The organism is Paraburkholderia sp. BR10141, from assembly GCF_056155635.1.
Genome location: NZ_JBMIQH010000025.1, coordinates 56,719 through 113,666, shown reverse-complemented (window position 1 = coordinate 113,666; position 56,948 = coordinate 56,719). Strand labels below are relative to the sequence as shown.

General features: G+C 66.4%; 51 protein-coding genes (2 of these 51 only partly in view). 32 read left to right on the top strand and 19 right to left on the bottom strand.

All coding sequences use genetic code 11. The annotated features are described in order from the left end of the window. Positions 1–573: the 5' portion of an acyl-CoA dehydrogenase family protein gene (locus tag ACOJB8_RS29135; RefSeq protein WP_475015697.1), read on the bottom strand. It extends 654 nt beyond the left edge of the window; 573 of the gene's 1,227 nt are visible here — the first part of the coding sequence; the start codon lies at positions 571–573; its stop codon lies off the left edge, out of view. Between the two features lie 436 nt (positions 574–1,009). On the opposite strand from ACOJB8_RS29135, the gene msuE reads away from it, so the two are divergent. From msuE to ACOJB8_RS29090, 9 genes are all read left to right on the top strand, one after another. Next, positions 1,010–1,579, top strand: a complete 570-nt coding sequence (msuE, locus tag ACOJB8_RS29130; RefSeq protein WP_368605990.1) for an FMN reductase — start codon at positions 1,010–1,012, stop codon at positions 1,577–1,579. 26 nt (positions 1,580–1,605) lie between these two features. Further along, positions 1,606–2,709 (top strand): dimethylsulfone monooxygenase SfnG, encoded by a 1,104-nt coding sequence (gene sfnG / locus ACOJB8_RS29125; protein WP_475015695.1) that lies wholly within the window; start codon positions 1,606–1,608, stop codon positions 2,707–2,709. A gap of 99 nt (positions 2,710–2,808) precedes the next feature. After that, on the top strand, positions 2,809–3,588 hold the full coding sequence (locus tag ACOJB8_RS29120) for an ABC transporter ATP-binding protein (protein ID WP_475015693.1): 780 nt from the start codon (positions 2,809–2,811) through the stop codon (positions 3,586–3,588). An 11-nt stretch (positions 3,589–3,599) separates the two neighbouring features. Beyond that, complete coding sequence (locus ACOJB8_RS29115; protein WP_475015691.1) at positions 3,600–4,481, top strand: branched-chain amino acid ABC transporter permease; 882 nt, start codon at positions 3,600–3,602, stop codon at positions 4,479–4,481. A 10-nt stretch (positions 4,482–4,491) separates the two neighbouring features. Then, on the top strand, positions 4,492–5,526 hold the full coding sequence (locus tag ACOJB8_RS29110) for a branched-chain amino acid ABC transporter permease (protein WP_475015689.1): 1,035 nt from the start codon (positions 4,492–4,494) through the stop codon (positions 5,524–5,526). A 55-nt stretch (positions 5,527–5,581) separates the two neighbouring features. After that, a complete protein-coding gene (locus tag ACOJB8_RS29105; protein WP_475015687.1) occupies positions 5,582–6,946 on the top strand; it encodes an ABC transporter substrate-binding protein in 1,365 nt (454 codons plus the stop codon). A gap of 1 nt (position 6,947) precedes the next feature. After that, the gene (locus tag ACOJB8_RS29100; protein ID WP_475015685.1) at positions 6,948–7,748 is read left to right on the top strand and encodes an ABC transporter ATP-binding protein; all 801 of its coding nucleotides are present in this window, start codon (positions 6,948–6,950) and stop codon (positions 7,746–7,748) included. A 175-nt stretch (positions 7,749–7,923) separates the two neighbouring features. After that, positions 7,924–8,844 (top strand): aldo/keto reductase family oxidoreductase, encoded by a 921-nt coding sequence (locus ACOJB8_RS29095; RefSeq protein WP_475015683.1) that lies wholly within the window; start codon positions 7,924–7,926, stop codon positions 8,842–8,844. A gap of 150 nt (positions 8,845–8,994) precedes the next feature. Continuing rightward, on the top strand, positions 8,995–9,906 hold the full coding sequence (locus tag ACOJB8_RS29090) for a LysR family transcriptional regulator (protein WP_475015707.1): 912 nt from the start codon (positions 8,995–8,997) through the stop codon (positions 9,904–9,906). A 41-nt stretch (positions 9,907–9,947) separates the two neighbouring features. Here ACOJB8_RS29090 and ACOJB8_RS29085 read toward each other — a convergent pair whose 3' ends face one another. Further along, positions 9,948–10,445: a GAF domain-containing protein gene (locus ACOJB8_RS29085; protein ID WP_406953641.1), complete on the bottom strand. Its 498-nt coding sequence runs from the start codon at positions 10,443–10,445 to the stop codon at positions 9,948–9,950. A gap of 242 nt (positions 10,446–10,687) precedes the next feature. Between ACOJB8_RS29085 and ACOJB8_RS29080 the strand changes: the two genes are divergently transcribed. Then, on the top strand, positions 10,688–11,767 hold the full coding sequence (locus ACOJB8_RS29080) for a tartrate dehydrogenase (protein ID WP_475015681.1): 1,080 nt from the start codon (positions 10,688–10,690) through the stop codon (positions 11,765–11,767). Positions 11,768–11,783: 16 nt separating this feature from the next. Continuing rightward, complete coding sequence (locus tag ACOJB8_RS29075) at positions 11,784–12,746, top strand: LysR family transcriptional regulator (protein WP_069268629.1); 963 nt, start codon at positions 11,784–11,786, stop codon at positions 12,744–12,746. A gap of 18 nt (positions 12,747–12,764) precedes the next feature. Here ACOJB8_RS29075 and ACOJB8_RS29070 read toward each other — a convergent pair whose 3' ends face one another. Further along, on the bottom strand, positions 12,765–13,025 hold the full coding sequence (locus tag ACOJB8_RS29070; protein WP_069268628.1) for a hypothetical protein: 261 nt from the start codon (positions 13,023–13,025) through the stop codon (positions 12,765–12,767). A 155-nt stretch (positions 13,026–13,180) separates the two neighbouring features. On the opposite strand from ACOJB8_RS29070, the gene ACOJB8_RS29065 reads away from it, so the two are divergent. Beyond that, positions 13,181–13,798 carry an HAD family hydrolase gene (locus ACOJB8_RS29065; RefSeq protein WP_342947426.1) on the top strand — a complete coding sequence of 206 codons (618 nt, stop codon included), beginning with the start codon at positions 13,181–13,183 and terminating at the stop codon, positions 13,796–13,798. Positions 13,799–13,841: 43 nt separating this feature from the next. Then, the gene (locus ACOJB8_RS29060) at positions 13,842–14,537 is read left to right on the top strand and encodes a DUF4410 domain-containing protein (protein WP_368683507.1); all 696 of its coding nucleotides are present in this window, start codon (positions 13,842–13,844) and stop codon (positions 14,535–14,537) included. Between the two features lie 15 nt (positions 14,538–14,552). On the opposite strand, the gene ACOJB8_RS29055 is transcribed toward ACOJB8_RS29060, so the two are convergent. The 5 genes from ACOJB8_RS29055 to ACOJB8_RS29035 all read right to left on the bottom strand — a co-directional run bounded on the left by ACOJB8_RS29055 (position 14,553) and on the right by ACOJB8_RS29035 (position 17,883). Then, a complete protein-coding gene (locus ACOJB8_RS29055; protein WP_406953645.1) occupies positions 14,553–15,257 on the bottom strand; it encodes a glutathione S-transferase N-terminal domain-containing protein in 705 nt (234 codons plus the stop codon). 139 nt (positions 15,258–15,396) lie between these two features. Next, positions 15,397–15,708 carry a cupin domain-containing protein gene (locus tag ACOJB8_RS29050; protein ID WP_368690567.1) on the bottom strand — a complete coding sequence of 104 codons (312 nt, stop codon included), beginning with the start codon at positions 15,706–15,708 and terminating at the stop codon, positions 15,397–15,399. A 46-nt stretch (positions 15,709–15,754) separates the two neighbouring features. Continuing rightward, the gene (locus ACOJB8_RS29045; RefSeq protein ID WP_475015679.1) at positions 15,755–16,528 is read right to left on the bottom strand and encodes a bestrophin-like domain; all 774 of its coding nucleotides are present in this window, start codon (positions 16,526–16,528) and stop codon (positions 15,755–15,757) included. A gap of 126 nt (positions 16,529–16,654) precedes the next feature. After that, positions 16,655–17,377: a dienelactone hydrolase family protein gene (locus ACOJB8_RS29040; protein WP_069268622.1), complete on the bottom strand. Its 723-nt coding sequence runs from the start codon at positions 17,375–17,377 to the stop codon at positions 16,655–16,657. 86 nt (positions 17,378–17,463) lie between these two features. After that, a complete protein-coding gene (locus ACOJB8_RS29035) occupies positions 17,464–17,883 on the bottom strand; it encodes a secondary thiamine-phosphate synthase enzyme YjbQ (protein WP_069268621.1) in 420 nt (139 codons plus the stop codon). A 184-nt stretch (positions 17,884–18,067) separates the two neighbouring features. On the opposite strand from ACOJB8_RS29035, the gene nfsB reads away from it, so the two are divergent. After that, on the top strand, positions 18,068–18,718 hold the full coding sequence (nfsB, locus tag ACOJB8_RS29030; protein ID WP_368606003.1) for an oxygen-insensitive NAD(P)H nitroreductase: 651 nt from the start codon (positions 18,068–18,070) through the stop codon (positions 18,716–18,718). 88 nt (positions 18,719–18,806) lie between these two features. After that, entirely contained in the window at positions 18,807–19,262 is a 456-nt protein-coding gene (locus ACOJB8_RS29025; RefSeq protein WP_342947430.1) for a PACE efflux transporter, read from the top strand. 15 nt (positions 19,263–19,277) lie between these two features. On the opposite strand, the gene ACOJB8_RS29020 is transcribed toward ACOJB8_RS29025, so the two are convergent. The 4 genes from ACOJB8_RS29020 to ACOJB8_RS29005 are packed head-to-tail and all read right to left on the bottom strand — an operon-like array spanning position 19,278 to position 28,701. After that, the gene (locus tag ACOJB8_RS29020) at positions 19,278–20,867 is read right to left on the bottom strand and encodes an efflux transporter outer membrane subunit (RefSeq protein WP_475015705.1); all 1,590 of its coding nucleotides are present in this window, start codon (positions 20,865–20,867) and stop codon (positions 19,278–19,280) included. Positions 20,868–20,893: 26 nt separating this feature from the next. Further along, on the bottom strand, positions 20,894–24,208 hold the full coding sequence (locus ACOJB8_RS29015) for an efflux RND transporter permease subunit (protein ID WP_069268618.1): 3,315 nt from the start codon (positions 24,206–24,208) through the stop codon (positions 20,894–20,896). Next, positions 24,205–27,363 (bottom strand): efflux RND transporter permease subunit, encoded by a 3,159-nt coding sequence (locus tag ACOJB8_RS29010; protein ID WP_069268617.1) that lies wholly within the window; start codon positions 27,361–27,363, stop codon positions 24,205–24,207. The genes ACOJB8_RS29015 and ACOJB8_RS29010 overlap by 4 nt, the downstream gene beginning before the upstream one ends. An 18-nt stretch (positions 27,364–27,381) precedes the next feature. After that, the gene (locus ACOJB8_RS29005; protein WP_475015677.1) at positions 27,382–28,701 is read right to left on the bottom strand and encodes an efflux RND transporter periplasmic adaptor subunit; all 1,320 of its coding nucleotides are present in this window, start codon (positions 28,699–28,701) and stop codon (positions 27,382–27,384) included. 369 nt (positions 28,702–29,070) lie between these two features. Here ACOJB8_RS29005 and ACOJB8_RS29000 point away from each other — a divergent pair, with 369 nt between their 5' ends. Further along, on the top strand, positions 29,071–29,292 hold the full coding sequence (locus tag ACOJB8_RS29000) for a hypothetical protein (RefSeq protein WP_069268616.1): 222 nt from the start codon (positions 29,071–29,073) through the stop codon (positions 29,290–29,292). A 25-nt stretch (positions 29,293–29,317) separates the two neighbouring features. Here the strand turns inward: ACOJB8_RS29000 and ACOJB8_RS28995 are convergent, their stop codons facing one another. After that, positions 29,318–30,130, bottom strand: a complete 813-nt coding sequence (locus tag ACOJB8_RS28995) for an AraC family transcriptional regulator (RefSeq protein ID WP_368606007.1) — start codon at positions 30,128–30,130, stop codon at positions 29,318–29,320. 167 nt (positions 30,131–30,297) lie between these two features. Here ACOJB8_RS28995 and ACOJB8_RS28990 point away from each other — a divergent pair, with 167 nt between their 5' ends. The 3 genes from ACOJB8_RS28990 (at position 30,298) to ACOJB8_RS28980 (ending at position 34,574) form a co-directional block, all read left to right on the top strand. After that, complete coding sequence (locus ACOJB8_RS28990; protein WP_475015675.1) at positions 30,298–31,527, top strand: AAA family ATPase; 1,230 nt, start codon at positions 30,298–30,300, stop codon at positions 31,525–31,527. Between the two features lie 14 nt (positions 31,528–31,541). Then, on the top strand, positions 31,542–33,326 hold the full coding sequence (locus tag ACOJB8_RS28985) for a cobaltochelatase CobT-related protein (protein ID WP_475015674.1): 1,785 nt from the start codon (positions 31,542–31,544) through the stop codon (positions 33,324–33,326). Between the two features lie 141 nt (positions 33,327–33,467). Further along, complete coding sequence (locus ACOJB8_RS28980; RefSeq protein WP_475015672.1) at positions 33,468–34,574, top strand: J domain-containing protein; 1,107 nt, start codon at positions 33,468–33,470, stop codon at positions 34,572–34,574. 13 nt (positions 34,575–34,587) lie between these two features. Here the strand turns inward: ACOJB8_RS28980 and ACOJB8_RS28975 are convergent, their stop codons facing one another. Continuing rightward, a complete protein-coding gene (locus ACOJB8_RS28975; protein WP_475015670.1) occupies positions 34,588–34,929 on the bottom strand; it encodes a DHCW motif cupin fold protein in 342 nt (113 codons plus the stop codon). Positions 34,930–34,974: 45 nt separating this feature from the next. Then, on the bottom strand, positions 34,975–35,400 hold the full coding sequence (locus tag ACOJB8_RS28970) for a MarR family transcriptional regulator (RefSeq protein ID WP_475015668.1): 426 nt from the start codon (positions 35,398–35,400) through the stop codon (positions 34,975–34,977). Between the two features lie 230 nt (positions 35,401–35,630). On the opposite strand from ACOJB8_RS28970, the gene badH reads away from it, so the two are divergent. The 4 genes from badH to aliA all read left to right on the top strand — a co-directional run bounded on the left by badH (position 35,631) and on the right by aliA (position 40,209). After that, positions 35,631–36,398, top strand: coding sequence for a 2-hydroxycyclohexanecarboxyl-CoA dehydrogenase (gene badH / locus ACOJB8_RS28965; RefSeq protein ID WP_475015666.1), 768 nt, complete (start codon positions 35,631–35,633; stop codon positions 36,396–36,398). Between the two features lie 50 nt (positions 36,399–36,448). After that, positions 36,449–37,231 (top strand): 2-ketocyclohexanecarboxyl-CoA hydrolase, encoded by a 783-nt coding sequence (badI, locus tag ACOJB8_RS28960; RefSeq protein WP_069268610.1) that lies wholly within the window; start codon positions 36,449–36,451, stop codon positions 37,229–37,231. Between the two features lie 61 nt (positions 37,232–37,292). Then, positions 37,293–38,444, top strand: a complete 1,152-nt coding sequence (gene aliB, locus ACOJB8_RS28955) for a cyclohexanecarboxyl-CoA dehydrogenase (protein ID WP_069268609.1) — start codon at positions 37,293–37,295, stop codon at positions 38,442–38,444. Between the two features lie 46 nt (positions 38,445–38,490). Beyond that, a complete protein-coding gene (gene aliA, locus ACOJB8_RS28950; RefSeq protein ID WP_475015664.1) occupies positions 38,491–40,209 on the top strand; it encodes a cyclohexanecarboxylate-CoA ligase in 1,719 nt (572 codons plus the stop codon). Here the strand turns inward: aliA and ACOJB8_RS28945 are convergent. Further along, positions 40,145–41,728, bottom strand: a complete 1,584-nt coding sequence (locus ACOJB8_RS28945; protein ID WP_368683516.1) for an inorganic phosphate transporter — start codon at positions 41,726–41,728, stop codon at positions 40,145–40,147. The genes aliA and ACOJB8_RS28945 overlap by 65 nt on opposite strands. Positions 41,729–42,044: 316 nt before the next feature. On the opposite strand from ACOJB8_RS28945, the gene ACOJB8_RS28940 reads away from it, so the two are divergent. Then, positions 42,045–43,685, top strand: a complete 1,641-nt coding sequence (locus ACOJB8_RS28940; RefSeq protein WP_475015662.1) for an AMP-binding protein — start codon at positions 42,045–42,047, stop codon at positions 43,683–43,685. Between the two features lie 26 nt (positions 43,686–43,711). On the opposite strand, the gene ACOJB8_RS28935 is transcribed toward ACOJB8_RS28940, so the two are convergent. The 3 genes from ACOJB8_RS28935 to ACOJB8_RS28925 all read right to left on the bottom strand — a co-directional run bounded on the left by ACOJB8_RS28935 (position 43,712) and on the right by ACOJB8_RS28925 (position 48,409). Continuing rightward, positions 43,712–45,055 (bottom strand): PucR family transcriptional regulator, encoded by a 1,344-nt coding sequence (locus ACOJB8_RS28935; protein ID WP_368606016.1) that lies wholly within the window; start codon positions 45,053–45,055, stop codon positions 43,712–43,714. Between the two features lie 137 nt (positions 45,056–45,192). Beyond that, positions 45,193–46,371 carry a porin gene (locus ACOJB8_RS28930; RefSeq protein ID WP_475015660.1) on the bottom strand — a complete coding sequence of 393 codons (1,179 nt, stop codon included), beginning with the start codon at positions 46,369–46,371 and terminating at the stop codon, positions 45,193–45,195. Between the two features lie 121 nt (positions 46,372–46,492). Further along, a complete protein-coding gene (locus ACOJB8_RS28925; protein ID WP_475015703.1) occupies positions 46,493–48,409 on the bottom strand; it encodes a bifunctional sugar phosphate isomerase/epimerase/4-hydroxyphenylpyruvate dioxygenase family protein in 1,917 nt (638 codons plus the stop codon). A 306-nt stretch (positions 48,410–48,715) separates the two neighbouring features. Here ACOJB8_RS28925 and aroQ point away from each other — a divergent pair, with 306 nt between their 5' ends. From aroQ to ACOJB8_RS28885, 8 genes are all read left to right on the top strand, one after another. Continuing rightward, on the top strand, positions 48,716–49,171 hold the full coding sequence (aroQ, locus tag ACOJB8_RS28920) for a type II 3-dehydroquinate dehydratase (RefSeq protein WP_069268605.1): 456 nt from the start codon (positions 48,716–48,718) through the stop codon (positions 49,169–49,171). Beyond that, a complete protein-coding gene (locus ACOJB8_RS28915; RefSeq protein ID WP_342947444.1) occupies positions 49,168–50,088 on the top strand; it encodes a shikimate dehydrogenase in 921 nt (306 codons plus the stop codon). The genes aroQ and ACOJB8_RS28915 overlap by 4 nt, the downstream gene beginning before the upstream one ends. 246 nt (positions 50,089–50,334) lie before the next feature. Then, entirely contained in the window at positions 50,335–51,633 is a 1,299-nt protein-coding gene (locus tag ACOJB8_RS28910; protein WP_475015701.1) for an MFS transporter, read from the top strand. A 121-nt stretch (positions 51,634–51,754) separates the two neighbouring features. Further along, positions 51,755–52,423, top strand: a complete 669-nt coding sequence (locus ACOJB8_RS28905) for a TetR/AcrR family transcriptional regulator (RefSeq protein ID WP_069268602.1) — start codon at positions 51,755–51,757, stop codon at positions 52,421–52,423. A gap of 334 nt (positions 52,424–52,757) precedes the next feature. Further along, complete coding sequence (locus ACOJB8_RS28900; RefSeq protein WP_475015658.1) at positions 52,758–54,431, top strand: methyl-accepting chemotaxis protein; 1,674 nt, start codon at positions 52,758–52,760, stop codon at positions 54,429–54,431. Between the two features lie 13 nt (positions 54,432–54,444). Then, positions 54,445–54,939 (top strand): chemotaxis protein CheW, encoded by a 495-nt coding sequence (locus ACOJB8_RS28895; protein WP_475015656.1) that lies wholly within the window; start codon positions 54,445–54,447, stop codon positions 54,937–54,939. After that, complete coding sequence (locus tag ACOJB8_RS28890) at positions 54,936–56,414, top strand: CheR family methyltransferase (RefSeq protein ID WP_475015655.1); 1,479 nt, start codon at positions 54,936–54,938, stop codon at positions 56,412–56,414. Before ACOJB8_RS28895 ends, ACOJB8_RS28890 begins: the two co-directional genes overlap by 4 nt. Further along, positions 56,407–56,948, top strand: the 5' portion of a protein-coding gene (locus ACOJB8_RS28885) for a chemotaxis protein CheW (RefSeq protein WP_475015653.1). The gene runs 163 nt beyond the window's last position; 542 of the gene's 705 nt are visible here — the first part of the coding sequence; its start codon is at positions 56,407–56,409; its stop codon lies off the right edge, out of view. Before ACOJB8_RS28890 ends, ACOJB8_RS28885 begins: the two co-directional genes overlap by 8 nt.

Genomic DNA, 56,948 nt, shown 5'->3' with positions numbered 1-56,948 from the left:
CTGGGTTGGCACGGCGGCTACGAGAAACGCACGCGTTTCGGCGTGGCGCGCGGAGACGATCAGCATTTCCGAGTCGAGCGCGCCCGAGCAGAAGCTCTTTTGCCCGCTGAATTCGAGCCACGCTCCGCGCGGATGCGCAAGTGTGCGTTCGTCGAGCGGATTGAGCGCATTGCCCCAGAACCACCGGTGCCGCGAGGTCTGTTCGAACAGCGCCTGCCATTGCTCCCGCGAGCCGAACAGGCGGGCCGTGGCCAGCATCAGGTGATGGAATCCGAACACGTGCGCGAGTGAACTGTCGGCGCACGCGAGCACGCGCACGACGTCGAGAGTCGTGCGCCAGTCCGCACCGAGGCCGCCATGTACCGCAGGGATGCTCAGTGCGAGCAGGCCGCTCGCACGCAGCGCGTCGCGTTCCGCCTTCGGTGTGCCGCCGCGCGCGTCGCGCTCAGCTGCGGTCCGCGCAAAGCGTTCAGCAAGACGCCGGGCGACGCTCAATGGCGATTCGACCTGCGGGATGGGCCGGATGTCCTCCGGCGCGTCGGCCAGCGGCAACGATAGGGAAGTGGATGCCATTGCAGTGTGATCGGGTGAAGCAGCACTGCACGCGCATGCGTGCTGCAGGATCAGCACAGTGTTCAAGGTTTTGGCACTCGAGAGAAGCAAGGATTTCTCATAACCTAATCAGGCTGCTGCGCTAGCAGCATCGAGACGCGAACCCATGCGTCTTAAGTACTTTCATTCATGTGACGAACCAGTGCTGCTGCGTGGGAAGCAACGAAGAAGCAGCGCTGTTGCCGGTGCGTCATCACATGTCGGCATATCGATCCGAGTGCTGCCGGGATGTGCTTATCAGGTGCATTTCCCCTTCTGGTAAGCCGCTCGATGACGAAAACTGCTGCTATGTCAGCCGTTCAGCTGTAATTGGCCAGTTCGCGCGATTTGGCACAGTCCTTGCCTTTAGCTCATGACGGGACCGATCAGGCACGTCCCGCTTCACGAAGGAATCCTCATGAGCAAGAAACACAAGATCGTGGCCGTGTCGGGCAGCTTGCAGCGGCCGTCGCGCACGCTGGCGCTGGTGCAGTCGCTGCTGTCCGCGCTGGAAGCCGCGCTGCCTGTCGAAATCCGCGTGATCGATCTCGGCGAGATCGCCGGACGGCTCTCCGGTGCGCTCACGCGTGCGCAGGTGCCGGCGGATATCGAAGAACACATCCGGGCGATCGAGACAGCCGACCTCGTGATTGCGGCAAGTCCGGTGTATCGCGCCTCCTATACCGGCCTCTTCAAGCATCTGTTCGATCTCGTGCACCACGAGGCGCTGATCGATGTTCCGGTGCTGCTGGCCGCCACGGGCGGCAGCGAGCGTCATGCGCTCGTGATCGATCACCAGTTGCGGCCGCTCTTCAGCTTCTTCCAGGCGCACACGCTGCCGATCGGCGTCTACGCCTCCGAAAGCGATTTCGATCGCTACGAGGTCGCAAGCGACGCGTTGCGCGCTCGTATCGCACTCGCTGTCGAGCGTGCGGCACCGTACGTCGGTGCGCGTGCGGAAAACGTTACTGCGGCGCTCGCCGTCTGAATCCAAAGTCATTCAAGGAATCTTCAATGAGCCAGACTTCCCAAACCACAGATGCCGTCAAGTTCGCCTACTGGGTGCCCAACGTGAGCGGCGGCCTTGTCGTCAGCACGATCGAGCAGCGCACCGACTGGAGCCTCGAGTACAACCAGCGTCTTGCGCAGACCGCCGAGCGTGCGGGCTTTGAATATGCTCTGAGCCAGATTCGCTTCACGGCCGGCTACGGCGCGGAGTATCAGCACGAGTCGGTCTCGTTTAGCCAGGCGCTGCTGCAGTCGACCACCAAGCTCAAGGTGCTCGCAGCGATCCTTCCTGGTCCGTGGCATCCGGCAGTGGTCGCCAAGCAGATCGCCACCATCGACCACATCTCGAACGGCCGCATCGCGATCAACGTCGTGAGCGGCTGGTTCAAGGGCGAGTTCACCGCGATCGGTGAACCGTGGCTCGAGCACGACGAGCGTTACCGCCGCTCGAACGAGTTCATCCGCGCGCTCAAGGGCATCTGGACCGAGGACAACTTCACGTTCAAGGGCGACTTCTACCGCTTCAACAACTACACCTTGAGTCCGAAGCCGGTGCAGAAGCCCCATCCCGAGATTTTCCAGGGCGGCAGCTCGCGCGCGGCGCGCGACAACGCGGCGAGCGTATCGGATTGGTATTTCACGAACGGCAACACGCCCGAGAATCTCAAGGCCCAGATCGACGATATCCGTGCGAAGGCGGCGCAGAACAATCACCAGGTGCGTATCGGCGTCAATGCCTTCGTGATCGCGCGCGATACCGAAGAGGAAGCGAAGGCCGTGCTCGACGACATCATCAGGCATGCGCACGTCGAGGCGGTGCACGCGTTCGGCGATGCGGTCAAGGAGGCGGGCAAGGCGTCGCCGGAAGGCGAGGGCAACTGGGCCAAGTCGACCTTCGAGGATCTCGTTCAGTACAACGACGGCTTCCGCACGAACCTGATCGGCACGCCGCAGCAGATCGCCGAACGTATCGTCGAACTGAAGTCGATCGGGGTCGACCTGGTGCTGACCGGCTTCCTGCATTTCATCGAGGAAGTCGAGTATTTCGGCCAGAAGGTGCTGCCGCTCGTGCGCGAGCTCGAGGCGCAGCGCGAAAAGCAGGCCGCCTGACGCAAGCGGCGGCGGGGCGGGGCCGGGCGCGCGAGCAGACCCGCCCGCACGAAACAGAAGAACACAACTGGGAAACGGCACCCCAAGGGGTGAATCAGCATGACGCAAGCCTCGACGGCCCTGCTCGCGCTCGACGGCATTTCCGTGTCGTTCGGGGGCGTCAAGGCCATTACCGATATCAGTTTCGAAGTGGCGGCAGGCGAGATCTGTGCGTTGATCGGCCCGAACGGCGCGGGCAAGAGTTCGCTGCTGAACGTGATCAACGGCGTCTATCGTCCGCTGCATGGCACGCTGCGCTTCGACGGCCGTGCTTACCGGCGCATGGACGCGCACGACGCCGCGCATCGCGGCATCGCACGCACGTTCCAGAACCTCGCGCTGTTCCGGCGCATGAACGTGTTCGACAACGTGCTGGCCGGGCGCAACCTGCATCGCCGTAGTACATGGCTCGAGCAGACACTGCACGTTGGCCGTGCCGCACGGGATGAAGCCTTGCAGCGCGAGCGCGCTGAGCGCGTGATCGAAGCACTGGATCTGCAGCCGTGGCGCGACAGCGTGGTGGGCACCCTGTCCTACGGGTTACAGAAGCGGGTCGAACTGGCGCGTGCGCTCGCTGCCGAACCACGCCTGCTGCTGCTCGACGAGCCCATGGCCGGCATGAATACCGAGGAGAAGCACGCGATGGCCGGGTACGTGCTCGATGCCAACGAGCATCTGGGCGTCACGGTCGTGCTGATCGAGCACGACATCGGCGTGGTGATGGGCTTGTCCGATCACGTGGTCGTGCTCGACTACGGAAAAAAGATTGCCGACGGCAGGCCCAACGAAGTCCGCACGAACCCGGATGTGCTGGCGGCCTATCTCGGCACACGTCATTGAGAGGGTGCGCAATGCAATTCTTTTTCGAGGTGCTGGCAGGCGGACTGCTCGCCGGCGTGATGTATTCGCTGGTCGCGATCGGCTTCGTGCTGATCTATAAGGCGTCGGGCATCTTCAACTTCGCGCAGGGCTCGCTCGTGCTGTTCGGTGCACTGACTTACGTGAGCCTCGTTGAGCGCGGCTGGAACCCGTGGCTGTCGTTCGGGGCGACGCTCGCCGCGCTCGTACTGATCGCGATCGCAACCGGCCGCTTCGTGCTGCGCCCGCTGGTCAACCGCGCGCCGATCGTGCTGTTCATGGCCACCCTCGGTCTGAGCCTGATTCTCGAAGGCGCGGCGCAGCTGTTCTGGGGCGCGCAGGTGCACGGGCTCGATCTCGGCATCGACGACCGGCCGCTGCATCTGGGAGGCGTAATGGTGAGCCGCTTCGACCTGTTCGCGGCCGCCACGGCGGGCGTGCTGGTGCTTGCGCTGTCGCAGCTCGCGAAGCGCTCGCGTTTTGGCCTGTCGCTGCGGGCCGTGGCCGACGATCCGCTCGCCGCCTTCGCGGTCGGCGTGCGGCTGCCGCGCGTCTGGGCCATCGTCTGGGCACTGGCTGGCTTCGTCAGCCTCGTTGCGGGTCTGCTCTGGGGCGCGCGGCTCGGCGTGCAGTTCTCGCTCTCGCTCGTCGTGCTCAAGGCTCTGCCGGTGCTGATCATCGGCGGCTTCTCGTCGATCGGCGGCGCGATCGTCGGCGGGCTGCTGGTCGGCGCAACGGAGAAGCTGGCCGAGGTTTATGTCGGGAGCGTGATCGGCGACGGCATCGAGAACTGGTTCCCCTATCTGCTTGCAATGCTGTTCCTGCTCGCGCGCCCGTCCGGCCTGTTCGGCGAGGCGGCCGTCGAGCGCATTTGAGGCAACCTTGATGGAATTGACCCGTCCCCTCGCCGAACCGCGCCGGCTGAACCTGCGCCGGCTGGCGGTGCCGCTTGCGGGCGCGCTCGTCGCGTTTGCCGGCGTGCCGCTCGCGGCGAACGACTACTGGCTGAACGCGATCCTCGTGCCGTTTCTGATCCTGTCCGTGGCCGGACTCGGACTGAACTTCCTGACCGGCTATGCGGGGCAGTTGTCGCTCGGTTCGGCCGCGTTCATGTCGATCGGCGCCTATGCGACCTACAACCTGCTCGTACGTGTGCCTGCGCTGCCGCTGCCGGTCGACCTGCTGCTCGGCGGCCTGGTCAGCGCCGCGGCCGGCGTGCTGTTCGGACTGCCGAGCCTGCGTATCAAGGGCTTCTACCTGATCGTCTCGACGCTGGCCGCCCAGTTCTTCGTGGTCTGGCTGTTCACGCGCGTGGGGTGGTTCTCGAACTACGACACGTCCGGCGTGTTGAGCGCGCCGCAGCTCGCGATCGGTCACTGGCGCATCGACACGCCGGTGTCGCGCTACCTGTTCGTGCTCGGCGTCGCGACCTTGCTGTTCGCATTCGGCGCGAGCCTCGTGCGCAGCGAACTTGGCCGGCGCTGGATGGCTGTACGCGACATGGAAGCCGCCGCGCGTGTGATCGGCATCCCGGTGGGGCGCAGCAAGCTGCTGGCCTTCGCGCTGAGTTCCTTCGTGCTCGGCATCGCCGGCGCGCTGTGGGCATTCGCGTATCTCGGCACGATCGAACCGGACGGCTTCAACCTGAATCTTTCGTTCCAGGTGCTGTTCATCATCATCATTGGCGGCATGAGCAGCATCTCGGGCAACTTTCTGGGCGCCGCCTTCATCGTTTTACTGCCGATCCTGCTTTCGAACGCGGCTGGCGCGCTGGCCCACGCGGGCATCGGCGCAGACCAGGTGCAGAACCTGCAGAAGATCGTCTTCGGTACGCTGATCATCGTCTTTCTGATCAAGGAACCGGAAGGCCTCGCGAGACTCGTGCAGATCGTCCGTCAACGTCGGCCGAAGCAATCTTGAGCCGTTAATCTCCCCCGCCTTATTTTTTCTTTTATCGTTCAAGGAATATTTTGTTATGCGAACTAATGATATTCGTCCCTCTTGCGCCAGGTGGCGACAGTGGTCCTCGGCTTTCGTGGCCGCGCTTGCGCTCACCGTTGGCGCGTTGCCTCAGGTGCATGCGGCGGGTGAGGAGTATTTTCCGCTGCAAAGCTACCGGGTCGGCCCCTACGCAGCCGGTGGCAGCGGCTTCTTCGGCGGCTTCATCGACTATCTGCAGTTGATCAACGCGCGCGACGGGGGCGTGAACGGCGTCAAGCTCGTGTGGAAGGAGTGCGAGACCGAGTACGTGGTGGAGAAGGGCGTCGAATGCTATGAGCGCCTGAAGAGCGGCGGCCCCGACGGTGCGCCGACCGCGGCCACGAACCCGTTGTCGGTCGGTATCGCTTACGCGACGCTCGACCGTTCGACGGCCGACAAGATCCCGCTCATCACGATCAACCATGGCCGCACCGATTCGACTGACGGCGCAGTGTTTCCCTATGTGTTCCCGCTGCAGCTGAATCCGTACAGCGAGGTCTCCGCGATCGTCAACTACATCGGGCAGCGCTCGGGCGGTCTCGCCGCGCTCAAGGGCAAGAAGATTGTCGTGCTATATCATGGTTCGCCGTACGGCCGCGAAACGATTCCTGTGGTCGATCTGCTCGCGAAGAAATATGGCTTCGACGTGACCCAGATCGAAGTGCCGCATCCTGGCAACGAACAGGGCTCGCAGTGGCTGAAGATTCACCAGATCAATCCCGACTGGGTGATCCTGCGCGGCTGGGGTGTGATGAATCCAGTAGCGATCAAGACCGCGCAGAAGGTCGGCTATCCGGTCGATCACATCATCGGCAACATCTGGAGCAACTCCGAGGAAGACGTGCGTCCCGCAGGTGATGCGGCCAAGGGCTTCATCTCGATCACGACGCACCCCTCGGGCACGGACTACCCGGTGCTGCAGGCGATCAACCAGTACGTGGTGAAGCCCGGCAACGGCAACCTCAAGGACCCGGCGCGCTTTGGCACCGTCTACTACAACCTGGGCGTGGTGAACGGTATTCTCAACGTCGAGGCGGTGCGCGTTGCGCAGCGCAAGTTCGGCAACAAGCCGCTCACGGGCGAGCAGGTGCGCTGGGGCTTCGAGCATCTGGATCTGGACGATGCGCGCCTCAAGCAACTCGGCGCACTCGGCCTCGTGCAGCCGCTCAAATTGACCTGCGCGGACCACGAAGGCGGCGGTGCCGTGCGCTTCCAGCAATGGGACGGCCGGAAATGGAACGTGATCAGCAACTGGGTGCAGGCGGACCGCGAGCTGCTACGTCCGATCATCGAGAAGTCTGCGCTGTCGTACGCGAAGGAAAAGGGCATTACGCCACGCGATTGCAGCAAGGACCTCTAACATGACGAGCACTCCGATCCTGCAGGTCGACGAGATCGCCGTGACCTATAGCCAGATCATCCCCGCCTTGCGCGGGGTGTCGCTGGCGGTGCCCGAGGGCGAGATCGTCGCGCTGCTCGGCGGCAACGGCGCGGGCAAGACGACCACGCTCAGGGCGATCTCGAACCTCGTACGCGCGGAGCGCGGCGAACTGACGGGCGGTCGCATCGTCTATCGCGGCGACGATGTCGCGCGCGTCGAGCCGTGGACACTGGTCGAGCGCGGGCTTGTCCAGGTGCTTGAAGGGCGGCGCTGCTTTGCGCACCTGTCAGTCGAGGAAAACCTGCGGATCGGATCGTTCGCCAGGCGGCCGCGACGGGCTGAGATCGCGGCCCATCTCGAGCGGATCTACGGGATCTTTCCGCGTCTGAAGGTCAAGCGCCAGTCGCTGGCGGGATTGACGTCGGGTGGCGAGCAGCAGATGGTGGCGATCGGCCGTGCGTTGATGGCGCGTCCTTCGCTCGTGCTGCTCGACGAGCCTTCAATGGGGCTTGCGCCGATGGTCGTCGAGGAAATTTTCGAGATTGTCGCGGCGCTCAACCGCGACGAGGGGGTCAGTTTTCTGCTCGCGGAGCAGAACGCGACGATGGCGCTGCGTTATGCAAAGCATGGCTATGTACTCGAAGGCGGTCGCGTGGTTGCACACGGATCGGCAGCCGAGCTCGCGCGCCTCGACGTGCTGCACGACGCATACCTTGGCGGCGCAGCGGTCGATTACATTGCGCGCCGCTCCGGGCGCGCGAGACAGGCTTTGACTGGCTGATATGTGCCCAAGCGATGGTGTGGAAACGTAGAAGTACCCGGCTCGGGTGTCGTTCAATTCCCATAGCCCGTCATCTTATTGTGCAAAATTTCGAACACCCCGTGCGAACCTGAGGGAATTATCGAACAGCGCGGCAGCGCCCATACTGGCGCCATCCGTTCACGAGGAGCACGACATGCCGCAGCCGTCCAACCATTCCCCCGCCCAGACCAAACAACGCGCACAACCCGCGCGCACGTTCCCATTCGCCGGCCGCACCGTCAACCGTGTGGGCTACGGGGCCATGCAGCTTGCCGGCCCCGGCGTATTCGGCCCGCCGAAGGACCGCGCGGCTGCCGTGGCTGTGCTGCGCGAGGCGCTCGCACTCGGCGTAAACCATCTCGACACGAGCGACTTCTATGGCCCGCACGTGACGAACCAGATCATCCGCGAGGCGCTCCATCCCTATGCCGACGATCTCACGATCGTCACCAAGGTGGGCGCGGTGCGCGACGGCACGGGCGCCTGGCTGCCCGCGCTGGAGCCCTCCGACATCGAGCGCGCCGTGCACGACAATCTGCGCAATCTGGGGCTCGACACGCTCGACGTGGTCAATCTGCGCATCATGGGCGACGTCCACAAGCCCGCCGAAGGCTCCGTCGAACGGGAAATGAACGCGCTCGCCGCACTGCGCGAGCGCGGGCTCGTGCGCCACATCGGCATCTCCAACGCGACAGCGAAGCAGATCGACGATGCAGAAAAGATCGCACCGATAGTCTGTGTCCAGAACCACTACAACCTGGTGCACCGCGACGACGATGGGTTGATCGATGCGCTGGCGGCACGCGGTATCGCCTATGTGCCGTTCTTCCCGCTGGGCGGTTTCACGCCGATTCAGTCCTCAGCGCTGTCAGACATCGCAAGAACGCTCGAGGCCACGCCGATGGCCGTTGCGCTAGCGTGGCTTCTGCACCGGTCGCCAAATATTCTTTTGATTCCGGGGACATCGTCACTGGCGCATCTACGCGAGAACATGACAGCGCAGACGCTTGAGCTCTCCGGTGAGTTGCTGGCGCAACTGGACGCGATTGGTAAAGGGCAGAAAACAATCGCATGAATCGATCGCCGCAGGCGCACAGGAGAATGTCTACGGCGTGGCCTGTAGCCGGGAACGTTGTATGTATGGGCGCGTTCGAATTGTCCGATAATCCCATCTGATCAGAATAGGCTGTGCGGGAAATCGAACAGTGCGGGGTGAACCATGCCGATGGAAATGAACGATCTGGCCGCTTTCGTTTCGGTGGCGCGTGCGGGCGGCTTTCGCGACGCGGCGCGCGTGGGCGGCGTTTCGGCGTCGAGCCTGAGTGCCGCGGTGCGCAGGCTGGAGGCGAAGCTCGGGCTGCGCCTGTTGAACCGCACCACGCGCAGCGTCGCGCCGACAGAGGCGGGGCAGCGTCTGCTCGAATCGATCACGCCGCTTTTCAGCGAGATGGAAGCGGCGCTCGACGTGCTCAACGGCTACCGCGAAAAGCCGGCGGGCACGCTCAAGCTCAACGTGCCCGCGAGCGCGGCGCGCACCATCCTGCCGGGCGTGCTCACGCCGTTCCAACGCGAGTATCCCGAGATCCGCGTCGAGGTGGTGGTGGAGGACGGCTTCGTCGACGTGCTGCAGATCGGCTGCGACGCCGGTATTCGCTACGACGAGCGGCTGGAGCAGGACATGATCGCGATTCCCATCGGTCCGCGCGTGGAGCGCTTCGCGACGGTCGCTTCTCCCGCGTATCTCGCGGCGCGGGGGCGGCCTGAACATCCACGTGAACTGCTCGACCACGCTTGCCTGCGCGTGCAGTTTGCGGGCGGCGCGATGCCGCTCTGGCATTTCGAGCGGGACGGCGAAGTGCTGCGCCTCGACCCGCCCACGGTGCTCGTCGTGCGTCCTGGCGCCGCGCTCGACCTGCTGATCAACATGGCGCTCGACGGCGTCGGCATCGTGTATCTGTTCGAAGAGATGTTGCTGCCGCATATCCGCAGCGGCGCGCTCGTGCGCCTGCTCGACGACTGGGATGTGTCGTTTCCGGGGCCGTTTCTCTACTACCCTGGGCGGCGGCACCTGCCGGCGCCGCTGCGCGCGTTCGTCGACTTCGTCAAGGCGAATGCGTCAGACGATTCGGCATCCTGAGTACGCGTCGAGCGCCCAGTATAAGGGCGTAACAACAGCGCTCAGCGACGCTTCATGCCGTATTCGATGAACGTGCGGCACAGCAACTCCATGCCTTTCGCGTCCTCTTCGTCGAAGCGCGCGAGATGCGGACTGTCCACGTCCCATACGCCGATCAGCTCGCCGTCCGGCGTGACGAGGGGCACGACGATTTCCGACTGCGAAGCCGAATCGCACGCAATGTGGCCCGCGAACGCGTGCACATCGGGCACCACTTGCGTTTGCCGTGTGGCCGCCGCCGTGCCGCATACCCCCTTGCCCAGGGGAATGCGCACGCACGCCGGTTTGCCCTGGAACGGACCGACCACGAGCTCGGTGCCGTCGAACGAGTAAAAGCCCGCCCAGTTCAGGCCCTCGAGCGAATGAAACACGAGCGAAGCGAAGTTCGCGGCGTTCGCGATGACGTCGGATTCGCCTTCGATCAGCGAGCGCGCCTGCGCAGCCAGCGATTCGTAGAGGGCGGGTTTGTCGGAGGGAAGGGTGTCGGAAAGCGAGAACATAAGTCGGTCGATCTGGATATGCGCCGTTCCAGCGAAAGGCGCGGTGGAGCCAAACGAGATTCTAGGCGAGATCGGCTATCGGCAGGAAATCGGCGGGCGCTGAATATGGCGTATCCATGGACGGTAGCGCGCCCTCGTGCGATTATTCACGTTTCGTGTTGAATCTGTCCACGCCTGCGGGGCTGGTTGCCGGCGGTTTTTCGGGCATGCTGGCGCATCAGCACAGAAACGGAGAACGCGACATGAGCAAGACATTCAAGATCGCCGCCATCGCCGGCGACGGTATCGGCCAGGAAGTGATGCCCGAGGGCGTGCGCGTGGTCGAGGCGGCGGCCGCGAAGTTCGGCCTGAACCTCGAAATCAGCCATTTCGACTGGGCAAGCTGCGACTACTACCTGCAGCACGGCAAGATGATGCCCGACGACTGGTTCGCCACGCTCAAGGGCTTCGACGCGATCTATTTCGGCGCGGTCGGCTGGCCCGACAAGGTGCCCGATCACATTTCCCTGTGGGGCTCGCTGCTGAAGTTCCGCCGCGAGTTCGACCAGTACGTCAACCTGCGCCCGGTGCGTCTGCTGCCCGGCGTGCCGTGTCCGCTCGCCAACCGCAAGCCCGGCGACATCGACTTTCTCGTCGTGCGCGAGAACACCGAGGGCGAGTACAGCTCGGTGGGCGGCAAGATGTTCGAAGGCACCGAGCGCGAGTTCGTGCTGCAGGAGTCGGTGTTCACGCGCCACGGCGTGGACCGCATTCTCAAGTACGCGTTCGAACTCGCGAACGAGCGCGGCCGCAAGAAACTCACGGCAGCCACCAAATCGAACGGCATCTCGATCAGCATGCCGTACTGGGACGAGCGCGTGGCGGCGATGGGCGAGGCGTATCCCGACGTGAAGTGGGACAAGCAGCACATCGACATTCTGTGCGCGCGTTTCGTGCTGCAGCCGGACCGCTTCGACGTGGTCGTCGCCTCGAACCTCTTCGGCGACATCCTTTCGGACCTCGGCCCCGCATGCACGGGCACGATCGGTCTGGCGGCTTCGGCCAATCTGAATCCCGAGCGCAAGTTTCCCTCGCTGTTCGAGCCGGTGCACGGCTCGGCGCCCGACATCTTCGGCAAGCAGATCGCCAACCCCATCGCGATGATCTGGTCGGGCGCGATGATGCTCGACTTCCTTGGCAACGGCGACGCGCAATACAAGGCCGCGCACGACGCGATCATGCAGGCCATCGAGAAGGTGCTGGTGGAAGGCCCGCGCACGCCCGACATGGGCGGCACGGCGAACACGACTGCGCTGGGCGAAGCGGTAGCCGCCGCGCTGTGACGCCGCGGTGACGCCTATGCCGGACGCACCGAAAGCGCCGAAATCTGTCGCGTCGCCGGAGCTCGACGACCTGCGCGTGTTCTGCATGGTCGCGCGCAAAGCGAGCTTCACCGCGGCGGCCGAAGCGCTTGCGGCGTCGCCGGCCTATGTGAGCAAGCGCGTGGGCGTGCTCGAGGCGCGTCTCGGCACGCGCCTGTTGCACCGCTCGACGCGGCGCGTCGCGATGACCGAGGCGGGCGAGCGCGTCTATGCGTCGGCGGGCAAGATCCTCGACGACGTCGAGCGCCTCGTGGACGACGTCTCCACCACGCGGCGCATTCCGCGCGGCACGCTGCGCGTGTCGAGCAGCTTCGGCTTTGGCCGCAACTTCGTCGCGCCCGCGCTCGCCGGGCTTTCCGAGCGGTATCCGCAACTGAGCGTGCGCCTCGAACTGTTCGACCGGCTCGTCGACGTGGCGGGCGAGGGTTTCGATCTCGACGTGCGTATCGGCGACGAGATCGCCGGCCATCTGATCGCGCGCCGTCTCGCCACGAACTATCGCGTGCTTTGCGCAGCGCCCGCGTATCTTGCGCGGCGCGGCGCGCCACAGGAGGTCGCCGATCTCGCCGAACACGCGTGTCTCGCGATCAAGGAGCGCGATCATCCGTTCGGCGTTTGGCGCCTGACCAGGCATGGCGAGACGGTTTCGGTGAAGGTAGCCGGGCCGCTCTCGACCAATCACGGCGAGGTGGCCGTGCAGTGGGCGCTGGCGGGCCGCGGCATCGTGCTGCGCTCGATGTGGGATGTCGCGCCATTGCTGGAGAGCGGGCGCCTGCAGCGCGTGCTGCCCGGCGTCACGCAGCCGGCCAATGTCTGGGCCGTGTACCCGGCGCGCCTCGCGCAGTCCGCGAAGGTCCGCGTGTGCGTCAATCATCTGGAGGAAACGTTCGCGCGCATCGGCATTGCGGCACCGGCAAACGAGGACGAGAGCGGGCGCTGACCGGGTTCGGCGGGAGCCTTACTCGCTCTCGGGGAGATCGAGCGCCTTGCGCTCGCGTCGTTCCTCGTTGCCGCGCCTCGCACGCTGGCGCTGGCGCGAAAGCACGGTGATGATCTGGCCGGTGGTGGCGTCGGCGGGGATTTCGTTGCGGATCACGTTCGCGACCATCGGCAGTCCCTTGCGCTGGCGGTGCAGCGCCTGCGCGATCGCCTGGCGGCACGCTGGCCCGTGGCAATCCCATTCGTCGCGCAGTTTTCCGCAGTAACGGCAGGTGTCCATGCGTCCCAGTTTACCCAAAATCGATGGGTGGTTTTAGGGGCGCGATCAGCGTGCCTCACGAGTGCCATTCGTGCGCCGCCTGGCGCCGGCCGGCGGTATGATCGGCTGCGGATGTGGCGGGACAGCAGTGCGAAATATCGTGGCGGGAGCGGCAGATGGCGGCGATCGGCGTAGTCCTGTTCGACATGGAAGGCGTGCTGTCCCACTACGATCGCGACGCGCGCGTGGCGAGCCTCGCGGCCGCCACCGGCGCGCCGCCTGCAGCGGTGCGTCACGCGATCTGGGGCTCGGGTCTCGAAGCGCGCGCCGACGCGGGCGAAATCGACCCCGACGCTTATCTGCGCGCACTGGGCGCAATGCTCGGCTGCGAGGTGGGCCGCGACGTGTGGCTCGCGGCGAGGCGCGCGTCGATCACGCCGAACGAGGCGGCGCTCGTGCTGGCGCAGCGTGTGGCCGCGCGTTGCCGCATCGCCGTGTTGACCAACAATTGCTCGCTCGTCACGCATCACCTCGACTATCTGAATCCGCCCGTTGCGCGGCTTTTCGGTTCACAGGTCTATTCGTCGGCGACGTTCGGCGCGGTCAAGCCGGCCGCGCAGACCTACCTGGGCTGCGTTGCACAGCTCGGCGCGCAGCCCCAGGAAACGCTCTTCATCGACGACAGCGAAGCGAACGTCACGGGCGCGCTCGACGCGGGGTTGCAGGCATGCCACTTCGTCGAAACCGAATCGCTCGCGAGCGACCTGGCGCGGCTCGGGCTGATCGACGCTTGATGGCCGTGCCGCACGGGCGCCCACGGCGTGAATGAATGCATGAATGAATGGATGGCTGGCGAACGTACGGGAGCTTGCGATGAAGATGCAATGGAACTGGAAGCGGGTCGCGACGCTCTGCCTGTGCGCGTTCGCGCCGCTCGCCGCGGCTCAACAACCGGGCGCGCCGCTCGTCTACGTGACGGACTTCGAACTCGACGCGGCCAACGTCAAGCAGGATTCGAATCCTGTGGAGAATGCGCGCGAGCACATGGGCGGCTTGCTGCCACGACCGCTGTTGCGCCACCGCGACCCGCAGCAGCAGGCCGATCAGGTCGTCACGAAAATGGCCGATGCGCTGGTGAACGACCTGCGCGAGAAGGGCCTCGACGCACGCCGCCTGCCCAGCGGCACGCCGCTACCCGCGCAGGGCTGGCTCGTGCGCGGCGTCTTCCTGAGCGTGGACGAAGGCAACAGCATGCGGCGCGCGGTGGTGGGGTTCGGCTCGGGCGCGAGCCAGATCGAACTGGCGGTGGCCGTGGACAACCTGGCCACCCAGGCGCCGCAGCCGCTTTATCAGGTGATCGACAGCCAGTCGAGCCATGCGAAGCCGGGCGCCGGCGCGGCCATCGCGCTCAATCCGTACGTGGCGGCGGCCAAATTCGTGCTCGCGCGCGCGGATGACCGCAAGAACGTGGACCGTGCGGCGGCCGAAGTGGCCGACTCGGTTGCGGCGCGCGTGAAAGCGGCGCCGCAATGACGCCGTGGGCGCGCCTTAGCCGCGCGGCGGAATGTTGAGCCCGCGCTCGACCGCCGGACGAGCGACGAATGCTCCGAGCGCGCGCGCGACGTTCCTGAAATCGGCGTAACCGACGAGGTCGCCGGCCTCGTAGAAGCCAACGAGGTTGCGCACCCAACCAAACGTGGCGATGTCGGCGATGGTGTACTCGTCGCCCATGATCCACTTGCGCCCCTCGAGGCGCTGGTCGAGCACGGCGAGCAGACGCCGCGACTCGGCGACGTAGCGGTCGCGCGGACGCTTGTCCTCGTACTCCTTGCCCGCGAACTTGTGGAAGAAGCCCACCTGGCCGAACATCGGCCCGATGCCGCCCATCTGGAACATGACCCACTGGATCGTCTCGTAGCGCGCCGCGCCTTCACGGGCGAGAAAACGGCCGCTCTTGTCGGCGAGATAGATGAGGATCGCGCCCGATTCGAACAGCGCGAGCGGTTCGCCGCCCGGGCCGTCGGGATCGAGGATCGCGGGAATCTTGTTGTTGGGGTTCAGCGAGAGGAATTCCGGCGACATCTGGTCATTCGCGTCGAAGCGCACGAGATGCGGCTCATAAGGCAGGCCGCTTTCCTCCAGCATGATCGAGACCTTGACGCCATTGGGCGTGGGCAGCGAATAGAGCTGGATGCGATCGGGGTGAAGCGCTGGCCACTTGCGGGTGATGGGAAATGCGGAAAGGTCGTTCATGCGGCGTCCTTGAAGGCCTTCAACGGCGCGGCGCTTGCCGTGCAAGGCGCGCCGCGGCCTGATCGACAGGCGGGAGTGGAGTCAGGCCGCCAAGTTTAGTGGAAATGGCGCATACCGTCTTTTCGCCGCAAGACGCGGCTTACACGCTGCCTTCGCGCTCGACCACGAGAATGCGCGCCTCGCCGCGCGGATGCGCGACGTGCTCGCAGCCCACGCCCGCGAAGAACACGTCGCCGGCTTCGAGCACCGCGACCTGCTCCGCGCCATCTTCGCGGTAATGCATGTCGACCACGCCGTCGAGCACGGCGAACACTTCCTCGCCGTCGTTGACGTGCCATTTGTACGGCTGGTCGGTCCAGTGCAGGCGCACGGTGGTGCCGTTCATGTTGGCGATGTCGAGCGCGCCCCACGGGCGGGTGGCGGTGAAGGTTTTCGAGCGGATGACTTTCATGGTGGTACGGCCTTGGGTGTGATCGTGCGGCGCCGCGGAGCGGGGGTCAGGGATTGGCAGGCATGGACTGCGCAAGACTCATCAGATTGAGCGGCGCGACGCGAATGAGGCCGCCGCGCGGGCTGTCGATATCGGCGATGAGCGTGAGCGACAGCGTCACCGTGACGGGCAGGATGAGCAGCAGCACCCGCCGGCCGACCTGGCCGTGCGCGCCGTAGCCCTGCATCAGGTTGCTGAAGATGGCGATGCTGATCATCAGCACCCACGCGGCGACGGGAATGCGGTTGATCCACGCGGCCTGCGTGTAGCCCTGGGTGTTGATGACGTCGTTCATGCCGGAGACCACCAGCGCCATCACCGGATTCGGCTGCGCCTTCGCGGGATCGCGCACGCTCGCCCAGAGTTGCGTCTGAAGCTCGCCGGTGTCGCGGTTGATCTGATCGAGTGCGCCGGGCTCGTGCACGACGTAGAAGTGGATGCGCGCCTGAAGATAGCGCGCAAGCAGCGCCTTGGTCTGGGCAGCCGCCTCGCCGCCAAGCAGCTCGGCGCGCAGATACTCCGTGCCGATCGCGTTGGCTTCCTCTTCCTCCAGGTTCTTGCGCTGGTCGTAGCGGCTCACGGCCATCGAGAGCGTGAAGCCGATCAGGAGCGCGAGCAGCGTGAGCGTCGCGCCCTGCACGATCTTGTAGTTCTCGCGCGCCTCCTCGGCGAGCGGGAAGTAGCGGTGCAGCATGTTTGCGCCGAGTGCGGCGGCAAGCGGCAGCACCAGGATCAGCACGATGAACAGCAGCGCGGGGCGCTGGAGGATGAGCGGCGTCATGGAGTCTCCGCGAAAAGCGTGAGAGGGACGAAGGCGCTGCAATGCAAATCGGCGTCGCCCGCGCGAGGCGGGGCGACGCCGATTCTACGACAGTTCCGCGCGGCGGCGCGGGCCGCTGCCGGTGCTTTAGCGCGCCGTGCGCTGCGGCCACATCGTGCGGCCCCAGAACGTCAGCGAGCGGTCCCACGCGAGCTGCGCCCAGACCGGATCGTACTGCGTGATGGGGATGCGGTTCGGGCCCACGGCGGTCTCGTTCGCAAACGCGTGGTGGGCGAGATAGCGATGGAACTCGACGTCGACGTTGGCGCCCTTGAGCTTCGTTTCGAGTTCCGCGACGGTTTCGATGCTGAACGCCTGGTCCTGGGTTGCAAAGTGGCCGAGGATGGGCGCCGTGATCTTGCTCGCGTCGATGTATTCGAGCGGCGGGAAGCCATACCACACCACGGCGCTCGCAAGGCCCGGCACCATGGTGGCCGCGAGCAGCGTGAGCGCGCCGCCCATGCAGTAGCCCGTCACGCTCACACGGTCCGTGAGCGTCTTCAGATAGTTGACCGCGCCATACACGTCCTGCGAGGCGGCATCCGCGAAGTCGAGGCCCGTCATCAGATGGTGGGCCTCTTCCTGTTCGACCGTGCTCTTGCCGCGATAGAGGTCGGGCACGAGCGCGAAGTAGCCAGCTTGCGCGAGCCGGTCGGCCACGCCGCGGATCTGGTCGTTCAAGCCCCACCATTCCTGGATCACGACGATGGCGGGCGCGCCTTCGGTCTTCTCCGGTTTGGCGAGATAACCCTGGAGCGACTGGCCGTCAGGGCGGGTGAAGGAAATCATGGATCCGGCGGACTGTTTCATTTGGGGCAACCCTCGGTGAGTCGGTTGAACGAAAGACGCAAGCATAGCGCTTGCGTACGGGATTTGCGTGTCTGCGCCTGACCTGCTCATTCGCCGATCAGATGCAGCACGATATCGCGCGTGTGCGCCGCGCGCCGATGCTCGAACACATAGATGCCCTGCCACGTGCCCAGCACGGGATTGCCGTGCTCGACCGGGATGCAGAGCTGCGTGTGCGTGAGCGCCGTGCGCAAATGCGCGGGCATGTCGTCGGGGCCTTCGGTGTCGTGCTCGTAGCGCTGGGGATCTTCGGGCGCGAGCTGCTCGAAGTAGCGTTCGATATCGCGGCGCACCGAAGGATCGGCGTTTTCCTGGATGACGAGCGACGCTGAAGTGTGGCGGCAAAAGAGGGTGAGCAAGCCGGTGGCGATGCGCTGTTCGCGCACGAACGCGCGCACCTCCTGGCTGATCTCGACGAGCCCGCGCGTGCGCGTGCTCACCGGCAGATGATGGATGGCCTGGCGCATGATCGGTATTCTCCTTGCTGGCGGCGCATGGCTGCTGAGCGGCCGCTGCGGCGATTTCAGCCTTCAAGCATAGCGCAGGCGCGCCGGGCGCGCAGACCGCCCCCGCGGCCGGCACACGATGCTGGTACGATGTCGCCCTTGCCGGGTACTGCCCCGGCCGACCGCATACGAAGGAGAAAACCGCTTGAATCTCACCCGCTTCGCGAAAGCCCGCCACGCCACCAAGGCGTTCGACCCAGTCCGCAAGATTCCCGCGGCCGTCATCGACGAACTCAAGGAGCTGATCCGCTTCAGTCCCTCGTCGGTCAATTCGCAGCCGTGGCATTTCGTGGTGGCCGAAAGCGACGCGGCGCGTGCGCGTATCGCCAAGGGCATGGAAGGTTTCGCGTACAACGAGCCGAAGGTCACGCGCGCCTCGCACGTCGTAGTGCTGTGCGTGCGCACCGACATGGACGAAGCGCACCTCGCCGAAGTGCTCGCGCAGGAAGAAGCGGACGGCCGCTTCGCCAATGCCGAGGCGAAGGCGGGTCAGGAAAAGACGCGCGCGTTCTATGTGAACCTGCATCGCGAGCGCAACGACCTGCCGGCCTGGATGGAAAAGCAGGCGTATCTCGCGCTCGGCACGCTGCTGATCGGCGCGTCGACGCTCGAAATCGACGCCTGCCCGATGGAAGGCTTCGACGCGAAAGCGCTCGACGAGGAACTGGGCCTGCGCGAGCAGGGCCTCACCGCTTTGGTGGTGGTCGGCCTCGGCTACCGCAGCGCCGACGACTTCAACGCGAAGCTGCCGAAGTCGCGTTTGTCCGCAGCTTCGGTATTCACCGATCTCGGTTGATTCGCGCAGGGTTTCGCCGCGCTCGCAGCCGGTGCGGCGATTGACGCGGCCCGAAGCCACGCGGGAGCCGCATCAGGAGCATGGGTCCATGCAGGGTATCAAACGCCGGATCGTGTACGTCACGCTGTTCGAAGGCATCGCGATCCTGATTACCAGCACGAGCTTCGCCTCGCTCTCGGGCAGCGGCATGGACCGCGCGGGCGCGGCGGCGGTGTTTTCATCGCTGATCGCGGTGGGCTGGAACTTCGTCTTCAACCTGCTGTTCGAGCGCTGGGAAGCGCGCCAGACGAAACGCGGCCGCAGTGTCGCGCGCCGTATTGCGCATGCGGTCGGCTTCGAGGGCGGCCTCGTGGTGTTCCTCGTGCCGATGATCGCGCTCACGCTGCACGTGACGTTGATCGAGGCGTTCGCGATGGATATCGGCCTCTCGATGTTCTTTCTCGTCTACAACTACGTCTATAACCTGATTTTCGATGCCGTGTTCGGCCTGCCGGCCTCCGCCATGCCGGTGACGACGGCTTCGGAACGCGAGCCGCGCGCGTAGCGCAGGGTCGCCCGGTCAGGGGCTCGCAGCGGCGCCCTGCGTCCTGCTCGCTTCCACGTTTGCCGGACCGCTTGCGCTCGCGCCCGCCGCCGCGGCGTCGGAAGCCGGCGCCACCGCACGCGCCGGATGCTGCGCATCGTGCAGCTGCCCGGACCAGCCGCCGCCCAGGTCGCCGATCAGCGAAGCCGTATCGAGCAGCCGCTGCTGATGCACGTTGAGCGCGCTCTGCTGATTGGTCACCTGTGTAGCCAGGGCCGTGGCCACTGTCGTGTAGTCCACGGTGCCCGCCTCGTATTCGTTTTGCGCGATCTGCGCGCCGCGGATGGCGTCGCGCACGGCGGTATCGAGCACGTCGGCCTGCTGCGCGAGGATGCGCAGCCCCGAGAGATCGTTCTCCACCCCCTGGAACGCCGTCAGCACCGTGCCGCGATAGTTCGCCACCGCCGCGTCGTAGCTCGCACGCGCGGCCGCCACCTGGCCGCTGCGCTGGCCGCCGTCGAAGATCGTCTGGGTCGCGCTCGCGCCGAGCGACCACACATAGTTGCTCATGTGCAGCAGGCCCGAAAGCGGCGACTGCGTGAAGCCGTCGAGCGCAGTGAGCGAGATCGTCGGATAGTACGCAGCCACCGCCACGCCGATCGCCGCGTTGGCCGACGCCATCTGGCGTTCGGCGGTCGCAATGTCGGGCCGCCGCTGCAGCAGCGTGGAGGGCACGCCGGCGGGAATGGCGGGCAGCGCGGGAAGCTGAGTGCTGTGCGGGATATCGACCTCTTCGGGGTTGCGGCCCACGAGCACCGCGATGGCGTGCTCGTTTTGCGCGCGCGCCACGCCCAGGGCGATCAGGCTCGCACGCGCGGATTCGAGCTGCGTGCGCGCGGAGATCAGGTCGGACGGCGGCACGGTGCCCGCCTGGTCCTGGTTGGTCACCACGCGCAGGAAGTCCGAGTACGCCTGCACGGTATGCGTGAGCAGGTCGATATCGGCATCGGTGATGCGCAGATCGATCACGGCGTTCGCCAGCGCAATTTGTTCGGAGAGCGTAGCGTTCGCCAGTGTCGCCTCGCTTGCCTGCGCCGTGGCCGACTGTTCCTCGATCTGGCGGCGCACCTGGCCCCAGAGGTCGATGTCCCAGCTCGCGTTCGCTTCGAGCGTGCCGCCGTTGACGATACGCGCGCCGCTCGGCGTGGACGTGATGCTGCTCACGCTGCTGAGCGTGCCGGTGGAGGAGCGCTCGCGCGCGAGCGAGCCGGTAATGCCGATGGTCGGGAAGAGGCTCGCACGCGCGACACGCACTTCGGCGAGCGCTTGCTGGTAGTTCGCGTAGCTCTGCCGCACGGTCTGGTTCGAGACCTGGACGAGCGGTTCCAGTTCGTCGAGCAGCGGGTCCTGGAAGGCGGTCCACCATTCGCCCTTGGGGCCCTGGGCGGCTTCGGGCTCGGCCTGGGTCCAGCCGGGCAGCTCTTTCCACGTGGCGGGCACGGTGACCTGCGGGCGGTGGTAGTCCGGCCCGACCATGCAGCCTGCGAGCAGCAGCGCTACGGTGAGGGGCGCGAGCGCCTGCGCGCGCGTGGCAGCGCTTGCGGCGGCGGGGATCAGCATTCGCATGAGCGATGGATTAAGGCGGGTTTTCATCATGATGCGCTCTCATCGGCCTGGCGATTCCACGGCAGGCGCGCGGCCCAGCGCGCGAGGCGTGCGCGCACGCGGTCGAGGAACAGGTAAATCACCGGCGTGGTGTACAGGGTAAAGACCTGGCTCAGGAGCAGGCCGCCCATCACCGTCACGCCGAGCGGCTGGCGCAGCGAAGCGCCCTGGCCAATGCCGATGGCGAGCGGCAGCGCGCCGAGCACGGCCGCGAAGGTCGTCATCATGATCGGTCGCAGGCGCACCACGGCGGCTTCGTGAATCGCGCGCCGCGCCTCCATGCCCTCGTTGCGCTGCAACTGGATGGCGACGTCGACCATCATGATGCCGTTTTTCTTCACGATGCCGATGAGCAGGATGATGCCGATCATCGCGATCACCGAGAACGGCGTGCCGAAGATCAGCATGGCGAGAATCGCGCCGATGCCGGCCGAAGGCAGGGTGGAGAGGATCGTGAGCGGGTGGATGGTGTTTTCGTACAGCACGCCCAGCACGATATACACCACGGCGAGCGCGGCGAGAATGAGCAGCGGCACGACGCCCATGGACTGTGCGTAGGCCTGCGCCGCACCCGCGAACGCGCCGTGGATGGAGGCCGGCATGCCGATGTTGCGCTCGGCCTGCTCGATGATCGTGCCAGCCTCCGAAAGCGAGCCGCCCTTGGGCAGATTGAACGAAATCGTCCCCGCCACTTCGGTGCCCTGGTGATTGACCTGGGTGGCCGTATGGCGCGTCTTCCAGTCCATGAGCGCCATGAGCGGCACCATGGTTTCGGCGGCCGTGCTGTCCGCGCTGCCGCTGGAGCTGCCACCCTTGCTGTTGGCGATCGCGTTGTTCTGCTGATTGGCCACCGCGTTGGCGTTGCGCTCGTTGGTGTTGCCGTTTGCCGTGGTGGCCGTGGTCACGGCCGTGAAGGGCGTGACGCCCGAGATGACGCTCGACGGCATCTGCGTTTGCGCGGCGCCGCTCGCGTTGCCCGCCGCCGTGCTCAGCCAGATGTCCTGGAACGACTGTGGAAACTGCCAGTACTGCGGCGCTACTTCCATCACGACGAAGTACTGGTTGATCGCGTTGTAGATGGTCGAAACGGTGCGCTGGCCGAAGGCGTCGTAGAGCACGTTGTCCACCTGGTTCGGGTCGAACCCGTAGCGCTTGGCGGTCGTGCGCTGCACCGTCATGTAGGCCTCCAGACCATTTTGCTGCAGGTCCGAGTTCACATCCGACATCTGGCTGCGGTGCTTGTTCAGCTCGTCCACTAGACGCGGCACCCAGGTGAAGAGCGCGTCGGCGTCGTCGCTCGTGAGCGTGTACTGATACTCGGCCGCCGACTGCCGCCCGCCGATCTGCAGGTCCTGCTGGGCCTGCATGAAAAGCCGTGCGCCCGAAACGCCATTGAGCTTGGGACGCAGGCGGTTCACGACCTCGGTGGCTGTCAGGCGACGTTCGTTAAGCGGTTTCAGTTCGACGAACACGGTGGCCGAATTGAGCGCGCGGCCGCCCGTGAAGCCCGCCACCGATTGCACCGCCGGATCGGCCTTCACGATGGCCTGCAGCTGCGCGAGCTTTTTTTCCATCGCGGTAAACGAAATGCTCTGGTCCGCGATGATCTGCCCGATCAGGATGCCGGTGTCCTGCTCGGGGAAGAACGTGCCGGAAAGCAGCCGCGCGAGAAACACATTGCCGACCAGCAGCGCGAACAGGATGAAGATCGTGAGCCGCGCGTGATCGAGCGCGACGTCGAGCGTGCGCGAGTAGAACTGCTTGAAGCGCTCGAACTGCGCGTCGATCCACACGGCCGCGCGCGAGGGCTTCTTGTGCAGCGCCTCGCGCTTGAGCACGTAGGCGCACATGGTGGGCGTGACCGTGAGCGAGATCACGAGCGAGATGAGGATCGCGATCGAAAGCGTCATCGCGAACTCATGAAAGAGCAGCCCCACGATGCCGGGCATGAGCAGAATGGGCAGGAACACGGCGATGAGCGAAAGGCTCATGGAAAGCACCGTGAAGCCCACTTCGCCCGCGCCTTTGAGCGCGGCTTCCTTCGGGTCCATGCCGGCCTCGATGTGGCGCACGATGTTCTCCAGCACGACCACGGCGTCGTCCACCACGAAGCCTGTGCCGATGGTGAGCGCCATGAGCGACAGATTGTCGATGCTGTAGCCGAGCAGGTACATGGGCCCGAACGTGCCCACGATGGAAAGCGGCAGCGCCACGGCGGGGATGAGCGTGGCTCGCGGCGAGAGCAGGAACACGAACACCACGCCGATTACGAGCAGCACGGCGATGAAGAGCGTGCGTTCGGTGTCGGCCACGGAGGCGCGCACGGACTCGGAGCGGTCGATCGCCACATCCACCTTGATCGTGGCGGGCAGCGCGGCCTCGATGGAGGGCAGGCGATCGCGGATCTGCTGCACTGTCTTCACGACGTTGCTGCCCGGCATCGGGTAGACGATCACGAGCACGGCCGACTTGCCGTTGTAGAGGCCCGCGTTGCGGATGTTTTCGTTCGAGTCGATGACGGAAGCCACGTCGCGCAGGAACACGGGCGAGCCGTTGCGATAGGCGATCACCACGTCGCGAAACGGCGCGGCCTTGCTGATCTGATCGTTCGACGTCACCGTGTAGCGCTGGTTGCCCTGGTCGATATGGCCTTTCGCGCTGTTCGCGTTGGCCGCGCCGATCGACGCGCGTACGTCTTCGAGGCCGATGCCGTAGCTGTTGAGCTTGCCCGGCTCCAGCTCCACGCGCACCGAGGGCAGCGCGCCGCCGCCCAGTGTGATCTGGCCCACGCCGTCCACTTGCGAGAGCTGCTGCTGGATGACCGAATCGGCGGAGTCGTACAGCTGAGCCTTGGTGAGCGTGTCCGAGGTGAGCGCGAGCACCATGATCGGCGCGCTCGCGGGGTTGTACTGGCGATACGTCGGGTTGCTGCGCAGCGTGGTGGGCAAGTCGGCGCGCGCGGCCTGGATGGCGGCTTCGACGTCGCGCGCCGCGCCGTTGATGTCGCGGTTCAGGCCGAACACCACCACGATGATCGCCGTGCCCGTGTTGCTGATCGACGTGAGCTGGCTGACATCCGCGATGGTGCCGAGCCGGCGCTCCAGCGGCTCGGCCACCGTGGACGCCATGATGTCCGGGCTCGCGCCTGCCATGTTGGCCTGCACCACGATCACGGGGTAGGCGATGTTGGGCAGCGGCGCGACCGGCAGCCGGAAAAAGGCGAGCATCCCCGAAATGAGGATCGCGATCGCGAGGAGAGATGTCGCGACCGGCCGCCGGATGAAGAGCGCCGAGAGGTTCACGGCGTGCCCTCGGGCGCGGGTGGCGCGCCGTTGCCGGGACCGCCGCCCGCGTCGCCGTCCGCGTGGCTTTCAGGCCTGCGCTTGCGGCCGAAGCGTTCGGCCAGCCGGTCGAAGAGCAGATAGATCACGGGCGTCGTGAACAGCGTGAGCATCTGCGAAAGCGTGAGTCCGCCGATGATCGCAAGACCCAGCGGACGGCGCAGCTCCGAGCCCGTGCCGCTGCCGAGCAGCATGGGCAGCGCGCCGAGCATGGCCGCGAGCGTGGTCATGAGAATCGGCCGGAAACGCAGCAGCGACGCTTCGAAAATCGCCTCGCGCGGCGGCTTGCCGTGCACGCGCTCGGCTTCGAGCGCGAAGTCCACCATCATGATGGCGTTCTTCTTGACGATGCCGATCAGCAGCACGATGCCGATAATGCCGATCACGTCGAGGTCCTTGCCTGCGATCATCAGCGCGAGCAGCGCGCCAATGCCGGCCGAAGGCAGCGTAGAAAGAATCGTGACCGGGTGCACATAGCTCTCGTACAGCACGCCCAGCACGATATACACGGCCACGAGCGCCGCGATCAGCAGATACACCTCGCTGGCAAGCGAATCCTCGAACGCCTGCGCCGCGCCCTGGAACGACGAGGTGATCGAAGGCGGCAGGTTCACGGCGGCCTCGGCTTTGCGCACGTCGCGCACGGCGGCGGAGAGCGACGCGCCATCGGCGAGATTGAACGAGATCGTGACCGAAGGGAACTGCGCGAGGTGGCTGATCATGAGCGGCGAGCGCGTGATGCTGATCTTCGCAATGCCCTTGAGTGGCACCTGGCCTTCGCTGCTCGTCTGGCTCGGCAGATAGAGGTCGCCGAGCGATTCGACCGTGGGGAGCGCCTCGGGCTTCGCCACGAGAATCACGCGGTACTGGTCCGACTGCTGGAAGATGGTCGAAACGATGCGCTGGCCCAGCGCATCGTAGAGCGCGTTGTCGATGGTCGCCGCCGTGATGCCGTAGCGCGCCGCGAGCTGGCGGTTCACTTCGACATTCACGGAAAGGCCATCCGTGTTGAGGTCGCTCGTGACGTCGCGGATCGACGGGATCTGCTTCATGCGTGCGATGAGCGCGGGCACGTACTGCTCGAACGCGTCCTGGCTCGGCCCGCGCAGCACGAAGTTGTACTGGTTGCGCGAGACCGTGGTGTCGAGCGTGAGGTCCTGCTCGGGCTGGATGTAAAGGCGCACGCCCGCGACCTTCGCGACCGACTGCTGAATGCGCCGACCGATTTCGTCGGCGGTTTCGGAGCGGTCGTCGTGCGGTTTCAGGTTGATGAGGAAGCGCCCGTTGTTGAGCGTGTTGTTGATGCCGTCGATGCCCACGTACGAGGTGAGCGAAACGACATCGGGGTCCTTGAGGATTTCCTCGGCCAGGGCAGACTGGCGCCGCACCATCGCCTGGTAGGAGATGGAATTGTCGGCCACGCTGATGCCTTGCAGCACGCCCACGTCCTGCACCGGGAACAGGCCCTTCGGAATCACGACGTAAAGCAGCCCGGTGAGCACCACCGTCACCACGAACACGACGAGCGTGAGCGTCTGATGGTCGAGCACCCAGCGCAGGCCGCGCTCGTAGGCGTTGAGCGTCTTGTTGAAAAGCCCTTCGCTGATGCGCTCGAAGCGGCTCGGGTGGCGCTCGGCCTGGGCGCGCAGGATGCGCGCGCACATCATCGGCACGACGGTGAGCGAGACGACGGCCGACAGCACGATGGTCACCGCGAGCGTGACGGCGAATTCGCTGAAGAGGCGTCCGATCACGCCGCCCATGAAGAGCAGTGGAATCAGCACGGCGATGAGCGAGATCGTCAGCGAAAGAATCGTGAAACCGATCTGGCCAGCGCCTTTTAACGCCGCCTGCAAGGGTTTGTCGCCTTCCTCGAGGTAGCGCACGATGTTTTCGATCATCACGATCGAGTCGTCCACCACGAAGCCCGTGGCGATGATGAGCGCCATGAGCGAGAGGTTGTCGATCGAATAGCCCAGCTCGTACATGATCGCGAGCGTGCCGATCAGCGAGACCGGCACTGAGATGCTCGGAATGATGGTGGCGGGCAGATTGCGCAGGAACACGAAGATCACGGCCACCACGAGCGCAACGGCGAGCACGAGTTCGAAGGCCGCGTCGCTCACCGAAGCGCGGATTACGCCCACGCTGTTCGACACCACCGTGACCTGCATGCCCGCGGGCAGCGCCGCTTCGAGCTGCGGCAACTGCTGCATGATCTGGTTGACGGTGGCGATCACGTTCGCGCCCGGCTGGCGCTGCACGTTCAGCACGATGGCGGGCGTCTTGTTGTACCAGGCGCCGCGCTCCACGTCCTGCGCGGCCGTTGAGACGCGCGCCACGTCGCGCATGAAGACGGGCGAGCCGTTCTCATAGGCGATGACGGTGTCTTCGTAGTCCTTCGGGTCCGAGATCTGGTCGTTCGAATTGATCGTGTAGTTCAGTTCGGGGCCGTCGAAATTGCCCTTCGGGTTGCTCACGTTGACGTTGGCGAGCAGGGTGCGCAGGTCGTCGAGATTCAGGCCGTAGGCGGCCAGCTTCTGCGGGTCGGCTTCGACGCGCACGGCGGGCACGTTGCCGCCCGCCGTGGTGACGAGGCCCACGCCCGGCACTTCGGAAATCTTCGTGGCGAGACGGTTGTTGGCCGCGTCCTGCAACTGCGTGAGCGACATCGACTTCGACGTGATCGCGAGCGTGAGGATCGGCTGGTCGGCCGGGTTCACCTTGGCGTAGGTCGGCGGCGCGGGCAGGCCGCTCGGCAGGAAGCTGTTGGCCGCGTTGATGGCCTGCTGGACGTTCTGCTCGGCCACGTCCAGGCTCAGCGAGAGGTCGAACTGCAGCGTGATGATCGAGGCACCCTCGGAGCTGTACGAGATCATCTGCTGCAGGCCCGGGATTTCGCCGAGTTGCACTTCGAGCGGCGCCGTGACCGTGGTCGCCATCACGTTCGGGCTCGCGCCCGGGTAGAAGGTCTGCACCTGGATGGTGGGATAGTCCACCGCGGGCAGCGAGGAAACCGGCAGGAACTTCATCGCGACGAGGCCGATCAGCACCATCGCGATCATCAGGAGCGAAGTCGCGACCGGCCGCAGGATGAAGAGACGCGAAATATTCATCGGCGCTGGGTCCGGGGCTCAACGCGCTTGCGAGGCCGCGGCGCTCGCGTCGGAGGCGTTCGGCGCCGTGGCGCCGGGTTCGCTGGCCGCGCCCGGGGCGCTGCCATGGTGCGGCGCACTCGCCGCGCCTGCGTGCGTGGCGGGCCTCGGCCCCGCAGGCTGGATCTTCGTGCCGTCGTTGAGGCGGTCGAGGCCGTCGGTCACGACATGCTGACCCTGCTGCAGGCCCGCGGAGATCACCGTGTAGCGGCCGTCGCTCGGGCCGAGCGTGACCTTGTGAACCGACACGGTGTTGTCGGCGTTCACGAGGTACACGTAGTCGCCTGGCGCGCCGGTCTGCACGGCGGGCGTCGGTACGAGTACGGCGTTCTGCAGCGTGTCGACGAGCAGCCTCACGTTGACGAACTCGTTGGGAAAGAGCGCCTCGTTGTCGTTGGGCACGCTCGCGCGTAGCGTGACCGTGCCGGTGGCCGTGGCCATCTGGTTGCTGAGCGCGAAGAGCGTGCCGGTGGCGATCTGGCGGGTGTTGTCGCTGCTGAAGACGGTGATCGGCAATTTCGCGCCGGCGTTGACGCGCTCGAGCACGCTGCCTAGCGAGGTTTGCGGGATGGCGAACTGCACGGTGGTGGGCTTGATGGTCGTGATGACGGCAATGCCCGTGGAGCTGGACGACGTCACATAGTTGCCCGGATCGACGAGCCGCAGGCCCACGCGTCCCGACACCGGCGCCGTGATGCGGCAATAGATCAGGTCGAGCTCGAACAGCCTGACGTTCGCCTTGTCGGCCTGCACCGCGGCTTCGTACTGCTTGACGAGGAACTGCTGGTCGCTGTAGGTCTGCGCGGCGATCGACTGCTTTGCGTTCAACTGCGTATACCGTGCGAGGTCGGCGCGCGCCTGTGCCAGCAAGGCCTGGTCCTTGGCGAGCTGCGCGAGCGCCTGCTCCTTGCTGATCTCGTACTGGCGCGGGTCGATCTGGGCGAGGAACTGCCCCTTCACGACGTCCTGGCCTTCCTTGTAGCCCACCTCGGTGAGGTAGCCGCTGATTTGCGGCAGAACCGTGACAGTCGCGACAGGCGTGACGGTGCCGAGCGCGTTGAGCGTCACGGGCATGGGCCCGAGCGTGGCGGCGGCCACGGTCACGACTTGCGGCGCCGCGCCATGCTCCGCCTTCTTGTTGCGCATGATGTGCACGATCACGAGCACAATCAGCACGATCACGAGAATGGCGAGAATGATCGGGCCGAGCCGGCGGCGCTTCGGTGCCCGCGGGGGCGGAGCGGGTGGCGGTGGCGGGGGCGGCTGGGGCGCGGGTTGCGTCTGCGGGACGTCGCTCATGCCTGCCTCCAGGAGATCGGAACACCGCGCGAGGCGGTGCGGAGAAACCATGTCGGCGCACTCAACGGCTTGGGCGCCGCGAATTGCTGCCGGAGACTGTCGAGTTGCTGCATACGCATTCTCATGATTGTTATGCCGTCGAAGCCGTGCCCCGCCATGCAGCGAAGGCTAAGACTCGCAGTCTAACCAACTCGTGCGCCAATTTCGAAACGTTAGTTATTTGTAAGATTTTCGGGCGGTTACAGCGCGCGGATCGGTTGAGCGTTGAGCATGGGCCGCGCTGTGCAATGCATCGCAGAAATGCTTGTTTGCGTGCGCGCCACCGACTGTCTAGATTGGAAGGGGTCAACGCCTCGCAAGGAGTCCGCAATGTCGAAGCTGTCGATACTGTCCGTGCCGGCGTGGTTCACGCGGCGCGGCCGGGCGAATCGGGCGCCGCCCACGCCGCAAGCCGATGAGCCCGAACTGCGCGACGCGTCGCGCGAAACCGAGCATCTCGAGCGAATCGCTACTTATGCACGGGCCGGTTACTTCAATATGGGCTATACGCCCGACATGTTTCCGCTAGTGGGCGATCTGCCGCCGCATTGAGCCGCGCCACGCGTCTACGCGCGTATTACTGCGCCGCGCTTTCCTCTGCGAAACCCGCCGTGTCGCCAAGGGTGCCGGCGGGCCGGAACTCGCTGGGCGGCACGCCCAGTTCGCGGCGGAACATGTCGCTGAAGCTGCTGGGTCGATAGCCCAGCGTCCGCGCCACGGCACTCACGGGCTCGCCTTGCGCCAGGCGCGATACCGCGACTGCGAGCTGCACCTGGCGGCGCCACTCCGCAAACCCCATGCCAAGCTCGCGCGTGAAGAGCCGCGAGAGCGTGCGTACGCTCGCGCCCACCCATGCCGAGTGTTGTTCGAAGCCGATATCGGCCGATGGGTTGTCGATCACCGCGCGGCACAGCGTGGCGAGGCGGCGGTCGGACGCGTCGGGCAGCGGAATGCGCAGCGTGGAGCGCGGTGCGTGGGCAAGTTCGATCGACGCGAGGCGATAGGCCGCGTCGAGCCAGGTGTCGTCTTCGCGCGCGCGTTCCGCGAGGCTCGTGATGAGTTCGCGCAGCAGGCCGTTGACCTCGAACACTTCGCACCGCTCGCTCAGGTGCCGGCTGTCGCGCTCGTGCAGATACAGATTGCGCATCTCGACGGCGCTCAGCATGTGGATGGCGTGCTGCGTGCCGGGAGGCAGCCACACGGCGCGCTGCGGCGGCACGACGAGCGCCTCGCGCTCTACCTCGACCCACATCACGCCGGAGACGGCGTAGAGCACCTGCGCCCATGTATGCGAGTGCGGCTCGATCTGGAGGCCGCGCGGGTAGTGGCGTGCTAGCGAACGGCCGCGCCCGGGCTCGTTGTCGAGTTCGGGCGGCGCGGCTTGGGGCATTGGGGGGCTCCGGGTGACAGGTGGGGCGTGGCGTGCGTGCCTCGTATGGCGATCGCCACGCTAGCATGGTTGGGCGCGGGTCGGAAGCACGGCGGTGGCATTGCCGCCCTGCGATGCGCATCGGTAATATGTGACGATTGACCGACCGCGCCCTGCATTATCCGCCCATGAACGCAACCGATCCTGCAGTACAAGACGAAGCCCCGCTCGGGCTCTACACACGCGGCGCCGGCCGAGCGCGCGAATGGTGGCGCGTCACGCCTTCGGAACGCGCACACATGTACCGCATCGAGCACGGCCAGGGCGAGGACGGTGAAGTCGACATCGACATCGACACCGAAATCGATCTCGACAATCTCGAAGCGAAGCTGCTCAAGTGGCGTCGCGAGGGCTTCGTTTCCGAAGCTCAGCGCGCCGATGAAGCGCGAGCCACACAAGCGGGCAGCACATTTGCCGCCGCCTTGCAGCGGGCCGTCGAAGTGGCGCGCGACGCCAAAGCGACTCAAGCCAGCCCGCAAGTCCACACGCCCACCGTACGCATCGGCAGTGTCGACCTGCCGCGCGGGGAACCGAACGCGCTAGTGCCGCGCGTGAACGCGGCCTACCTCTTCACCGAACGCGGCGACGACATCGTTCAGGACATCGTAGAAAATCGCCGCGTCATGCTGATCGGTCATACGGGTTCGGGCAAGACGAGCTTCATCGAGCAGGTGGCGGCGCGCGCGGACTACGGCGTGCTGCGCGCGAACATGAACGGCCAGACCACCATTGGCGACTTCGTCGGCTTCTGGACCGTGAAGGGCGGCGAGACGATCTGGGTGGACGGCGTGCTGCCCGTGGCGATGCGCGAGGGCTACTGGCTCATCATCGACGAACTCGACTTTGCCGAGCCTTCGATTCTGGCGGTGCTCACCGCCGTGCTGGAACCGAACGGCCGCCTGCTGCTCAAGGAGCGCGGCAACGAAATCGTCGAGCCGCATCCGTCGTTCCGTCTCATCGCCACCGCGAACGCCGCGGGCGCGATGAGCGCGTACCGACATCTGTACCAGGGCGCGAATCTGCTCAACGAGGCGTTTCTCGACCGCTGGCGCGTCTACCTGTTCGACTATCTTTCACTTGAAGAGGAAACCGAAGTATTGCTGCGCACGCTACCTGCGCTCACGCGGCCGCTCGCGCACACACTCGCGGCCATCGCCGCCGACTGCCGCGCCGCGTTCGCCCGCGAGGATCTCGCGAGCGCGTTCTCCACGCGTCGCCTGATCGACTGGGCCGAACTCATGCTGCGCACCGGCGATGTCGAGCGCGCGGCGGGGCCGGCAATCTACGCGAAGGTGAGCGCGGACGATGCGGCGCTCATCCGCAGCGTCATCCGGCATCACGTGATCTTCGACGCGTGAGTGCGGAGGCGCTCGTGGCCAGCTTGCAGGACGCAACACATAGTTTGACGGCGAGCGCCGATCCCGCGGGCGCGCTCGGCCGTCTCGCGCGGGTGCTGACCGGCGACTCGCGCGTGAGCGTGACGTTCGGTGCGGGCGAGCCGCGCATTGAAGGCGAACGTTTCGTGCTGCCCGCGCGTCTCGCGACTGATGGCGTGGATGAAGCCGCACTGCTCGGCGCGCTCGATTTGCTGGCGGCGCGCCATCGCTACAGCGAAGCGGCGCGTCTCGACACGCCGCAAGCCGGCGTGACGGGGCGCATTGCGCAGGCGATCGAGGACCGTCGCGTGCTCGCGCAGCTCGCGCGGGCGTTTCCTGGTGCGCAACGTTACGCCCAAAGCTGGCGTACGCAGCGCGGCGAGGCAGTCGCGCGGCACTGGTCGAAACTGGCGTGGCGCGAGCGCCTTGCCTGGGCAATCGAGCGTACGCTGTGGGACGAAGCGCCGGGCGTGCTGGAGCGCGATGCCGCGGCGCTTGCCGCCGCGCTGCGCGCGATCGACGCTCCGCTCGGCGCGGCCCGCGCGAGCCAGTCGACGCGCGCCAGCCTGAGCGCCGCCGCGGCGATCGTGGCGGGCGTGCGCTCGCTCGCGTCGCGCGGCGCGAACAACATGATGCAGACGGCGGGCCCTTCCGAAGGGCTCGACGACGAATCGGCGCGGCTCGCGCGTGCGATGGACGCATTCGGCGAGGAAGACGAGGTCGAACCGCCGGGCGGCGCCGCGCAGCCCGATGACGCCCGCCAGGGTGACGACGGCGCGTCGGCACGCGCGAGCGCCGAGTCCGATTCCGCCTCCGCCTCCGGCTCAACGCTTTCCGAAGCGGACGCGCCGCACGCCGCCGCCACGAATCGCAGCCCCGCGCCAACGCGGCCACGATTGTCGATCCCGCTGACCACGGCTTACGACGTCGTCACCGATCTCACGGGCCGCGGCGACCCCGCCGCGTGGCGCAAGCTGCGCGCCCTGGCGCGCGCGGAGACCGGTGCGCTCAAGGCACAGCTCGAGCGCGTGCTCAAGGCCGACGAACTCACGCACTGGAAGCGCGAGCAGGAGCGCGGCGAGATCGACCGCGCGGCGCTAGCGCGTCTCGCCGCCTCGCGCGGCTACCGCACGCCGTTTTGCGTGGCGCGTCATGCGAGCGGGCGCGACACGGTCGTCACGCTGCTGCTCGACCTGAGCGGCTCGATGGCGGGCCGCAAGATCGAGTTGGCGCGCCTGTGCGCGGCGGCGCTCGCCGACGCGCTCACGCAGCTCGCCTTCGATTCGGAAGTGCTCGGTTACAGCTCGATCGAAGCGCCGGAACTGCGCGCGCGCTATGAGCGCGAGCGCGCGGCCGGCGCCGATCTGCGGGGCTATAACCGCTTTGTCGAGCGGCTGGATCTGCGCGTGTTCAAGCGCTTCGACTCACGCGACCTGAGCGGGCTCGCGGCCATCGAATGCGGCCACGAGAACCCCGACGGCGAAGCGCTCGCCTGGGCGGCGGCGCGGCTCGCCCAGCGCAAGGCGCGCCGTCGGCTGCTTTTGGTTCTCTCGGACGGCTATCCTTCGACGAGCGACGGCGACCCGGCTGTGTTGCGCAGCGACCTGCTCGCGCGGGTGCAGGCGGTCAGGGAGCAGGGCATCGAGCTGGTCGGCATCGGCATACTGGACGACGCCGTCGAGGCGTTCTATCCGGATGCCGTGGTCGTGCGCAAGCTGCACGAGCTGCCCGCCACCGCGTTTGCGACGTTGAGCCGCTTGCTCGGGGGCCGGCCGCGCTGAAACGGTGCGGGCAACGGCTGCGGCGCTTTCCTTGCCGGACTGGGCGCATTGCGCTAACTTGAGTGGGCAGGCGTTGCGCCGCCTGCCAACCCATCCACTGACGAACAGATACAGGTCATGCCAGGCCGCGATTACCGACCCGTGGATTACGACCGCCTCTACTACCGGCTCGATCTGGAGCCGGGGGCGAGCGAGGCGGACATCAAGCATCACTATCGCCATCTCGCGCAGATCCTGCATCCCGACAAATGGCGGCACCCCACGGCCGCCTCGATGCGCTGGGCCGACGACCAGTTCAAGCGCGTCAAGGAGGCGCGCGAGCTGCTCGAGGCGTACTGGTCCGTGCATCATGCGCCGCCGGTGAGCCGCTCCGCGCTGAGCGTCGCGCAAGCCGACGAACTGCACGCGCAGATGCAGGCGTTGCTGGCGCAGCGTGAACGCGTGCGCGCCGAGCTGGACGGGCTGCGCGCCGAGCGCACGCGTACCCTCGACGAGATCCAGCGCATGCGGACCGAGCGCGACTCGCTGCACGGCGAACTCACGGGGCTGCGCGATGAAGCGGATGCCGCGCAGCAAGGTGAGCCGGAGGGGGCAACCGCGGCCGAAGCCAATGACGTGCACGCGCGTTCAGGCGGCGTGCGCGATTTCCTGTTTGCGAAATTCGACGACCCATCGCGGGGCTGGCTGCTGACGCTCTCCGCGAGTGTGTTCGCGTGCATCGTGATCTTCGTTGCTGCGCACTGGATCGCGGGCTTGCTGCTCGCGCCCATTGCGCGCTTCGAGGTGGGCCGCTGGCTCACGCATATTCTGCAGTGGGCGCTCGTGGCGGGCGGCGTGGTGCTCACGTTCGGCTGGGGCTGGTCGCAGCGCACGCTGTATCGCGCCGGGCGTGCGGGGCGCGAGCACGCCGTGGCCTTGCCCGCTGATGAAACGCGCCTGCGCGTGAGCGCGGCGCTGCGTCACGAGGCGCACTACGGCGCGGAGTGGAGCATCGAATCGTACGAGGCCGCACCCGACGATACGCAATTCGCGCTGCGTGCGGTCATGCGCTTCTCGCCTGGTTCGCAAACCGCCACGCGGCGCCACATGGTGGCGTTCCGCTGCCGGGCGCACACGACCGGCGCCGCGCAGACGGCGCTCGCATACGACTTCTCCGTGGCGGCGCCCACATGGTGGCTGGTTCCCGCCGCGCGCGTGGTGCGCGATCTGCGCAAGCGGCTCGACGCCGATCTCGGCGCGCCGCGCTGAAGCGGCATCGCTTTCAATCGACGACGAAAAGCTTCGCACCCGTGCGCGTGTACGACTGGTGCGCCTCGGCGTTGTCGCCCACCTGATAGCTCATGCCGGGCGTGAGGACGAACTTGCGCCCGTCGTCGAGCGTAGTTTCGAGTTCGCCTTCGAGGCAGAACAGAATGTGCCCCTTCTTGCACCAGTGATCCGCGAGGTAGCCGGGCGAATACTCGACCATGCGCACGCGGATCGGGTTGGCTTCGTCGCCGAAGAAACGCGTGCGCCAGGTGGCCACGCCCGTTTCCCCGTTGTGTTGGGTGGGTTCGACGCTGGACCAGTCGGTGGTGCCGAAGCGAAATGCGTCCATCTTCATGCGGTTTTCTCCTTGTGCGTGACGTCAGAGTGTAGCGGAGCGCGCTCACGCCTCGTCGTCGTCCGCCACGCGTTCCCGGTCGTCCACTCGCTTCATGTTATCGAGCAGCTTCAGCAGATAGTGCAGCGTGTGCGTCATGTCGTCTGACGAAAAATTCTCTAGCACGGCTCCGTAGTACGCCTCGATTTTCGGCGTGGCCTGCGCTACCCATAGCTTGCGGCCCGGCCCGGTCATGCTAACGAGGCGCGAGCGGCGATCGCGCGCATCCGCCTGGGTGCTCACGTGGCCGTCGCGTTCCATCCGGCTGATCAAGCCCGAGAGGTTCTGGCGGCTCACCATCAGATACCGCGCGAGATCGCCCACGCTCATGCCCGGCTGGGCTTCCGGGCGCGAGAGCGCGCCGAGCACGGCCCATTGCTGCGTGGTCAAACCCTCGGCTTCCACGGCGCGCGTGCCGGTTTTATGCAACATGTTTGCGCATTGGTAGAGCCGGAAGAACAGCCGGTTGGCAAGATCGAAGCGGCTTGAATCCTGAATTTTTGGTGTTTTGGGCAAGGGTTTCTCCTGATGCTTCTACGCTTGTCTTCGATCTGAGTGTTACCTAGTATACGTCAACATATTGACGTAATTCGAGGCGAGACCCAAAGGTGGGGCAGCATCGAAGGCGTCTATGGTACTGCTCAACCGAATGGAGAATCGCGGTGCGAAAACTCGAAGGCAAGACGGTCGTGGTGACGGGTGGTGGCGGCGGCATCGGCGGGGCGACCTGCCGGCGCTTCGCGGCCGAGGGCGCGCGCGTGGCGGTGCTGGATCTGTCGCTCGAAGCGGCGCTGAAGGTGGCTGACGAAATTCACGAAAAGGGCGGCCAGGCGCTGGCGCTGCGTTGCGATATCACGAACCGCGCTGAAGTGGAGGCGGCGCTCGAGCAAGTGCAAGCGCAGCTCGGTCCTGTGGATGTGCTCGTGAACAATGCGGGCTGGGACGTTTTCCGCCCGTTCACGAAGACCGAACCGGCACAGTGGGACAAGCTCATCGCCATCAATCTCACGGGCGCGCTGCACATGCACCACGCGGTGCTGCCCGGCATGGTCGAGCGCAAGCGCGGACGCATCATCAACATCGCCTCGGACGCCGCGCGTGTGGGCTCGTCGGGCGAGGCGGTCTATGCGGCGTGCAAGGGCGGCCTCGTGGCGTTTTCGAAAACCATTGCGCGTGAGCATGCGCGCCACGGCATCACCGTGAACGTGGTGTGTCCGGGCCCGACCGACACCGCGCTCTTCGCCGAGTACAAGGAAGGCGCTGGCAACCCTGAAAAGCTGCTGGAAGCGTTCCAGCGCTCCATTCCGCTCGGCCGCATCGGGCAGCCCGATGATCTGCCCGGCGCGATCGTGTTCTTCGCGAGCGACGACGCGAACTACATCACGGGCCAGGTGCTGAGCGTATCGGGCGGCCTGACCATGGCGGGCTAACGCCGGCGAACGCGCGCTCTATCGACTACGAATCATTAAAGGCATCGATCATGAACTACGAAGACATCCTCTATGAAGTGCGCAACGGCGCGGCATGGATCACCATCAACCGGCCCGACAAGATGAACGCGTTTCGCGGCCGCACCTGTGACGAACTGATTCACGCGCTCAACAAGGCGGGCTACGACCGCGAGATCGGCGCAATCGTCCTTGCCGGTGCAGGCGACAAGGCGTTCTGCACGGGCGGCGACCAGTCCGCACACGCGGGACAGTACGACGGGCGCGGCACGATCGGCCTGCCGATGGAAGAGCTGCACACGGCGATTCGCGACGTGCCCAAACCCGTGATCGCACGCGTGCAGGGCTATGCGGTGGGCGGCGGCAACGTGCTGTGCACGATCTGCGATTTCACCATAGCTTCCGAAAAGGCCGTGTTCGCCCAGGCGGGCCCGAAGGTCGGCTCGGTCGATCCCGGTTACGGCACGGCGTTTCTCGCGCGCGTGGTGGGCGAAAAGAAGGCGCGTGAAATCTGGTATCTGTGCCGCCGCTATCCGGCTGCCGAAGCGCTGGCCATGGGCCTCGTGAACGCCGTCGTGCCGCACGATCAGCTCGACGCGGAAGTTCAGAAGTGGTGCGATGAGATCATGGAAAAGAGCCCCACGGCCATTGCGATCGCCAAGCGCTCGTTCAATATGGACACCGCGCATCAGGCCGGCATTGCGGGCATGGGCATGTACGCGCTCAAGCTCTACTACGACACGGAGGAGTCCCGCGAGGGCGTGCGCGCGTTCCAGGAAAAGCGCAAACCCGAGTTCCGCAAGTACGCCAAATAACGGTGTCTCCGTGACGATCAGGATGACGAATGAATAGAGAGGGCCGCTTCAAGGAGACACCATGAATCCGTATATCGACGAAGACCTCGTCGCGCTCGGCGAGCACGCGCGGCGCTTCGCACAAGGGCGCGTCGCGCCTGGCTTTATCGAGCGCGACACCACACGCGTGCTCGATCGCGGCCTCATGCGCGAAATGGGCGAGATGGGCTTCATCGCGCCGGAATTGCCCGAGCAGTATGGCGGCCAGGGCCTGGGCTGCCTCGCCGCCGGGGTGATCCACGAGGAGATTGCGCGCGCGGACCTGAGCCTCTCGTACATCAACCTGCTCGCCTCGCTCAACGGGCAGATTCTCGCCAAGCATGCCGCCCCCGAGATTGCACGGCCGTGGCTCGAACGCCTCACGCAGGGCCGCGCGCTGCTCGCAATCGCGCTAACGGAGCCGCGCGGCGGCTCGGATGCCGCGAACCTGCGGCTGAAAATGGAGCGCGTGGGCGATCACTACGTCCTCAACGGCGAGAAAACTTCGATTTCGGCCGCCGATCAGGCCGACGCCGCCGTGGTGTTCGCGCGCACCGGCAGCGTGGCAGACGGCGCGCGAGGCGTCTCGGCCATTCTCGTGCCGATGGATCTGCCGGGCGTTACGCGCAATCGCTTCGACTGCCACGGCCAGCGCGCGATCGGACGCGGTTCGATCTTCTTCGAGAACGTGCGCGTGCCGGTGGACCATCTGCTGGGCGACGAGGGCAAGGGCTTCGTCCAGGTGATGCAGGGCTTCGACTTTTCGCGCGCGCTGATCGGCCTGCAGGTGCTCGCCGTGGCGAACGTGAGCCTCGAAGAAACGTGGGAGTACGTCGCGCAGCGCGAGGCCTTCGGCAAGCCGCTCTCTGCATTCCAGGGCGTTTCGCATCCGCTCGCCGAATACGCAACCCAGGTGGAGGCCGCACGGCTGTTGTGTCTGCAAACGCTGTGGCTCAAAGACCGTGGGCTGCCGCATACGGCCGAAGCCGCCATGTGCAAATGGTGGGGGCCGAAGCTCGCCTACGACGTGGTGCATCAATGCCTGCTTTCGTTCGGGCACGGCGGCTACGACCGCGGGCCGCTCGAACAGCGCCTGCGCGACGTGCTCGGCTTCCAGATCGGCGACGGCACGGCTCAGATCATGAAGACCATCATCGCGCGCTCGAACGCGGGCCGCGACGCGGTGCCGGCATGATGCGCGCTGCCTGCGACGTTTCCTGCAACACCACGGGAGGGTGCACATGGAGTTCGACGCGGTACTGATCGGGCCGCGCCGGGCGCGGGAGGAGGCACGGCGCTGGTGGCCCGGGCGCACCATCAACGACGAACTGGACGCCTGCGTGGCCGAATGTCCGGCGAAGATCGCGCTTACGGCGGTACGAATCGAAGACGGAAAGACCACGCGCTTCACGTACGCGCAGATGGCGCGCATGGCGGACCGGATTGCCGTTGGCCTCGCTCGGCTCGGTGTGGTAAAGGGCGACGTGGTCTCGATGCAACTGCCTAATTGCTGGCAGTTTACGCTGCTGTATCTTGCGTGCTCGCGCATCGGTGCGGTGCTCAATCCCCTCATGCCGATCTTTCGCGAGCGCGAGTTGTCGTTCATGCTCAACCACGGCGGCAGCAAGGTGATGATCGTGCCACAGCGCTATCGAGGCTTCGACTACGAGGCCATGCTGCGCGCGTTGCGGGCTGAACTACCCGCCTTGCAGCACGTGGTGGTCGTGGGCGCGATTGACGCAGGCGAGCCGGCGCGCAACAGTTTCGAAGCGCTGCTGAGCGGCCCGCGCTGGGAAGAGGCGAGTGACGCCGAAGCCATCCTCGCCCACGATCGCCCAGGCCCCGACGACGTGACGCAACTGCTCTACACCTCCGGCACGACGGGCGAGCCCAAGGGTGTGATGCATACGGCGAACACGCTGTTTTCGAACATTCATCCTTACGCGCAGGCCATGCGTCTAGGCCGCGACGATGTCGTGCTGATGGCCTCGCCCATGGCGCATCAAACCGGCTTCATGTATGGCCTCATGATGCCGGTCGCATTGCGGGCGAGCGCCGTCCTGCAGGACGTATGGCAGCCCGAGGCGGCGCTTGCGCTGATCGCACAGGAGCGTGCGACGTTCACGATGGCGTCCACGGCGTTTCTCGGCGATCTCGCCAACGCGGCCATCGAGTCAGGCACGCGCGTGCCGACGCTGCGCACGTTCTTGTGTGCGGGCGCGCCCATTCCCGGCGCACTGGTCGATCGCGCGCGCACGGCGCTGGGCGCGAAGATCGTCTCCGCGTGGGGCATGACGGAGCTGGGCGCGGTGACGCTCACGCGTCTGGACGACGATGACGAACGCGCGTCCACGACCGATGGCGCACCGCTGCCTGGCGTGGAAGTGAAGGTGGTGGACGAGAACGACCACGCGCTGCCGCCGAACGTAGCGGGCCGGCTTTTCGTGCGCGCATGCTCGGGTTTCGGCGGCTATCTCAAGCGCGCGCACCTCAATGCGACGGACGCGCAAGGCTGGTTCGACACGGGCGACCTCGCGATCGTCGACGAGCGCGGCTACATCCGCATCAGCGGCCGCAGCAAGGACGTGATCATCCGCGGCGGCGAGAATATTCCCGTGGTGGAGATCGAGTCGCTGCTCTATCGTCATCCCGCCGTTGCGCAGGTGGCGATCGTCGCGTACGCGGACGAGCGGCTGGGCGAGCGCGCCTGCGCCGTGGTGGTGGCGAGGCCCGGCGAGGCGGTCGATTTGCCTTCGCTCGTTGGCTTTCTCAAGTCGCACAAGGTTGCCGTGCAGTACCTGCCCGAACGGCTATGGCTGCTCGACGCCATGCCGACCACGCCCGCAGGCAAGGTGCAGAAGTTCCGGTTGCGCGACATGCTGCGCGAAGCCGATGTCAGAAAACTTGCCGGAACATCCAGTAGAGACCCGCAGCAAGCGCAATCGAAGCCGGCAACGTGAGCACCCACGCGAGCACGAGGTTGCGCACGGTTCCCCACTGGAGGCCCGAGCCGTTCGCGGCCATCGTGCCGGCCACGCCCGAAGCGAGCACGTGCGTGGTCGACACCGGCAGGCCGTAGACATCGGCCATGCCGATCGTGATCATGGCCACCGTTTCGGCCGAGGCGCCCTGACCATAGGTGAGATGCTGCTTGCCGATCTTTTCGCCCACCGTCACGACGATGCGCTTCCAGCCCACCATCGTGCCCAGACCGAGCGCGAGCGCCACGGCCACTTTCACCCAGGTCGGAATGAACTTGGTCGAGTGGTCCATCTGCTTGCGGAAGGTGTCGAGCACTTTGGCGTCAGCGGGTGACATCTCCGGTGCCTTCGCCTTTTGCATCAGGCGGATCGCTTCGCTCGCCACGTACATGTCGTTGCGCACGTTGTCGACGATCGCGTCGGGCACCGTCGCCATCGAGCCGGACAACGCGACCTGGTCGGCGATGGTGTCGGTGAGCTGGCGCAGCGCGGGCAACGTGGCAGGCGTGAGCCGGCGTGTGCGCACGAATGCCTCGACCTCGGCGCGCGCGTTCTCGGGCGGCGCGCCGTGCGCGTAGCGGCCCAGCGTTGCGGACGCCTCGCGCGCCACGACCACGAACGCCGTGGTTTGCTCGGGCGTGACCGCCTTGTTGAGCGCATAGGCGGTCGGCACGACGCCGATCAGGATCAGCATGATGAGGCCCATGCCCTTCTGGCCGTCGTTCGAGCCGTGGGCGAACGAAACGCCGGTGCAGGTGAGGATGAGCAGGATGCGGATCCAGAGCGGCGGCGCCTGGTTGGCTTTGGGCTCTGCATAAAGCGCTGGCACGCGCACGAGCAGCTTGAGCACGAGGAGCAGCAGGGCGGCCATGACGAAGCCGACCACGGGCGAGAACAGCAGCGCCTTGCCCACGCCCGACGCCTGGTCCCAGTCCACGCCGCTCGTGCCCGAAGGCCCGCTGATGAACTGGTTCATGATGCCCACGCCGATGATCGAGCCCACGAGCGTATGCGAACTGGATGAAGGCAAGCCGAAATACCAGGTGCCGAGGTTCCAGACGATCGCGGCGAGCAGGAGCGCGAACACCATGGCGAAGCCGGCGCCGCTGCCCACCTGGAGAATGAGTTCCACCGGCAGCAGTTGCAGGATGCCGAACGCGACCGCGCCGCTGGAGACGAGCACGCCGATGAAATTCCACGCGCCCGACCACGCCACCGCGAGATGCGGATCGAGTGAGTTCGTGTAGATGACGGTGGCGACGGCGTTGGCGGTGTCGTGAAAGCCGTTCACGAACTCGAAGCCGAGCGCGATGAGCAGCGCAAGCCCGAGCAGGATGAAGGGCAGCGCCGAGCTTTCGCGCACGGCGCGCAAATCGACGACGAGATGATCGATTACATAAATCGCCCCGGCCGCGATGACGGCGAGAAATAGGGCGATGCCAATACCGCGGCGGCGTGCGCTCTGCGCGCGGTAGGGGGACAAGGGTATGTCCGGCATGAAAGCGTGGGGGCTCTGGTCAATCCGCTCGGGGAGGCGCCTCGGCGCAGCGTATGCGGGTTCGCAAACGTGCGTGGCGCGGTGCCGCGTCGGCAGCTGAAAGAGCGTCGCGGACGAGACGACGCAGTGTCGCACAATTGACAGAAATCAGACACGGACGTGACGCCGCACCGGTTCGCGTACGGGCGCGCTTTTGTGACTTTTCACAATCACCTTATCCGCTTTCCCAGTTCTCCCGGCGCGGCCAAGCCCGTAGCATGGACGTGAAACGCGGCACGTCGCATACAAGCCGCGCATTGATTTCATGGAGACGAACGTGTCGAAAGCCCCCTGGCTCGCCAGCTATGGCGAGATTCCCGCTACCATCGATCCCGACCGGCATCCGTCGCTCGCGAATATGTTCAATGAGGCGATGCGCGAACATGCGCACCGGCCCGCATTGCGCGCGGGCGACGCTTCGCCGGGCGACGCTTCGCCGGGCGACGCTTCGCTCACCTACGCCGACGTCGATCGTCTCTCGCGCGATTTCGCCGCGTATCTGCAGCACGTGGGCGTGAAGAAGGGCGACCGCGTCGCCGTGATGTTGCCGAACCTGCTCGCGTTTCCCATCGCGCTGATCGGCATCGTGCGGGCAGGGGCGGTGCAGGTGAACGTGAATCCGCTCTATACGCCGCGCGAGCTTCAGCACCAGCTGGCGGATTCCGGCGCGCAAACGCTCGTGGCGTTCGACGGCGCGTTGCCGACGTTCGATGCGATCAAGGCGAATACGGCCGTCAAGAACGTGCTGAGTGTTGCCGCGAGCGATTGCACAAGCGCGAGCGGTGAGCGCGATGCGCAGCCCGGCTCGTTTGCGGCGGCGCTCGCGCAGGGCGCCGACTTGCCGTTCGAAGCCCCCACGCTGTGCGGCGACGATCCGCTCTTCCTGCAATACACGGGTGGCACGACCGGGCTATCCAAGGGCGCGCTGCTCACGCACCGCAACCTCGTCGCCAACGTCGAGCAGTTCAAGACCTTCATGCCGGGCTTCATGAACCCGGGCGAAGAAGTCGTCGTCACCGCGCTGCCGCTCTATCACATCTTCGCGTTGACGGTGAATCTCATCACCTACTTCTCGATCGGCGCCGAGAACTGGCTCGTTGCGAACGCGCGCGATCTGGGCGGCGTGATCGACGTGTTCAAGGCCGCGCGGCCGACGAGCTTCATGGGCGTGAATACGCTCTATGCGGGGCTCGTTGCGCATCCGCGCATCGGCGAGGTCGATTTTTCGCGGCTGCGGCTCGCGGGCGGCGGCGGCGCGGCGATCATTCCCACGGTGTCCGAGCGCTGGCAGGCCATGACCGGCGGTTTCATCCGCGAAGGCTACGGACTCTCGGAGACGAGCCCGGTGCTGTCGTTCAATCCGGGGAGCGTCGATCGCTTCACCGGGACGACGGGACTGCCGGTGCCTTCCACCGACGTCAAGCTGATGAACGACGGCGTCGAAGCCGCGCCGGGTGAGCCGGGCGAGATCTGCGCGAAGGGTCCGCAGGTGATGCAGGGCTACTGGAACCAGCCCGAGGCCACGCGCGCCGCCTTTACGGACGATGGCTACTTTCGCACCGGCGACGTGGGCGTGTTCGACGAGCGCGGCTTCCTGCGCATCGTCGATCGCTCGAAGGACATGATCCTCGTTTCGGGCTTCAACGTGTATCCGAATGAAATCGAGGCGGTCGTGACCGCGCTGCCAGGCGTGGCCGAATGCGCGTGCGTGGGTGTGGCCGACGAACGCAGCGGCGAGGCCGTGCGTGTGTTCGTGGTGCCCGCGCGTGAGGCGGCGCTGAGCGAGGAAGCCGTGATCGCGCATTGCCGGGCGCAACTCGCGGCGTACAAGGTGCCGCGCGTGGTGAGCTTCGTTCAAGCGCTGCCGAAGTCGACGGTGGGCAAGATCTTGCGGCGGGAATTGCGCGACGCGGGGTGACGCGCGACAGGGGCGCGCCGCGTCATTCAGCGCGCCGCGCTCTTCGCCTTCTTCACCCCGAGGCGCCCCTTCCTCTCCTTCTTCTTGCCATCGCGCTGGGCACCCTGCGTCGCTCCGCGCAGCTTCAGCGCGATATCCAGCCGCGCAATCCAGTGCGCATCAGCGAGCTTCGCGCCCAGCAGCGTCTCGATGCGCTCGAGCCGGTAGTCGAGCGTGTTTGGATGTACACCTAACGTTTCGGCCGTCTGGCGCCGGCGCTGGCCGCTTGCAAACCACGCTTCGAGCGTGGCGAGCAGGTCGGCCTCCGTCGCCAGCTGCTCGGCGAGCGAGACGAGATAACGCAGCACGTTGGCGCTGCTGCGCACACTCTCCTCGATTGCGATCGAGGAAAAGCGGTGCACGCGCAGGAAGTCGCCATTCTCCTCGCTGTCGTCCACGTGGCTGCCCCGCGGCGCAAAGTCCACCGCCTTGAGCGCCTCTTCCACCGAGGCCGCCCAGCCGCGCGCCCCTTCGTTCATGAGCCCGATGCCGATGCTGCGCACGCGCGGCTCGGCGCGCGCGAGCGCGGCCGCATGCTCGGTCACGCGCTGGTCGTTGCGTGTCATCGAATCGCCGCGCACGCACGGCAGCCAGAACACCAGCCGCTCGCGATGCCACGCACGCACCAGCGCGTCGGGCTTCAGCTCGAAGTGCCGCGCGGCGCTGAGCGCGAAACGGTCGAGCGCATCCTCGCGCACCGAAGGCGCGTGGTCGCGCAAATCCAGATCGACAGCGAGCGCAATGCGCGGCAGCGTGGCGTCGAGGCCGAGCGCCTCGACGGTCTCGCGAAAGCGCGCGGCGTCATCGGGAGCATGGAACACGAGGTCGTAGAGCTGCTGCAGCAGCGAGCCGCGCCAGCGTGCTTGCTGGTGCTGCTCGTCGAGATAGGCTTCGGCGATGTGCTCGGCCATCGCGTCGAAGTAATCGAGCAGATAAGGCGAAATATCGAATAGCAGTTCATGCGCGAGCGCCGGGTCGGCCTCGGCGAGCTCCGTGCAGGTGCGCCACAACTCACGCGCGCCCAGGCGAAAGGCCCGCAGCAGCGAACGCAGCGGCACGTTCTGGTGGACACGTCGGCGCGCGAACGCCGCAGTCTGATCCATGACTTCGGCGGTGGGCGGCGTGCCGTCGAGCAGGCACTGGAACCACTGGTTCGCGGAAAACGCGATCGACGTGAAGATGTCCTTGCGCGCCGCCGCCGAGAGCGCGCTATAGCCTTCGAGCGAGAGCAGCGTGTCATAGGTGCGCTGAACAGCCCTGGGCTGGGTTTTGGCGAGCGTGCGAAGCCTGCTGCGCAGGCGTGGGCTGATGGCGGGAACGGGGGGCGGCACGGTGAGTTCGCGGATTGGCGTGGATTCGTTTAGGCGATATCCGCGAGTGTACTCAGCGCCGTGCCGCTGCGTCGAGGGGCGGCGAACGAAACCGGTGGCCGTGCGGGCGGCCCCCGCCGGTGCATCGGAACACCGGATCAGAACAGCAGCGCGATACCGGCCATGCCGACGAACTGCGAGCGCGTGGACGAAGGCGTGGAGTTTTGCGAGTCGCCCACGGCGGGGCTTGCGTTGACGATGTTGCCCGCGCCGTTCGCCCCGAGCGTCTGGCCGCCGGCGTGCTGGTAGGCCTGCAGCGCATAGAGCGTGGTGCGCTTCGAGAGGTGGTACGACTCCTTGAGCGAGTACTGCTGATAGCGCGCCGCGCTCGTGATGCCGTTGGCCTTCGAAGCCAGCGTATAGGCGAAGCCGCCGCCCACGTCGAAGGCCGGCGTGAAGCGATACACGGCGAGCGCCGCCCAGGTGTTGAAGATGGCCGTGTCGTGGAAGATCGATTTGCCGCCCGCGATGTACTGAACGTTCGAATACGACGCGCCGAGGACCAGGTTGCCGAGCGTGTAGTTGCCGCCCGCCGCGATGTGCTGGACCGCGTTAGCCGAGACATAGCCCGTATTAAGCGACGACTTGCCGAAGCTGCCCGTTGACGAACTGTCGAATCCGCTCGTCAACTGCGCGTTGTCCATGCGCAGGATGGCCGCCGCGAGGCTCACCGGGCCGGCGGAGTAGCGCAGCGCGGCGCTCCACGTCTGACCCTTGCCGGTGCTACCCGCAATGCCGCCGAGCGCGTACATGGCGCTCGCCTGCACGCCGTAAAAGATCGGCGAGGTGTAAGTCGCCGAATTGTTGATGCGCACGGTCGTGTCGAGACCGTCGATATCGCCAGGGTGCGCGCCGGTTGCGCCGGTGAGCCACGAGCTTCCCGTGAGCGGACCGACGAACAGGTAATACGGCGTGTACTGACGGCCGGCCGTGAACGTGCCCAGGTTCTGGTTCTGCAGGCCCACGTAGGCCTGGCGATTGAAGATCAGTCCGCTCGACGACAGCGCGCCCGAGTTGAGGTCGAAGCCATTCTGCAGGTCGAAGATCGCGAACGTGCCGCCACCGAGATCTTCCTTGCCCTGCAAGCCGAACTTCGACGCATACAGGTTGCCCTGGCGCAGATAGACATTCGAGTGACCGTTCTGGTTGTTGACGTAGGTGATGGCGTCGTCTACTGCGCCGTAAAGCGTAACGCCGCTTTGCGCAAACGCGGGGCTGGCCACGAGGGCTGCGCTAGTCGCGAGGAACGTGCCGATACCAAGGCCTGCTTTCTTCATCGGTGTGTGTCTCCGGGTGAGATTTGGACTGCTTATATTTTTCTTTGCTAAGCCGCATGACTTTCAGGTCGATGCGGCGTGCTTACTGCTGCGCGAAGTGACTACGATGACTGCGTTTGAATCAATCCAGCGGTTTGCCCGCGCTCTGTGCGGCAAGTGCGCGCTGGCGCGCCTGCGCCGCGAGGCGCACGGCTGCGTTGGGCGCGCCGTAGCCGTCGTAGCCGCCGCGCCGCTCCACGATCTCCAGGAAGAAGCGCTGGTCGAGCGTCTCCGTATAGGCGTGCAGGAACTCGCCACCGCGCTCGTCGCGGTCGTAGAGCAGGTTGTGGTTGCGCAGCGCGTCGAGAAACTCGGGGTCGAGGGCGTGGCGCGCGTCGAGATCGTCGTAGTAGTTCGCCGGTATGCGCAGGAGCGGCACGCCGGCCGCCTCGAATTCGGTCACGGCGCGGAAGATGTCGCCGGTGCTGAACGCCACGTGATTCAGGCCTGTGCCGTGGTAGGCGCGCACGGTTTCTGCCGCGGCCGTGTGCTGGTCCACCGAGGCGTTGAGTACCACGCGCAGCCCGCGGTCGCGGCTCATGAGCGCCCGGCTGCGCACGAGGCCGTACGGATCGGGCAGCAGCACGGCGGGCGTCGCTTCGAGCCCGAACGCCGACTTCAGGAACAACACCCATGAATCGAACGAGCCGGCAGGCAGCGAAAGGCTCACGTGATCGATGCCCGTGATCGGTCCTACTTCGACCGGGCCGTCGATATCCGTGAGCGCGAAATCGGCCTCGAAGAGGGTGGGCTGGCCCGGCTCCTCGTTAACGAAATAGTTAAGACTGCCGTCCGGCCCCTGGACGGCGGGCACCACGCGCTCGTTCGGACCCACGCGGCCCGAGAACGGCTGGTAGCCAAATCCCGCCGCGCGTTCGAGCGCGAGGCGCGCATCGTCCACGCGAAACGCCGAGGCGCAGAGCGAGAGCCCGTGGCGCTGGAAAAACGCGTCGGCGAACGAGTCGGGCTCGGCGTTGAGGACGATGGCGGCCGAGCCGTGCTGATAGAGCGTCACGTCCTTCGAACGATGCTGGCCTGCGCGGCGGAAATGCAGCTTTTCAAGCCAGTTCGCCACATGCGCGCGGGCGGTGTCGTCCACGGCGAACTCGAGGAATTGCCACTGCGCGTTCGCGGGTGCGGCGCTCGGGTGGTAGAGCGCACTCGCTTCGACATGCTCCGCCTGCAGGGTTGCGCGCGTGAGCGATTCGAGCAGCAAGAGCGAACGATGGCCGTCGGCGGCCGTGGCGGCGGGCGGCGCGCCGCGAAAGCCGTCGTTGAAGATTTCGAGCGAAAGCGGGCCCGTGTAGCCGCTTTTCACCACCTGGGCCGTGAAATCCGCGAGCGCGAAGTCGCCCTGGCCCGGGAAGCAGCGATAGTGCCGGCTCCATTCGAGCACGTCCATTTGCATTCTCGGTGCGTCGGCGATCTGCACGAAGCCGATGCGCGCGCCCGGAATCGTAGCGATGCCGTCGGGCGCGTCATCGAGGGAGAGCGTGTGGAAACTGTCCAGCGCGAGCGTCAGGTTCGCGTGATCGACGGTGTTGACGAGCCGCCACGCGTGGCCATAGGTGCGCACGTGGCGTCCCCACGCAAGCGCCTCATAACAGATCGTCACGCCCGCTTCCCCGGCGGCCTGCGCGAGCGCGCCAAGCTGTTCGGCGGCGAGGCCGTCGTCGCAGATCGTGTCGGGCGAGACATTGCTGCACACCAGCAAACGGTCCGTACCCAGCTGATGCATGACGTCGAACTTGCGCTTCACGCGTTCGATGTTGCGCGCGAGGCGCTCAGTCGCAACGCCTTCGAAATCGCGGAACGGCTGGTACAGCACGATATCGAGGCCGAGATCGCCGGCCATGTGGCGCACGTCGGCGGGCGAGCCTTCGAAATAGAGCAGATCGTTCTCGAAGATCTCGACCGCGTCGAAGCCGGCGGCGCGGATCGCGGCGAGCTTGTCGGCGAGCGTGCCGCTGATCGACACCGTGGCGATCGAGCGACGCAGCGCGCGAGAGGGGGCGTGGAGCGGCTTGGACATGGGCATGGCGAGCTTGCTGACGGCGACTTCGGTGTTGAACAAGGGTCCGGCGCGGCGGTGTAGGGCGGGCATTTAACTAACTGGCGCACCGCAGACACACTTGCCGCTGGAGTGTCCGAAGGATACGCCAAACTAACTAGTTAGTACAAATTCTGGCAAACCCCAGGTGACCGGTGTACCGCTTCGCGGCACACTGGCGACCATGCGGTGAAACATGCAACGGTTCTCGAGCATGCGCCGTGCCGGTCGTCAAGCTGTTCTGGAGTGTGTGTAATGGGAATGCCTTCGGTGCTGGTCCTGAACGGACCGAACCTGAATCTGCTGGGAACGCGGGAGCCTGCGATCTACGGCGCTGAAACGTTAGATGACGTTGCCAACCTGTGCCGCGAGGCGGCGGCGCGTCTTGGGCTCGAGATCGATTTTCGCCAGTCGAACGCCGAGCATCAGCTGATCGACTGGCTGCACGAAGCGCGCACGCGCGTGGACGGCATCGTCATCAATCCGGCTGCCTATACGCATACGTCGGTGGCGATCGCCGATGCGCTTTCCGCCATCGCGAAGCCCGTGATCGAGGTCCATATCTCGAACGTGCACAAGCGCGAGGCGTTCCGGCACCATTCGTTCGTTTCGCCCATTGCAGAGGCCATCATCGTCGGCTGCGGCACGCAAGGGTATGTGCTCGCGCTGGAGCGCATGGCCACGCTGCTCGCCAAAAAGGTGACGAAATGAGCGCCCAGAACCGCGCCAAAACGAATGCGCTGGGCGCGCGCGCAACCGCCAACTCGTTTCTCTGCGGCCTGATCGGCTCGGGCATCGGCGGTTCGCTCACGCCCGCGATGCAGGAGCAGGAGGGCCGCGAACTCGGCTTCCACTATGTATATCGGCGCATCGACCTCGAAGCGCTGAAGCTCACGCCCGCCGCGCTGCCCGAGTTGCTGCTGGCCGCCGAGCGCATGGGTTTCGACGGTTTGAACATCACCTATCCGTGCAAGCAGGCCGTGATCGAACTGCTCGACGAACTCTCCGATGACGCCCGCGCGCTCGGCGCCGTGAACACGGTGCTCTTCCGCGACGGCAAGCGCATCGGCCACAACACCGACTGGTCGGGTTTCGCGCGCGCGTTCCAGCGCGGCCTGCCCGATGTCTCGCTCGAAGCGGTGGTGCAACTGGGCGCGGGCGGCGCGGGCGCGGCGGTCGCACACGCGGCGCTGCAGATGGGCGCCCAGGCGCTCACGCTGTTCGACGTGGACGCTTCGCGTGCCGAATCGCTCGCCAGCGAATTGCAGGCGCGCTTCCCGGCGGCTCGCGTGAGCGCGGGCGGCGATCTGCGCGAAGTGCTCAAGCACGCCACGGGCCTCATCCACGCCACGCCTACCGGCATGGCGAAGCTGCCCGGTATGCCGTTGCCTGCGGAGTATCTGCACGAGCGGCTGTGGGTGGCGGACATCGTCTATTTCCCGATCCGCACCGCGCTGCTCGAAGCGGCCGAGGCGCGCGGCTGCCGCACGCTGAGCGGCGGCGGCATGGCGGTGTACCAGGCAGTGGATGCGTTCCGGCTGTTCACGGGTGTCGAGCCCGACGCGGAACGCATGTATGCGCATCTGCAGTCCATGCTGGCGGCGAATGCTGCAAGCGCCAGCGAATAACAACGACAGCGCGCGGCGGGAGTCAGCGCAAAAGCGCCAACTCCCGTCGACCGCCACATGGGCATGGGACGGGAGTAAGCGCTGAAGCGCCAACTCCCGTCGACCACCACATGGGCATGGGACGGGAGTAAGCGCTGAAGCGCCAACTCCCGTCGACATATCGGAGACGAAGACATGGCACCACCCGTATCCACGGGGCGCGGCGACGCGCCGAACCTTTCCGCAGCCGCCCCCGTCGAGGGCGCGATGCGCCGCTCGAAAGCGCGCTATCGCATCCTGGGCCTGCTGGCCGTCGGCACGATGATCAATTACCTCGATCGCACCGTGCTCGGCATCGCAGCGCCGCAGCTCACCAGGGAACTGGGCATCAACGCGGCGCTCATGGGCCTCGTGTTCTCGGCGTTCTCGTGGAGCTACGTCGTCGCTCAGATTCCGGGCGGCGTGTTCCTCGACCGCTTCGGCAGCAAGTTCACCTACTGGCTCTCGATGACGCTCTGGTCGATGTGCACGCTCGCTCAGGGCTTCATCAGCGGCGTGGGCGCGCTGTTCGCGTGTCGTCTGGGTCTCGGCGCCGCGGAGTCGCCGTGCTTCCCGACCAATAGCCGCGTGGTCGCCACATGGTTCCCGCAAAGCGAGCGCGCATTCGCTACGGGCACCTATACGGTCGGCGAATACATCGGTCTCGCGTTCTTCAGTCCGTTCCTCTTCGCGTTGATGGGGGCGTATGGCTGGCGCTCGCTGTTCTACGTGGTGGGCGGCGTGGGCATCGCGTTCGGCCTCGTGTGGTGGTTCCTGTATCGCGAGCCGCACGAGCACCCCGCGGCCAACCGCGCCGAACTCGACTACATCGAGGCGGGCGGCGGTCTCGCTCGCCACGAACGCAAGGCCGACGCGCGAGCGGCTGCCGGCGAACCGAAAAAGCAGGGTTTCGACTGGCGCATGGCCGGCAAACTGGTGCGCCGCCGTCAGCTCGCGGGCATCTGCCTCGGGCAGTTCGCGGGCAACTCCACGCTCGTGTTCTTCCTCACGTGGTTCCCCACCTATCTCGCCACCGAGCGCCATATGGGCTGGCTCAAGATCGGCTTCTTCGCGATCATGCCGTTCATTGCCGCGTCGATCGGCGTGATGTTCGGCGGCACCTTCTCCGACTGGATGCTGCGCCGCGGCATCTCGGCCAACGTGGCGCGCAAGCTGCCGATCATCGCCGGTCTGCTGCTCGCCTCGACGATCATTCTCGCGAACTTCGTGGACAGCAACGTGGCCGTGATCGCGATCCTCTCGGTGGCGTTCTTCGCGCAAGGGATGGCTGCGCTCGGCTGGACGCTCGTGTCGGATATCGCGCCGGCCGGCATGCTCGGTCTCACCGGCGGCATCTTCAACCTGGCGGCCAATCTCGCGGGCATCATCACGCCGCTGGTGGTGGGGCTGATCGTGGGTGCGACGGGCTCGTTCGTCTGGGCGCTCGTATTCATCGGCGTGATCGCGCTGATCGGCGCGGCCTCGTATATCTTCATCGTGGGCGATATCAAGCGCATCGAGCTGTAAGGCTCGCAGGCCGCCTGCGCGCGGGCTTTCGGCGGGACAGCGGGGCGCGGCACCTTCTATAGGGCCGCGCCCCGCGTGCTAAAATCGCCGGCATTCCTTCCCTGCTGCGGGCCAAAAAAACATGGCAAGACCGGCGGCTTCGGCCGAACGCAACGATGCTCAATCCGAAAGCCGGCGTAAGTACGATCCCGAGCAGACCAGGCGCAATATCCTCGAAGTGGCGACGGCCGAATTCTCGGCCATGGGTCTCGCAGGCGCGCGTGTAGACGCGATCGCCGAACGCACCAACACCACCAAGCGCATGCTGTATTACTACTTCGGCAGCAAGGAAGGGCTGTACGAAGCGGTGCTCGACAAGGTCTACGGCGACATCCGCGCGCTCGAACTGGACCTGCACATCGACGAACTGGACCCTATGGAAGGCCTGCGGCGGCTCGTCGAATTCACCTTCGACTATCACGACCGCCACCGCGACTTCGTGCGCCTCGTGACCATCGAGAACATTCATGGCGCGAAGTACATCGAGCGCCTGAAGACCTTCCGCAGCCGCAACGCCAGCGCGATCCGCACGATCGAAGACCTGCTCGCGCGCGGCGTGGCGAGCGGCGCATTTCGCGAAGACATCGATCCCATCGACCTGCACCTGCTCATCAGCTCGATGTGCTTTCATCGCGTAGGTAACCGCCACACGTTCGGCGCGGCGTTCGGGCGCGACCCCTCGCATCCGCGCTTGCGTGCGCGCCATCGCGAGATGGTCGTCGACGCTACGCTGCGCTTCGTCAAGAAGTAAAGCGCTCCCTGCGCTGCGGCCGCCCCGGCCGCTTTGGCTGTTTCTCGCCCGCCCGCCGATGCGGGACGCATCGCCCACGGCGCGCCCGCGTCCCCGCGCGGCGCTGCGCCGGGCCGCCAAAAGGCCCGGCGAACTCTGCAGATTTGTCTCCGAAAGCCCGGCAAGCCCCGTCCTGCGTGGCTGACCGCTAGCATCGCTTGTTCCATAAAAGTGCGCAAACCCATTACACTACGGCGGTCAAGGCCGCTGCGCGCGGCCTCGCCTGCGCAGCCGCGCCCCGCCTCGCCGGCAGGGCGGTCGCGCCGGTCCACGCCACCGGAGAGTCTTTAGCGCAATGAGCACCGCCATGCCCCGTTCCGGCCGAGCCGGCCTGCCTCGACAGACTCAGGCTCGCTTCACCCTCGGCACACGCATCGTCCTCAGCTTCGGCTTGCTGTTCGTGCTCATGCTCGCGATGGCCGCGATCTCGTGGGACCGCCTGCGCGCCATCGACAGCGAGGCGATGAGCCTCACGAGCGATTCGGTGCCGGGCCTGTTCTACGCGACCTCGCTGCGCGCGGCGGCCAACCAGACCTATAGCCTCGTCGAACGCGCGGCCTTCGTCGATGCCGACCCGGAAAGCGTGGCCCGCGACCTGTCGGGCCTGCCCGCTGCCTTGGCGCGGGTCGAGGAGACCGCACGGCAGTATGAACGCACGCTTTTTCGCAGCGACGACCGCGAGCGCTTCCAGCGCTTTCGCGACGCTTACGCGCGCTATCTGCCGCTGGCGAAGGCGGTAGCGAGCCAGCTGCCCGCCTCGCGCCCCGCCGCGCAGGCCGCGTTTGCGCAGATCGGCCCGGCGTGGCAGGAGGTGCTCGCCACGGCCAACACGCTCGTCGACGAAAACCGTCAGCAGGCCGACGAGTCCGCGCAGACCATCCGCAACTCGGTCACGGGCACGGAGTTCACGCTCGCCACGGCGCTGGGCGTCGTGCTGCTCGCGGCGCTCGCCACGGGTTACGCGCTCTATCGCGCGATTACGGTGCCGATGGCGCGCCTCGTGGATGTACACGACTCCATGCGCACCGGCAACCTCTCGCAGCGCCTCGCGCTAAACCGCACCGACGAATTCGGCGTGCTCGAAGACGGCTTCAACCGAATGAGCGACGAACTGGCCAGCCTCGTCGCCCAGGCGCAAAAGTCGTCGCTGCAGGTCTCGACCTCGGTGGCCGAAGTGGCCGCGACGTCAAAAGAGCAGCAGGCCACCGCGAGCGAGACGGCCGCCACCACGACCGAGATCGGCGCGACCTCGCGCGAGATTTTCGCCACGGCGCGCGACCTCGTGCGCACCATGAGCGAGGTGGCGACAGTGGCCGAGCAGTCGGCCGGGCTCGCCAGCACGAGCCAGAGCGGCCTCACCCACATGGAAGACACCATGCGCAGCGTGATGGAAGCGGCGGGCTCGGTGAACGCCAAGCTCGCCATCCTCAACGAGAAGGCCGTGAGCATCAATCAGGTGGTGGCGACGATCACGAAGGTGGCCGACCAGACCAATCTGCTTTCGCTGAACGCGGCGATCGAAGCGGAGAAGGCGGGCGAGTACGGGCGCGGCTTCTCCGTGGTCGCGACTGAAATCCGCCGCCTGGCCGACCAGACTGCCGTCGCGACTTACGACATCGAGCAGACCGTGAAAGAGATCCAGTCAGCGGTTTCGGCGGGCGTGATGGGCATGGACAAGTTCGCGGAGGAGGTACGGCGCGGCATGCACGACGTGCAGGCCGTGGGCGCGCAGCTTTCGCAGATCATCGGCGCGGTGCAGACGCTCGCGCCGCGCTTCCAGGTGGTGAACGACGGCATGCAGGCGCAGGCCACGAGCGCCGAGCAGATCACCCAGGCGCTCACGCAGCTTTCCGAAGCCGCCCAGCAGACGGCGGAGTCGCTGCGCCAGTCGTCGCAGGCCATCGACAATCTCACGCTCGTCGCCAACGAACTGCGCACCGGCGTGTCGCGGTTCAGGATCGAGGCGTGACGCGGGAGCGGCGATGCTCTTCCTGGTGTTCGAACTGGACGGCGAGCGTTACGCGCTCGATGCCCGCGAGATTGCGCACGTGCTGCCGCTCGCGCCCGTGCGCGCGTTTCCGGGCACGCCCGCGTATATCGCCGGCGTGATCGACTACGAGGGCGCGCCCGTGCCCGTGGTCGATCTGCCGATGCTCGCGCTCGGGCGGCCTGCGCGCACGCTCATGTCCACGCGGCTCGTGCTCGTGTATGACCGTGACGCCGCGACCGGCGCGGCTGCCGCTCATGCGCCGCCGCGCCGCCTCGCGCTGCTGCTCGAAAGCGCGACGCGGACGCAGTCGATTGCGCCCGAGCGCTTTGCCGAAGGCGGCATTGCCACGCCCGAGGCGCGCTGGCTCGGGCCCGTCGCGCGCGACGAGCGCGGCTTCGTGCAGTGGGTGAAAGTCGCCCAGCTGCTCGATGCGCGCGTGCGCGCGCTGCTCTTTCCCGATCCGCCTTCGTGGCAAGGCGCCCCATGAGACAGGCCGACCCGCGCTTTGCCGGCTGGCTGCTCGAGGAAACCGGCATCGACGCCGAATCGCTGGGCGCCAACGCGCTCGCCCGCGCGGTGGGCTCTCGGGCGGCAGTGACGCTCGAGGTTCACGCGGACCTGCATCCGGCCGACACGCGCAAGGAGTGGATGAGCGGCGCCGCGCTGCCCGACTGGGCGCGCGAAGCCTACTGGCAGCGTCTCACGACCACGCCTGCCGAGCGCCAGGCGCTGATCGATTCGCTCGTGGTGCCCGAGACCTGGTTCTTTCGCGAGCGCGAGGCCTTCGCCGCGCTCGCGCGCCTCGGCACGAAGCGGCTGGCCGCGCAGCCCGGCGACGTGCTGCGCGTGCTGAGTGCGCCGTGCTCGAGCGGCGAGGAGCCGTACTCGGCGGCCATGGCGCTGCTCGACGCGGGCCTCGCGCACGAGCAGTTCGCCATCGACGCGATCGACATCAGCGGCCAGTCGATTGCGGCGGCCGCGCGCGGCGTGTATGGCCGCAACGCGTTTCGGGGCGACGGCCTCGCGTTTCGCGACCGCTATTTCGAGGCGGCGCCGGACGGATGGCGTATCGCCGCGACGGTGCGCCGCGCCGTGACCTTCGAGCGCGCGAACCTGTTCGAATGGCTCGCGCCGCACCCGGTGCGCTACGACTTCATTTTTTGCCGCAACGTGCTCATCTATTTCGACCGCGCCTCGCAGGACCGCGCCATCGACCTGCTGCGTGCGCGCCTCACGGCGGGCGGCATGATCTTCGTCGGACCGGCGGAAACGGGGCTGATGATGCGCCATGAGATGGTGTCCGCCTATATTCCGCTCGCGTTCGGTTTTCGCGCGCCGGAACCCGGCGCGACGGCGGATCATCAACATCCGGCGAGCCCGGCGGCCGCCGTGCCGCCTGCGCTCACGCCGCTGCCGGTAATTGCCGCCACGGCAGCGGCGCCCGCATTCGGCAGCGCGCCGGTGTTTGCACCGTTGGACGCGCCGCTGGCCGCGGCAGCGCGCGGGTCCGCGCCGTCGCGGCTCTCGCTGCGGCCCTTGCACGTCGCGCCGGCTCCGCGCGCGGCGGCCGTGATGAACGCCCACGCGGCGGACGGGCCGTCCCTTGGCGCCACGCCCGAAGCCGCGCTTGCCGACGCGCGTCGTCTCGCGGATGCCGGCGCGCTCGACGAGGCCGAACGTCTCGCCACGCAAGCGGCGCAGGCGTTGACGCAGAACGCGGGCACCTGGTACCTGCTAGGCCTGATCGCCGATGCGCAGGGCCGCGCAGCCGCGGCGCTCGCGCACTATCGCAAGGCCATCTATCTGGAGCCTTCGCACTATGAAGCGCTCACGCATCTGGCGGCGCTGCTCGAAGTGCAGGGCGATGCCGAAGGCGCGCGCCGGCTGATGCGCCGTGCACAGCGCGCCGCACAGGAAGTCGCACAGCGTGCCGAACCGGACGCAGGAGGCCCGCATGTCTGAGCGCGAACTGGAGCAAGACCGCGCGCAGGACCTCGTGCCGACGTCGCAACTGCCCGAGCAGTGCTGGAAAGTCATCGGCACGCTGGGCGACAACTCGTGCCCGCGCCTCGAAACGTGCGTGCGCTGCCTGAATTGCCCGGTATTCGAAGAAGCGGCGGCGCGCATGCTCGACCGTCCCGCGCCGCTTGCGCCAACCGCGCTTGCGCTCGAACGCGCGCCTGAGTCAGTGGACACGCGCACGCGCGAGGCAGGCTCGCTCGTGTTTTGCGTGGGCGGCGAGTGGCTCGCGCTGCCCGCCACCGCGCTGCGCCAGGTGCACGAGGCGCGCGCCATCCACACGCTGCCGCACCGGCGCAGCGCCGCCGTGCTGGGCGTCGTGAACGTGCGCGGCGTGCTCACGCTCGCGGTATCGCTGGCCGCGCTGCTGCGTATCGATGCCGCGGCGCCCGGCGCAGCGTCGCGCGCCGCCACGCCGCGCCTGCTCGTGACCGAATGGGCGGGCGCAACGACGGCGTTTCCCGTCGATGCCGTGGA

Excerpts from the sequence above, each read along its gene's own strand:
- msuE (WP_368605990.1), top strand. The coding sequence starts at position 1,010 with ATGAGCAAGAAACACAAGATCGTGGCCGTGTCGGGCAGCTTGCAGCGG.
- sfnG (WP_475015695.1), top strand. The coding sequence starts at position 1,606 with ATGAGCCAGACTTCCCAAACCACAGATGCCGTCAAGTTCGCCTACTGG.
- ACOJB8_RS29120 (WP_475015693.1), top strand. The coding sequence starts at position 2,809 with ATGACGCAAGCCTCGACGGCCCTGCTCGCGCTCGACGGCATTTCCGTG.
- ACOJB8_RS29115 (WP_475015691.1), top strand. The coding sequence starts at position 3,600 with ATGCAATTCTTTTTCGAGGTGCTGGCAGGCGGACTGCTCGCCGGCGTG.
- ACOJB8_RS29110 (WP_475015689.1), top strand. The coding sequence starts at position 4,492 with ATGGAATTGACCCGTCCCCTCGCCGAACCGCGCCGGCTGAACCTGCGC.
- ACOJB8_RS29105 (WP_475015687.1), top strand. The coding sequence starts at position 5,582 with ATGCGAACTAATGATATTCGTCCCTCTTGCGCCAGGTGGCGACAGTGG.
- ACOJB8_RS29100 (WP_475015685.1), top strand. The coding sequence starts at position 6,948 with ATGACGAGCACTCCGATCCTGCAGGTCGACGAGATCGCCGTGACCTAT.
- ACOJB8_RS29095 (WP_475015683.1), top strand. The coding sequence starts at position 7,924 with ATGCCGCAGCCGTCCAACCATTCCCCCGCCCAGACCAAACAACGCGCA.
- ACOJB8_RS29090 (WP_475015707.1), top strand. The coding sequence starts at position 8,995 with ATGGAAATGAACGATCTGGCCGCTTTCGTTTCGGTGGCGCGTGCGGGC.
- ACOJB8_RS29085 (WP_406953641.1), bottom strand. The coding sequence starts at position 10,445 with ATGTTCTCGCTTTCCGACACCCTTCCCTCCGACAAACCCGCCCTCTAC.
- ACOJB8_RS29080 (WP_475015681.1), top strand. The coding sequence starts at position 10,688 with ATGAGCAAGACATTCAAGATCGCCGCCATCGCCGGCGACGGTATCGGC.
- ACOJB8_RS29075 (WP_069268629.1), top strand. The coding sequence starts at position 11,784 with ATGCCGGACGCACCGAAAGCGCCGAAATCTGTCGCGTCGCCGGAGCTC.
- ACOJB8_RS29070 (WP_069268628.1), bottom strand. The coding sequence starts at position 13,025 with ATGGACACCTGCCGTTACTGCGGAAAACTGCGCGACGAATGGGATTGC.
- ACOJB8_RS29065 (WP_342947426.1), top strand. The coding sequence starts at position 13,181 with ATGGCGGCGATCGGCGTAGTCCTGTTCGACATGGAAGGCGTGCTGTCC.
- ACOJB8_RS29060 (WP_368683507.1), top strand. The coding sequence starts at position 13,842 with ATGAATGGATGGCTGGCGAACGTACGGGAGCTTGCGATGAAGATGCAA.
- ACOJB8_RS29055 (WP_406953645.1), bottom strand. The coding sequence starts at position 15,257 with ATGAACGACCTTTCCGCATTTCCCATCACCCGCAAGTGGCCAGCGCTT.
- ACOJB8_RS29050 (WP_368690567.1), bottom strand. The coding sequence starts at position 15,708 with ATGAAAGTCATCCGCTCGAAAACCTTCACCGCCACCCGCCCGTGGGGC.
- ACOJB8_RS29045 (WP_475015679.1), bottom strand. The coding sequence starts at position 16,528 with ATGACGCCGCTCATCCTCCAGCGCCCCGCGCTGCTGTTCATCGTGCTG.
- ACOJB8_RS29040 (WP_069268622.1), bottom strand. The coding sequence starts at position 17,377 with ATGAAACAGTCCGCCGGATCCATGATTTCCTTCACCCGCCCTGACGGC.
- ACOJB8_RS29035 (WP_069268621.1), bottom strand. The coding sequence starts at position 17,883 with ATGCGCCAGGCCATCCATCATCTGCCGGTGAGCACGCGCACGCGCGGG.
- ACOJB8_RS29025 (WP_342947430.1), top strand. The coding sequence starts at position 18,807 with ATGCAGGGTATCAAACGCCGGATCGTGTACGTCACGCTGTTCGAAGGC.
- ACOJB8_RS29020 (WP_475015705.1), bottom strand. The coding sequence starts at position 20,867 with ATGCGAATGCTGATCCCCGCCGCCGCAAGCGCTGCCACGCGCGCGCAG.
- ACOJB8_RS29010 (WP_069268617.1), bottom strand. The coding sequence starts at position 27,363 with ATGAATATTTCGCGTCTCTTCATCCTGCGGCCGGTCGCGACTTCGCTC.
- ACOJB8_RS29005 (WP_475015677.1), bottom strand. The coding sequence starts at position 28,701 with ATGAGCGACGTCCCGCAGACGCAACCCGCGCCCCAGCCGCCCCCGCCA.
- ACOJB8_RS29000 (WP_069268616.1), top strand. The coding sequence starts at position 29,071 with ATGTCGAAGCTGTCGATACTGTCCGTGCCGGCGTGGTTCACGCGGCGC.
- ACOJB8_RS28995 (WP_368606007.1), bottom strand. The coding sequence starts at position 30,130 with ATGCCCCAAGCCGCGCCGCCCGAACTCGACAACGAGCCCGGGCGCGGC.
- ACOJB8_RS28990 (WP_475015675.1), top strand. The coding sequence starts at position 30,298 with ATGAACGCAACCGATCCTGCAGTACAAGACGAAGCCCCGCTCGGGCTC.
- ACOJB8_RS28975 (WP_475015670.1), bottom strand. The coding sequence starts at position 34,929 with ATGAAGATGGACGCATTTCGCTTCGGCACCACCGACTGGTCCAGCGTC.
- ACOJB8_RS28970 (WP_475015668.1), bottom strand. The coding sequence starts at position 35,400 with ATGTTGCATAAAACCGGCACGCGCGCCGTGGAAGCCGAGGGTTTGACC.
- badI (WP_069268610.1), top strand. The coding sequence starts at position 36,449 with ATGAACTACGAAGACATCCTCTATGAAGTGCGCAACGGCGCGGCATGG.
- aliB (WP_069268609.1), top strand. The coding sequence starts at position 37,293 with ATGAATCCGTATATCGACGAAGACCTCGTCGCGCTCGGCGAGCACGCG.
- aliA (WP_475015664.1), top strand. The coding sequence starts at position 38,491 with ATGGAGTTCGACGCGGTACTGATCGGGCCGCGCCGGGCGCGGGAGGAG.
- ACOJB8_RS28945 (WP_368683516.1), bottom strand. The coding sequence starts at position 41,728 with ATGCCGGACATACCCTTGTCCCCCTACCGCGCGCAGAGCGCACGCCGC.
- ACOJB8_RS28930 (WP_475015660.1), bottom strand. The coding sequence starts at position 46,371 with ATGAAGAAAGCAGGCCTTGGTATCGGCACGTTCCTCGCGACTAGCGCA.
- aroQ (WP_069268605.1), top strand. The coding sequence starts at position 48,716 with ATGGGAATGCCTTCGGTGCTGGTCCTGAACGGACCGAACCTGAATCTG.
- ACOJB8_RS28915 (WP_342947444.1), top strand. The coding sequence starts at position 49,168 with ATGAGCGCCCAGAACCGCGCCAAAACGAATGCGCTGGGCGCGCGCGCA.
- ACOJB8_RS28910 (WP_475015701.1), top strand. The coding sequence starts at position 50,335 with ATGCGCCGCTCGAAAGCGCGCTATCGCATCCTGGGCCTGCTGGCCGTC.
- ACOJB8_RS28905 (WP_069268602.1), top strand. The coding sequence starts at position 51,755 with ATGGCAAGACCGGCGGCTTCGGCCGAACGCAACGATGCTCAATCCGAA.
- ACOJB8_RS28900 (WP_475015658.1), top strand. The coding sequence starts at position 52,758 with ATGAGCACCGCCATGCCCCGTTCCGGCCGAGCCGGCCTGCCTCGACAG.
- ACOJB8_RS28895 (WP_475015656.1), top strand. The coding sequence starts at position 54,445 with ATGCTCTTCCTGGTGTTCGAACTGGACGGCGAGCGTTACGCGCTCGAT.
- ACOJB8_RS28890 (WP_475015655.1), top strand. The coding sequence starts at position 54,936 with ATGAGACAGGCCGACCCGCGCTTTGCCGGCTGGCTGCTCGAGGAAACC.